General features: G+C 66.6%; 38 protein-coding genes (2 of these 38 cut by a window edge). 19 read left to right on the top strand and 19 right to left on the bottom strand.

Annotation, left to right across the window (positions count from 1 at the left end; translation table 11 throughout):
* The 6 genes from KVF90_RS07585 to KVF90_RS07560 form a co-directional block, all read right to left on the bottom strand.
* A protein-coding gene (locus KVF90_RS07585; RefSeq protein WP_264394241.1) for a hypothetical protein crosses the window boundary here: on the bottom strand, positions 1–244 show its 5' end (the start). Its footprint begins 503 nt before the window's first position; only the first 244 of its 747 coding nucleotides appear in the window; the start codon lies at positions 242–244; the stop codon falls past the left edge of the window.
* On the bottom strand, positions 231–2294 hold the full coding sequence (locus tag KVF90_RS07580) for an adenylate/guanylate cyclase domain-containing protein (RefSeq protein WP_264394240.1): 2064 nt from the start codon (positions 2292–2294) through the stop codon (positions 231–233). The genes KVF90_RS07585 and KVF90_RS07580 overlap by 14 nt, the downstream gene beginning before the upstream one ends.
* A 5-nt stretch (positions 2295–2299) precedes the next feature.
* A complete protein-coding gene (locus KVF90_RS07575) occupies positions 2300–5383 on the bottom strand; it encodes a CHAT domain-containing protein (protein ID WP_264394239.1) in 3084 nt (1027 codons plus the stop codon).
* Position 5384: 1 nt separating this feature from the next.
* On the bottom strand, positions 5385–12203 hold the full coding sequence (locus KVF90_RS07570) for an MBG domain-containing protein (RefSeq protein WP_264394238.1): 6819 nt from the start codon (positions 12201–12203) through the stop codon (positions 5385–5387).
* Positions 12200–14032 (bottom strand): ShlB/FhaC/HecB family hemolysin secretion/activation protein, encoded by a 1833-nt coding sequence (locus tag KVF90_RS07565; protein ID WP_264394237.1) that lies wholly within the window; start codon positions 14030–14032, stop codon positions 12200–12202. The genes KVF90_RS07570 and KVF90_RS07565 overlap by 4 nt, the downstream gene beginning before the upstream one ends.
* A 263-nt stretch (positions 14033–14295) precedes the next feature.
* Positions 14296–15153: a hypothetical protein gene (locus KVF90_RS07560; protein ID WP_264394236.1), complete on the bottom strand. Its 858-nt coding sequence runs from the start codon at positions 15151–15153 to the stop codon at positions 14296–14298.
* A gap of 167 nt (positions 15154–15320) precedes the next feature.
* Here KVF90_RS07560 and KVF90_RS07555 point away from each other — a divergent pair, with 167 nt between their 5' ends.
* The 4 genes from KVF90_RS07555 to KVF90_RS07540 all read left to right on the top strand — a co-directional run bounded on the left by KVF90_RS07555 (position 15321) and on the right by KVF90_RS07540 (position 22065).
* On the top strand, positions 15321–15974 hold the full coding sequence (locus tag KVF90_RS07555; protein ID WP_264394235.1) for a DUF1826 domain-containing protein: 654 nt from the start codon (positions 15321–15323) through the stop codon (positions 15972–15974).
* A 93-nt stretch (positions 15975–16067) separates the two neighbouring features.
* Entirely contained in the window at positions 16068–18206 is a 2139-nt protein-coding gene (locus KVF90_RS07550; protein WP_264394234.1) for a S46 family peptidase, read from the top strand.
* A 101-nt stretch (positions 18207–18307) separates the two neighbouring features.
* Positions 18308–19306 (top strand): glucokinase, encoded by a 999-nt coding sequence (locus KVF90_RS07545; RefSeq protein WP_413677020.1) that lies wholly within the window; start codon positions 18308–18310, stop codon positions 19304–19306.
* Positions 19303–22065 (top strand): phosphoenolpyruvate carboxylase, encoded by a 2763-nt coding sequence (locus KVF90_RS07540; RefSeq protein ID WP_264394233.1) that lies wholly within the window; start codon positions 19303–19305, stop codon positions 22063–22065. The genes KVF90_RS07545 and KVF90_RS07540 overlap by 4 nt, the downstream gene beginning before the upstream one ends.
* Before the next feature lie 113 nt (positions 22066–22178).
* On the opposite strand, the gene KVF90_RS07535 is transcribed toward KVF90_RS07540, so the two are convergent.
* Positions 22179–23204 (bottom strand): LacI family DNA-binding transcriptional regulator, encoded by a 1026-nt coding sequence (locus tag KVF90_RS07535; RefSeq protein WP_264394232.1) that lies wholly within the window; start codon positions 23202–23204, stop codon positions 22179–22181.
* A gap of 152 nt (positions 23205–23356) precedes the next feature.
* Here KVF90_RS07535 and KVF90_RS07530 point away from each other — a divergent pair, with 152 nt between their 5' ends.
* The 4 genes from KVF90_RS07530 to eda all read left to right on the top strand — a co-directional run bounded on the left by KVF90_RS07530 (position 23357) and on the right by eda (position 28723).
* Entirely contained in the window at positions 23357–24772 is a 1416-nt protein-coding gene (locus KVF90_RS07530) for a sugar MFS transporter (protein ID WP_264394231.1), read from the top strand.
* A 92-nt stretch (positions 24773–24864) separates the two neighbouring features.
* Positions 24865–26304 (top strand): glucose-6-phosphate dehydrogenase, encoded by a 1440-nt coding sequence (gene zwf / locus KVF90_RS07525; protein WP_264394230.1) that lies wholly within the window; start codon positions 24865–24867, stop codon positions 26302–26304.
* On the top strand, positions 26297–28111 hold the full coding sequence (gene edd, locus KVF90_RS07520) for a phosphogluconate dehydratase (RefSeq protein ID WP_264394229.1): 1815 nt from the start codon (positions 26297–26299) through the stop codon (positions 28109–28111). Before zwf ends, edd begins: the two co-directional genes overlap by 8 nt.
* A gap of 3 nt (positions 28112–28114) precedes the next feature.
* Positions 28115–28723 carry a bifunctional 4-hydroxy-2-oxoglutarate aldolase/2-dehydro-3-deoxy-phosphogluconate aldolase gene (gene eda, locus KVF90_RS07515; RefSeq protein ID WP_264394228.1) on the top strand — a complete coding sequence of 203 codons (609 nt, stop codon included), beginning with the start codon at positions 28115–28117 and terminating at the stop codon, positions 28721–28723.
* 98 nt (positions 28724–28821) lie between these two features.
* Here the strand turns inward: eda and KVF90_RS07510 are convergent, their stop codons facing one another.
* The 4 genes from KVF90_RS07510 to KVF90_RS07495 form a co-directional block, all read right to left on the bottom strand.
* Positions 28822–29730: an alpha/beta hydrolase gene (locus KVF90_RS07510; RefSeq protein WP_264394227.1), complete on the bottom strand. Its 909-nt coding sequence runs from the start codon at positions 29728–29730 to the stop codon at positions 28822–28824.
* Positions 29731–29785: 55 nt separating this feature from the next.
* Positions 29786–30646: an ROK family protein gene (locus tag KVF90_RS07505; protein WP_264394226.1), complete on the bottom strand. Its 861-nt coding sequence runs from the start codon at positions 30644–30646 to the stop codon at positions 29786–29788.
* Positions 30646–31728, bottom strand: a complete 1083-nt coding sequence (locus KVF90_RS07500) for a glycoside hydrolase family 68 protein (RefSeq protein ID WP_264394225.1) — start codon at positions 31726–31728, stop codon at positions 30646–30648. The genes KVF90_RS07505 and KVF90_RS07500 overlap by 1 nt, the downstream gene beginning before the upstream one ends.
* A 107-nt stretch (positions 31729–31835) precedes the next feature.
* Positions 31836–34301, bottom strand: a complete 2466-nt coding sequence (locus KVF90_RS07495; RefSeq protein ID WP_264394224.1) for a TonB-dependent receptor — start codon at positions 34299–34301, stop codon at positions 31836–31838.
* A gap of 178 nt (positions 34302–34479) precedes the next feature.
* On the opposite strand from KVF90_RS07495, the gene KVF90_RS07490 reads away from it, so the two are divergent.
* The 4 genes from KVF90_RS07490 (at position 34480) to KVF90_RS07475 (ending at position 40225) form a co-directional block, all read left to right on the top strand.
* Positions 34480–35808 (top strand): MFS transporter, encoded by a 1329-nt coding sequence (locus KVF90_RS07490; protein ID WP_264394223.1) that lies wholly within the window; start codon positions 34480–34482, stop codon positions 35806–35808.
* Between the two features lie 8 nt (positions 35809–35816).
* Positions 35817–36848: a LacI family DNA-binding transcriptional regulator gene (locus KVF90_RS07485; protein ID WP_264394222.1), complete on the top strand. Its 1032-nt coding sequence runs from the start codon at positions 35817–35819 to the stop codon at positions 36846–36848.
* A 168-nt stretch (positions 36849–37016) separates the two neighbouring features.
* Positions 37017–39140: a TonB-dependent receptor gene (locus KVF90_RS07480; RefSeq protein ID WP_264394221.1), complete on the top strand. Its 2124-nt coding sequence runs from the start codon at positions 37017–37019 to the stop codon at positions 39138–39140.
* The gene (locus KVF90_RS07475) at positions 39140–40225 is read left to right on the top strand and encodes a PepSY-associated TM helix domain-containing protein (RefSeq protein ID WP_264394220.1); all 1086 of its coding nucleotides are present in this window, start codon (positions 39140–39142) and stop codon (positions 40223–40225) included. The genes KVF90_RS07480 and KVF90_RS07475 overlap by 1 nt, the downstream gene beginning before the upstream one ends.
* Before the next feature lie 4 nt (positions 40226–40229).
* Here the strand turns inward: KVF90_RS07475 and KVF90_RS07470 are convergent, their stop codons facing one another.
* From KVF90_RS07470 to KVF90_RS07435, 8 genes are all read right to left on the bottom strand, one after another.
* Positions 40230–40874: a DUF1109 domain-containing protein gene (locus KVF90_RS07470; RefSeq protein WP_264394219.1), complete on the bottom strand. Its 645-nt coding sequence runs from the start codon at positions 40872–40874 to the stop codon at positions 40230–40232.
* A gap of 2 nt (positions 40875–40876) precedes the next feature.
* Positions 40877–41401, bottom strand: a complete 525-nt coding sequence (locus KVF90_RS07465) for a sigma-70 family RNA polymerase sigma factor (protein ID WP_264394218.1) — start codon at positions 41399–41401, stop codon at positions 40877–40879.
* A 101-nt stretch (positions 41402–41502) separates the two neighbouring features.
* Positions 41503–42633, bottom strand: coding sequence for an acyl-CoA dehydrogenase family protein (locus tag KVF90_RS07460; protein ID WP_264394217.1), 1131 nt, complete (start codon positions 42631–42633; stop codon positions 41503–41505).
* Between the two features lie 22 nt (positions 42634–42655).
* A complete protein-coding gene (locus KVF90_RS07455; RefSeq protein ID WP_264394216.1) occupies positions 42656–43849 on the bottom strand; it encodes an acyl-CoA dehydrogenase family protein in 1194 nt (397 codons plus the stop codon).
* 371 nt (positions 43850–44220) lie between these two features.
* Entirely contained in the window at positions 44221–45312 is a 1092-nt protein-coding gene (locus KVF90_RS07450) for an LLM class flavin-dependent oxidoreductase (RefSeq protein ID WP_264394215.1), read from the bottom strand.
* The gene (locus KVF90_RS07445; RefSeq protein ID WP_264394214.1) at positions 45312–46226 is read right to left on the bottom strand and encodes an aldo/keto reductase; all 915 of its coding nucleotides are present in this window, start codon (positions 46224–46226) and stop codon (positions 45312–45314) included. Before KVF90_RS07445 ends, KVF90_RS07450 begins: the two co-directional genes overlap by 1 nt.
* A 1-nt stretch (position 46227) precedes the next feature.
* On the bottom strand, positions 46228–47232 hold the full coding sequence (locus KVF90_RS07440) for a LacI family DNA-binding transcriptional regulator (RefSeq protein ID WP_264394213.1): 1005 nt from the start codon (positions 47230–47232) through the stop codon (positions 46228–46230).
* Positions 47229–49217 (bottom strand): alpha-glucosidase, encoded by a 1989-nt coding sequence (locus tag KVF90_RS07435; protein WP_264394212.1) that lies wholly within the window; start codon positions 49215–49217, stop codon positions 47229–47231. The genes KVF90_RS07440 and KVF90_RS07435 overlap by 4 nt, the downstream gene beginning before the upstream one ends.
* Positions 49218–49381: 164 nt before the next feature.
* Here KVF90_RS07435 and KVF90_RS07430 point away from each other — a divergent pair, with 164 nt between their 5' ends.
* From KVF90_RS07430 to KVF90_RS07400, 7 genes are all read left to right on the top strand, one after another.
* On the top strand, positions 49382–51694 hold the full coding sequence (locus tag KVF90_RS07430; RefSeq protein WP_264394211.1) for a TonB-dependent receptor: 2313 nt from the start codon (positions 49382–49384) through the stop codon (positions 51692–51694).
* A 93-nt stretch (positions 51695–51787) separates the two neighbouring features.
* Positions 51788–53053, top strand: a complete 1266-nt coding sequence (locus KVF90_RS07425) for an MFS transporter (RefSeq protein ID WP_264394210.1) — start codon at positions 51788–51790, stop codon at positions 53051–53053.
* A gap of 107 nt (positions 53054–53160) precedes the next feature.
* Positions 53161–54255, top strand: a complete 1095-nt coding sequence (locus tag KVF90_RS07420) for a YeiH family protein (RefSeq protein ID WP_264394209.1) — start codon at positions 53161–53163, stop codon at positions 54253–54255.
* Positions 54243–55745 (top strand): glycerol-3-phosphate dehydrogenase, encoded by a 1503-nt coding sequence (locus KVF90_RS07415; RefSeq protein WP_264394208.1) that lies wholly within the window; start codon positions 54243–54245, stop codon positions 55743–55745. Before KVF90_RS07420 ends, KVF90_RS07415 begins: the two co-directional genes overlap by 13 nt.
* Positions 55742–56314 carry an NADPH-dependent FMN reductase gene (locus tag KVF90_RS07410; RefSeq protein WP_264394207.1) on the top strand — a complete coding sequence of 191 codons (573 nt, stop codon included), beginning with the start codon at positions 55742–55744 and terminating at the stop codon, positions 56312–56314. The genes KVF90_RS07415 and KVF90_RS07410 overlap by 4 nt, the downstream gene beginning before the upstream one ends.
* A complete protein-coding gene (gene ribB, locus KVF90_RS07405) occupies positions 56311–56925 on the top strand; it encodes a 3,4-dihydroxy-2-butanone-4-phosphate synthase (RefSeq protein ID WP_264394206.1) in 615 nt (204 codons plus the stop codon). The genes KVF90_RS07410 and ribB overlap by 4 nt, the downstream gene beginning before the upstream one ends.
* Positions 56922–57671: the 5' portion of a molybdopterin-dependent oxidoreductase gene (locus tag KVF90_RS07400; RefSeq protein ID WP_264394205.1), read on the top strand. Its footprint extends 459 nt past the window's final position; the window shows 750 of its 1209 coding nt (coding positions 1–750); it begins with the start codon at positions 56922–56924; the stop codon falls past the right edge of the window. Before ribB ends, KVF90_RS07400 begins: the two co-directional genes overlap by 4 nt.

Raw genomic sequence — 57671 nt, 5'->3', positions numbered from 1 at the left:
CGACGCGGAACGTGCCAGCGCCCTTGATGACGCGCGTCCCCTCGGCCGTCAGCACAGTCACCACATCGCCTGCCTTGAGGCTGATCGAGGCATTGTCGTCAAGCTTGGTGCCAACGGGATATTTCGTTGCCGATGGCCCGGTCGATTTGACCACCACCCCGGCCATCGCCGCCAGTGGCAAAGCCAGCGCCGCACCAGCCAGAGCGATCGCGCCGAGCCGTGCCTTGATTTTATCCGAGAACATAGGTTCCTCCATCGTCCATTTCGTTCATCCGCCGCGCAAGATTGCGCAGCGCTGAATCCTGAGGGTGTCTTTGTGCGATCTGCTCTGCCAGCAGCCGCGCGGCGGCGCGGTCGGTCGCGGCCAGCGCGCAGGCGTGCGCCAGGGCAGCGCGGTCATCCGCATGGAAATCCGGGGCGGGTTCGAACAGATCGACCGCCTGCGCTCGCCCGCGCAACTGTACCCGGCCCATCGGGCGCCACCAATCGAGGCCCGAGGCTTCGGCAAACTCCCGGCTGGCCATCACGCTGGAATCGAGCGCCTTGTTGGCCGCTTCCAGCCGCGCGGCGGTGTTCATCGAATCGCCTAGGGCCGTGTACTGGATGCGGGTCGCACCGCCGAAATTGCCGATCACCGCCTCGCCATGATGCAAACCGACGCGGGTCTTGCCGATTGGCGGGAGGTCTGCATCCATCGCCGCAACCTCGCGCCGGAAGGACTCGCCTGCCTGCCACATGGCATAGCCCGCCCGCGCGGCGCGGGCGCCATCATCCGGGCGGGCGATCGGCGCCCCCCAGAAAGCGACCACCGCATCGCCCACGAATTTGTCGATCACCCCGCCATGGTCGAGCACCACCTGGCTCAGCAGATCGAGATAGCGGTTGAGCAGCTTCGCCACCATTTCCGGCGGGATCGCGTGGCTCATCTTGGTGAAGCCTTCAAGGTCGCTGAACAGCACGAAGATTTCGCGCTTCTCGCCGCCCAGATTGAGCAGTTCGGGCTTGTCGATGATCGCCTGGGCAATGTCGCGCGGGATATATTTGCCCAGCGCCCCGGTGGCGAAATTGCGCCGCACTGCGCTCGATGCGCGCGCTGTCGATGTGACCGCACCGAAGACAATGATCCACCCGACCAACCCGCCGACCGCCGGCAATCCGTAGGTATCGATATTGCGGGCCTGCAACAGAAACGGCATGCCCTGAAAGAACATGAGCTGCGCCACACCAAACAGCGCCAGCCACCGCGCGGGCCATTCGAGCAGTGCGGTCACTACCCCGGCAAGTATCGCCAGAACCGCCATAGCCCAGATCACCCAGCCCGGAACCGGAGTGAGAACGCGGTCATCGAGCATCTGGGAAATGATCTCGGCATGGACGGAGATCCCGGCGGGCACTTCGCCGTTGATCGAGGTGAAAGTCGTCTCGACCCGGTCATAGTCGACGATATCCCCGCCGATCAGGATATACTTGCCGGCATACTGTTCCTTGAGGAAGGGCAGGATTTCCGGGTCGGGATTCACGAACAGATCGATCTGGGCCGGAGGGAACAGCACCGAATCCTGGAACTTGGGCCGCCGGTAATCAATCGAGCCCCGGTAATCGGCAAAGGCGGTGGCCGGCTCGCCCGCATCGGCCAGCATCGCGCGCCCGAGCAGCGGCGGCAGGCCATCGCGGTTGTCGGGCCACAGCCGGGTCGCACCAAAGGTGTTATCGAGCCGGATGCTGGCCGGGCGCGCCTTGCTCCCCTTCAGCCGCGCCATGAACTGGTCGAGATATTGCTGCTGTTCCCACTCGATGTCGTCCGGGTTGGTCGCCTTGGCGGCATAGGCGACCGCGACCGGGGTCTTCATCTCGCGCAGCGTGGTGATCAGCTCCTCGTCCTCGTCCTGCGGCTGATCGAACAGGATGTCGATCCCGATCGCCTTGGGCTCCATCGCGTCGAGCGTGCGCAGGGCCTTGGCCAGCAGCCCCCGGTCGAGCGGCGAGCGTTTGCGTGCGGCGATCAGGGTCTGATCGGTATAGACGACCAGCACCACCCGCTTGTCTTCCTCGACCAGGTCGGCGGCGTAGTAGGCGCGCAGATCGTAGAGCGCGCGCTCCGCCTCGCCGGTCAGCGGCGTGGGCACGGCGCCATCGGGCAGAACCCAGCTGTAGCGCGCGATGAACAGCCCCACGCAGACGAGCATGACGGTCAGGGCCAGCTGGACGGTGCCCGCCTCGCGCACATGGCGCCAGCCGCGCGTCAGCCAGCCGAAGCGAGGGCCCTTACCGGCGGCGGCCGCTCCCTCCTGCATCGCGTTCAGCGCGCGAGCCGCGCCGCGCCGTCGCCCACAACGGCAAAGGCCGACCAGTAGAACGGGTGCGAGGTCTGGGCATCGTCCATCAGTGCGACCTGCGAGGATCGCAGCGCATCGGCCGTGGTGCGCCCGTCTGCGGCAAACAGGCCCGAGACAAGCCGCCCGGTGGCGTCGAAATCGTCAGGCACCGGCCAGTGGCTGGCCAGCACCGTGCGCCCGCCCGCCCCCACGAAGGCGCGTACCAGCCCGTCCAGCGCGAATTCGCCGCCGCTGGTCACCCCCGCCTCGCGGGTTGCGCCCACCGTGGCGCTGCCGGCGGTGTCACAGGCCGAAAGGATCACCAGATCGGCATCGATGCGCAGGCCGAAAATCTCGGCAAAGCTGAGGAGTCCGTCCGAACCCTCGCTGCCATCAAAGCTGGTCAGCAGCGCCGGGCGCGGCGGACATTCGGGCTGCGGCGCGGTGACAAGACCGTGGGTGGCAAAATGGACGATGCGGTATTCGGCCAGATCGGGCAGGCCGGCAACCGCGCTGTCGGTGAAGGCCGCGCCGGTCAAAACCTGCGCCGAGCCGCCGAACCGCGCAGCGGCTTCGCGCAGTTCGTCGGCCTTGACCGGATTGGCCCAGATCGATGGCGACCATGTGCACCGCTCGCCTGCGGCAAGGGCGGCGCGGGTGCGCAGGGCACCGGGGGTGGCGGTACCAATCGGCGCATTCTCGCCCAGGCCGAGATAGGCGCGCTTGCCATCGGACGGGCGGCTGCGGCGCACATCGCGGAACGCCGAGGCCGCGACCGACGTGCTCACCTGCACATTGCGGCCCAGCCAGCTGGTGCCGCGCAAATCATATTCGTCCGCGCCCTTCTGCTTCATGCGCTGCTGGTAGGCGGCGACGCTGGCATCGTCGGTGACAAGCAGGTTGATCGGCAGCTTCAGCAAGGCGCCATCCGGCTCGAACACCAGATGGCGCAACTGCGGCAATTCATCGGCGACAGGGGCGAACAGCCGCACGTAAAGCTCGCGCGCGCGCTCAATATCGAAGGGATAGGTCAGCACCTGTCCGCCTTCGACCACGGCGATGCTTTCGCGGATCTGCGTGACCAGCGCCTCAAGCTGTTTCGGCGTGGTATCGGCGCGCCACACGCGCGCCTTGTCGCTAGTGGCGTAGACAACATAGGCATCCTGATCGAGCGTCACCAGTTTCACATAGGCTTCGCCCGGCGCGAGGATCGCTTGCAGATCGGGAAGCGTGATCGCGCTGTCACTGACCGCGCGGTAACGGGGATAGGCGGCGAGCTGTTCAAGCACTTCGGCCTGCTGCTGCTGCAACTGGTCAAGCTGCGCCCGGCGGTCGGCAATCTTGGTTGCCTGACGCGTGGCTGCATCGGGCTGGTTCTCAAGCTCGAGCAGGGACATGCGCAATTGCTCGATGCCGCGCCCGAGATTGGTGGCGGTGCGGAACAGCTGGGCGGCTTCATCGGACCCTTCGGACAATTCCCGCGCCAAAGCGGCCTGCGTCTGGGCAAGGCCCGGGCGCTGGAGCAGCTGGCTGGCCGCGAAAACATCGGCCGCGGCGGCGGTATTGCCCGCGCCCTCCCCGTCGGACAGAAGCAGCCCGAAATAAGGCGTCATGAGGCCCCGCAAGGACGGCAGCGCGCGGCCTTCGGCATCCGATACGATGCTGCGGTAAAGCGCCAGCGCCGCATCGCGTTCGCCCCTGCGCGCATAGAGCCCGGCGAGCTGCGCGCGGGCACTGCCGAGCGCGGGCGAGCCGGGGTAGCCGGCCTGAAGCAGGGCAATGGCTTGACCGTGCAGCGCTTCGGCCTCGCCCGGCGCACCGCCGCGCTCGGCCAGTTCTGCCAATTCGCCCAGCACCTGCGCGCGCAGCCATGCGACGGACACAACGCGGCCGTCTCGCACCTGCGCAAAGGCATCTTCGGCGCGGCGCAGCAGCGGAGCGGCAGCATCGGTCCGGCCCAGCTGGCGCAGCACCGTCGCCTTGAGATAGGCGTGCTGCCCATCAAGCAAGCGCGCGCGTTCGGACGGGCTGAGGCTCTGCGAATATTCGGCCGTGATCCGCCCGCCCTCGCTCGCCAGTTCCCCGGCCAGCGCAGAGCCGATGGTGAGCTGGCGGACATCGTCTGCGCTGGCGGATTCGCTCGGAAGCGGCCTGTCGAGCAGCGCCAGCGCGCGCGCCGGCTCACGCTGGTTGAGCGCGTCCATCGCCTCGTAATTGCGCTGCAAGCGGGCCAGCACCGGGCTCGCCGCCCCGCTGCTCCGGCTGGCGACGAACAGGCGGCGGCTTTCCGCGAAATTGCCGAGATTGGATTGCTGGAGCGCGACATTGAGCTGGGCCTCCGCCGCGCCCGGCCCCGCCAGCGCCGCTGCCGAGACGGCGAAAAACTCTGCCGCTTCGGCAAAATTGCCTGCGTTGGAGCGGCGATAGGCTTCGGCGAGGGCCTGATCGGCGGCGATCGCTTCGGCCTGCTGGCGGGCAAATGCGATCGCATCCGTGGCGCTGGTCAGCGGGATTTCGACCGTGCCGGGCACCACTGTGTCACTGGCCAACGAAGCCAGCCCCAGTTCCAGCGCCTTGGTATAGGCCGACAGGCCCGCCGCCGCATAGGTGCGGCCCGATTGGCTGGCGACCAGCAGATCAGTGCGCAGGATGCTGCCCTCGCGCTGGCAATCGAGGCGTTCGACCGACGCCAGCCCCGGCAGCGCGCCTGATGGGGCTGCGGCATCTCCGACGCATTCGGCCCCAGCCCCGGCAAAGCGTGCAAGATCCCCCGCCGCGCCGCCCGCTGCGCCACGTTGTTCCTTGATCACCCATAGCGTGCCGATGGGTGCCGCGGCATCCCGGCAGATCACCGAGTAGCGCCGGTCAAACAGCCCGGCCCCGGGCTCTGGCGGGAGGATCTGCGCTTCGCACAGACCATTGGAGCCGATCGGGAAGGTGTCGCGCAGGGCAAGGCTGGCGGGGCCTTCGCTGCGCGCCGAACCCGGCACCGCGGCAAGACACGCGGCCAGCGCCGCAAGCGCCGCCGCTGGCAGGATGGCGCCAAGACCGATGGATCGCATCGTCATGTCACTTGCCTCCTGCGGGCGGCACAGCGCCGCCGCTGTAAAGCGATGCATCGCCGCCGCTTGCCACCGGATCGTCAAGCAACGGGTCTTCGGCGATCAGGACCGCATCGGGGCGTTCCGGGAACTCGATGCCGAAGCGTTCCTCATCGTCTGCCTCGCCGCTGTCAGGCACGGTGTCGATCCCCGCCGCCGTGTTGATGACCACCGTGGCGCTGTTGATTTCAGGCGGGACAGGCGGCGCATCAATGGTCAATTGACCGCCGACGAAGGTGGCGGCGTAATTGGGCCCGGCTGTCAATGACCCCTGCCGGATGTCGAAGACCCCGATCCGCTCACCCGGATCGCGCGTCAGACTGCCGGTCAGCTGGTCGCCATTGACCAGCCCATCGCCGCCAATCGTGAAGGTGAACGCCGGATCGCGCAGACCCAGCAGCTTGGACAAATTGTCCGCCGTCACCGTGATCGGGCGCGGCGTGATGGTCAGCTGGCCATTCACGAAGGTCAGCGCGTAATTGGCAGTCGCTGCCAGCGAGCCTTGCGTGATCGCCACATTGCCGACGCCCGTGGCCGCGCCAGCGGTGGTGGTAAGCGCGCCGGTCAGTTGATCGCCATTCACCAGACCCAGCCCGCCGACCGTGAAGCCCAGCGCCGGATTGGCGTTGCCATAAATCCGCGTCAGATTATCCGCCGTCACCGTGATCGGGCGCGGCGTGATGGTCAGCTGGCCGTTCACGAAGGTCAGCGCGTAGTTGGCACTCGCCGCCAGCGAGCCTTGCGTGATCGCCACATTGCCCACGCCCGTGGCCGCGCCAGCGGTGGTGGTGAGCGCGCCGGTCAGCTGATCGCCATTCACCAGACCCAGCCCGCCGACCGTAAAGCCAAGCGCCGGATTGGCGTTGCCATAAATCCGCGTCAGATTATCCGCCGTCACCGTGATCGGGCGCGGCGTGATGGTCAGAAGGCCCGGATTGCCGATAACAAACTGGTAGCCCTGCTCGCTCAGCAACGAACCAAGCGCGATATTGATCGCGAAGGTGCCCACATTCGATGTGCCCGTCGCCAGCGTGGTCAGCTGCGGCGCGCCCGAAAGGTTTGCCACCCCGTCGCCGGGCAGGAAGCCTGTATAGCTTGCCGTGAACGCCGGATTGGCACTGCCATAGAAGCGCGTCGCATCAACGGGCGTGACCGTGAGGAACGGCACAATCCGGAAGGCGGCAAAATTGCCCCCGGGATTGAGCGTATCATAAGCCGCTGCGTTGGCGACGTTGTAACGCCGGGCGTAGGTCGAAAAACTGCCGATCTGCGACCCGGTCGGCGTGGCGGCGAAAATGCCGTAGTGGCCCCCGCCGGTCAGCACGAGGCCCGCATCGCCCGCAAGATTGATGACCTCCCCGTTCAGCGATGCCAGATCGATAGCCCGCCCCGCACCCGATGCGGTCAGCACGCCATCGGCCAGCACAGAGATATTGCTGCCCGCACTGGTGCCGAAATTGCGCACATCAATGCGGCCCGCCGTGATATTGGCGAGCTGGATCGCGCCGTTGACCCGCTGGGGATCGCCCGCGCCATCCAGCAGGCGGATCGTGACCGTGCCGGTGCCGGCGTTGATCCGGCTTCCCTGCGCCATGGTGATCACCGATGCCGGAGGCTGGCTCAGTAACTGTCCGCCGCCGCTGTTGGCGGTCAGCGATATCGCTCCGTCACGGGTCGCCAGATTGCCGCCCAGCAGGATCGAGCGACCGGCCTGCACGCCGATGGTTTGCCCGCCCAGCCCGCCGGTCGCACTGCCATCGCCGAGGATCTGGATCGTGCCCCCTGCGTTCAACGCGACAGTGGTGACGGTCCCGGCCGTCGCCGCGCTGCCGATGATACCGCCCTGTCCGCTGCGCACGACAAGATCACCCGCCGCGACAGCTCTCAGCTGACCGGCGACATTGATATTGCCGCCATCGGCCACCAGTTGCGATGGCGCCGGATCGCCGGTCACCGCGCCGCCGTTGGCCGCCGCGTCCAGAGCGCCAAGGTTCACATTGCCGCCGCCGACAGTGACAAGGAACTGCCCGGCGCGGTTGGTCGCGCCGCCCGTCGCATCGGCAAACACCCCGAGGCTGGTCGCATTGACTGTCGCCGCGCTGCCGCTCGCGACAGCAAAGCCCGCCGTGCCGCCGCGCACCGTGCCCGCCGGCCCGGTGACGGCGCTACCGGCGACCACGATGTTGGTAGCATTCAGCGTGCTTGCGCCAGAAATCGCGATCTGCGCCGCGCCGCCCGTGGCGTTGCCGCTGATCTGCCCGGCCTGCCCTAGCGAGGAGGCTAGCGCCGTGATCTCAATCTGCGCGGCAGTGATCGACCCGCCGCTGAGCCCCAGCGCGGCTGTGCCGCCAAACGAATTGCCGACCGTGCCGGCCTGTCCGCCCGTGCCGTCAGCGCGGATCGCGATATTGGCGGGCGACTGAGAACCGCCGGGCGCGACCGTGAGACTGGTGCCGGTAAGCGCCAGATTGGCCGTGCCGCCGGTGCCCGAACCGCCCTGCCCGCTCGTCCCGCCATCGCCGCCGATGGCGGATGCGGTGATACCCAGCGGGCCTGTCAACGTCAGTGCCGAATTGGTGGCGGCCATCTGGATCGCCGCGCCGGCGGCATTGCCGCCGGCCCCGTTCGTGGCCGAAGCCGCGCCGCCGATAGCGATCTGTTCGACTGTCAAAGCACCGCCGGTGATCTGGGTGCCTGCGAGGGTGACATTGACCGTCGTCCCTTGCGCATTGCCGCCCGCGATAAGGCCCGCGCCGCCGATCATGCTGCTCTGGAGCGACAGGATACCCGGGCTTGTTGGGCTTGGCGAAAGGTTGATCTGCGCGTTCTGGGTGTTGACGGTGATTGATCCGCCCCCGGCATTGCCGCCGCGCTCGCCAGTGCCGCCGAAGGATTCGTTGAACAGGCTGAACCTGCCGGCCAGATTGGCGGTGGCGTTGATCACCTCGAACAAAACCGCGCCCGCGACCGCATTGCCGCCATTGCCGGTGCCAGAGCCATTGCCGCCCTGCGCGCTCGCCCCGCCGCCTTGGGTCTCGATCGTCAGCGTGCCGCCATTGATCACCCGGATCGATTGCAGCCCCGCGGTCGCATCGCCGCCGGTGATGTTGAGCGAGGAATTGCCCGAATTGCCGCCTTGCGACAGGGTCGAAGGGGTTGCCGTGCCCGACACCAGCGTGCCGCCATCCACCAGCAGGTTGATCGTGCCGCCCACCGCGCCGCCACCGGTGCCGTCTTCCACGTTCGAATTGCCGCCGGTGCCGCGGGCAAAGATGAACATCGTGTCCGCAACGCGGTCAGGATCGTTCAGAATGTTGACCGGCAGATTGACGCTGCCACCCAGGCTGGCTGTGATCTCGACCGTACCGCCCCGGCCCAGCCCGCCGATGCCGCTGCCGCCTTCTGTTGCCCCCCCGATGCCGCTGGCATTGAGGATCGCGTTGCCGGCGGGCGAATCCGCGGCAAAACCGGCCGGCAGGTTGCGCAGGATCGTGAGCCGGCTGCCCGAGCCTGACGCGCGCAGCCGCACGATGCCGCCGGTGCCATTGCCACCTTCGAACGTGGCAGCGGAGCCGCCACGCCCGACCGCGCCGACCTGCACCGAGCCCAGCGACAGCGCGCCGCCGCCCAGCGCTTCTGCATAGGCAAGCCCGCCGAGGGCATTGCCTCCGGCAAAGGACGTTGCGGTGCTACCGCCGAAAGCATTGGCGAAGATTTGCGCATGGCCGGTGATGCTGATCACGCCGGTCGTTGCGGCAACGGCAAAGGCCGTTCCGCCGGTGCTGTTCCCCCCTGCGCCATCGGTCGAGCCGCCTCCGATGGCACTGGCATCGAGCAACGCATTGCCATTGACGGTGACAGTGATCGCGTCCCCGTTGATCGCCACGTTGCCGCCGAACGCATTGCCGCCCGCGCCCGCTTGCGCACCCCCGCCAAAGCCTGCGCCGCCCATGCTGAGATCGGTGGCGGTCAAGGTGCCGCCAAGGCTGCCGAGCACCGAAACCTGCCCGCCGCGCCCGGTGCCGCCGGTGGCGCCCCCGCCGCCAATGCCGGTAGCGCTGAGATCGATTTCGGTCGCGGTCGCGTCGCCCGCGCTCACTGAAAAGACGCTCGCCCCGCCCGTGCCGTCGCCGCCAATGCCTGGCGCGCCGAACGAGGTTCCCCCGAAACCGCCGATGCCGTCCGACAGGGCGTTTACGGTGTTGAAGCTCGCCAGCCCCAGGCCGAGCGAACCGTTCTGCCCGAGCAGCGCCAGCCCGACCTGCGCGAGACCGCCGGTGCCATCGCCCCCGCGCCCGCCGCCGCCGGGAATGCCGCCCGTGCCGCCTTCGCCGCCAAAGCCCGATGCAACGGCGTCGGCCGCGCCAGCGATGATCAGCGTGCCGTTATCCCCGCCCGCGAGGAGGAAAGCCCCGCTGGTGAAGGCCGGATCGGCTTGATTGGGGACAGCGAACTGGCCGCCAATCCCGTCGCCGCCGCGCCCGCCTTGCGGTCCTGTCGAGATCGAACCCTGCCCGCCGCGCCCGCCAAAGCCCCGCGCCAAGGCGCTGGCATTGCCGCCGATGGTAACGCGCGCGGTCTGCGTCAGCGTGCCATCGGCCTGGAAGAAGGAATTGCCTCCCCGGCCCAGCCCGCCGGTGCCGCCGACGCCGAAAGAAGCATCGCCGCCGGTGCCATCGCTTTCGGCATTGGCATCACCGACAATCGCGATCGTGCCGATCACGGCATTGGCTCCGGCAATCCCTCCGGACCCGGCGCCGCCGTCCAGACCATTGCCGCCAAAGCCGATGGCATCGGCCCTGAACCCGGCCCCCACGTTGATCGTGCCGCCGCCCAATGTGGTGGCCGAAGCACGGCCGCCCAGCCCGATTCCGCCGGTTCCCCCTGCATTGTTACCGGCGCGGCCTACGGCAGTCAGCCTGAGGTCGCCGCCGATGCCGATGGTCCCCGGCCCCGCGATCGAGGCACTTGCAACCCCTGCGCCGGCCAAGGCTCCGGCGCCCGCCGCGTTCACACTGCGCGACGTGGCGCTGGCGTCGGCGTCGGCGGAGCCCAGCACTGTGATCGTACCGCCACCGTCGGCGACCGTAATCAGCGCTTGTCCGCCGAAGGCGTCGGATGGTGTGGAGGGGTTCACTTCCGACCCGTTCGCCCCAATGGCCCGCGCATCGACGATGGCGCTGCCGTTGATCGTCACGCCGCCGCCCGAGCGTGCGAACAGTTCTGCCGACCCGCCCCGGGCAGTCGCACCGACCAGAATGTTGGAAACGTTGGTGCCGAAACCGGCCGCCCTGACCAGCACATCGCTGCCGATGGTGACAGTCCCGCCGCCCAAACCGCCGAGCCGCGCCTGACCGCCTTGCGCGGTGCCCGCTATCTGATTGAGATCATCGGCCCCCGCAAAGGCATCGGCCAGCACCCGTGCCTGGCCGGCAACATTGATAGAACCGCCACCAAAGGCCTCGAGCCGCGCCGTGCCGCCACTTGCATTGATGCTATCAAGCGATTGCAGGCCGGAACTGGTGACGCCGTAATCCTGCGCCGATACCAGGACATCGCCTGCAATCGTCAGATTGCGGTTATTGCCCGCCGTCAGGCTTGCCAACTCGCGCCCGACCAGCAGCAGATTGCCCGCAGCCGAACTCGCCGCGTTCACCGCCGCGGCCGTTGTCCGGTGCGTGCCGATCGCCAGCAGGCTGCTGGAGGCGGCGAAATCCTCAAGCGCTATGTCGGCGCGCACAGTCGTCAATTCCGTGTTGCCGCCGAACACGGCGTTGACGCCGTTGCTGATGTTGCCACCATCAACGTTCCGCCCGAACACGTTGTAATTGGCCGCAAGGATGATCTCGCCATTGACCACGCCCGCGCTCTGCGCAGGATCAAATCCGAGATTGCCCCGGAACAGCATCGAAATGGGATCCTGCGAAGCGCGAGCCACCGCGTAGATCATGTGGTTATCGCCGGTTGCCCCGGTGCTGGACGGGCCGCCGACGGTGCCATTCAGCGTCACCACTTCGCCCGCAGCAGCTGTGCCGACAGGAACGGAGATATTGAACAGCCCGTTCGAAAAGCTAAGGTTGACCACCTCGCCCGCGACATAGGCATGGCTGCCGTTGACCCGTGCAACGCCGCGCATCTCGACATCGGCGGCGACCACCGCGAAGAAGCCGTTTTCACGCGCGGCAAGGATTTGCGCACCCGGCAGAATCTGGATGCGCGCGGTCGAACCCTGCGCCGCCGCGAGCTGGAGCGTGGAGCCCTGTTCGGCGAAGTTCTGGAAATTTGTGTCCGTGGTGTTGAGCGTCGTCAGCAACAGCTGCCCCACATCGAAGGTCGCCGTGCCGCCGATCAGCAGACCGGTGGGCGAATAGAACGCCACGAACCCGCCGGGGACGGGGCCGGCTGCACTCAGTACGCGTGACGTCACCGCCCCGTTGATTTCGACGATATTGCCATTGGTCGAGGGCAGGATGCGGTTGAGCACCGCAAAGTTGAAGAGCTGCCCGGTTTCGTAACGGGCGGCCGACCCGGCGGGAAGGAAGGTCAGCGCATCGCCAGCGGCATTCTCAAGCGGGGTCCAATCGATCACCACGGTGGGGGTGAACACGTCGACAGCGGTGGTATCGGGAAGCGGCTGGCTGATCCCGGCGCCGCCGAAAACGACATTGCCAGTCGCCTGGATGCCCTGCGCCGCCACCGGACCGGGGCCGAACATCAACCCCAATGCCAGCGCCCCGCTGCCGCAGCTGACGAGCAGTCCTGAACGCTTGAGAACAGCTTGGCTCATTGCGAAAATCTCCACGGGAACAGGCGGGCCGTCAGCGAGAACATGAAGCGCACATCGCCCCGGGTGGGGGCGAGATCGGGCCGTTCGAGCGGGACGGCGACCAGAAAGTCGCTCTGGATGCCGCTGCCCCACGCGATCCGCACCCCGCCGCCTGCCGACCACAGGCGATCAGGATTGGTGCCGGCCCGGCTCGGATCCTCGTTCCGGACGAAGGCGACATCGGTAAAGACGTAAGGCTGCCACGCGACCCCGGCTTCCGAATTGGGGCTGAGCGAGCCGTAGCGCATCTCAAAGGCCGTCATGATGCCGCTGTCACCCAGCACCGCGCCCGGATCATAGCCCCGCCCGATCGAGAACGATCCCGCCGCCAGTTCCTCGAACGCGGGCAAAGCATCGCCGGTGATCTGGGCCTGTGTTTCAAGCGAGAAGGCCAGCAGCGGGGCGGGCCGGTATTCGATATCCGCGTTAAGCCGCAGCAGCAGCGGCGTGGGATCGGCCTCAATCCGGCTGGGCGCTGCGGCGCCGCCGAACAGGCAGTCGAGCAGATTGGCGCGGCAATCAGGGCTGGCGCCGAACACATCGACACCCTGGCGCACCTCGGCCCCGTAGCGCAGCCGGAACTTCGGCTCGAACGGGGTAAATCCATCCGCGCGCAGCAGCGATCGCCGATCGGTCACTTCCCCGGCGATCCGGGCGTAGACCATCCGCACCGAGTCTTCGCTCAGCCCGAAATTGTTGAGCACAACCTCCTGATCGATGTAATCGAACCCGGCATCGGCATAGAGGCTGTGCCGGCGGCTGCGCACCACCGGATAGCTGGCAAACAGGCTGGCGAAGATCGTGTCCGAGGCGACGTCGAACCCCGGCAGCCCGATCGAGGGATCGGTGGTGCTCCAGGTGAACTGCCCGCCCAGCCGCAACCCTTCGCTGCCGACGCGGAAATCATGGCCGATCTGGACCGTCTGCTGCTCGGCGAATTCGAGCGTACTGAACACGGCGATCGACGTGCGGTCGCCAAGGCCGGTGATGTCATAGATCTCGCCCCGCAGCACGCCGCCGAACCGGCCGATTGCCCTTGAACCGAAATTCTGGACGTTGAGATCGATCATCCCGCGTTGGCGTAGCACCGCGACTTCGCCCACCAGATCACCCGGTGCGCCGCCCGCCGCAGGGCGCAGCGACAATCGCACGTCAAGCCCGGGCAGATCGTCCGCCAGAAGCAGGTAACGTTCGGCCTCATTGGTGTTGAACACCTCGCCGCCGGTCAGCTTTTCGAGGTAACCGGCAACTATTCGCTCCGACGGACCGGCATCGCCGCGCACTCGGACCGACGACAGACGGCCGAACACCACCTTGAAATCAGGGATGCCGTCGGCAAGGCTCTGCTCCGGGATTTCGACCGTGGCAAGGTAACCTTGGGAACGCAGCATGGCGTTGGCCTCGGCCCGGATATCGCACAGCACGGACACGGGTAATTCGCGCCCGACATAATCGGCATAAGCGGCATCAAGCGAAAGACCGGGGACGCGGGCCAGCCCGTCAAAGGCCGCGCTCCTTACAGTAAAGCGGATGTCGGCAAATTCCGGACGATCAAGCGCGCAAGGGGGGCGTTCGAAATCGCCATCGACGGTCAGCGATGGCCCACGCTCTCCTGCGCGCTGGTCGGGCGGGATCAGGTCGCTACGATTGGGCGGCGTGACCGGCACGGCCTGCGCCAGCAGCGGCGCGGGCAGAATGGCGAGCGCCGCAGCGCCCGCAAGCGATAGCGCCCCCGGCATGGCCGAAGCAGGCGCGTACACGCCAAGCCAACGTGAATGAGCGTGCGGCACGGTTCTCCCCCAAACCCTGACGTGCGCAGATATTGCCGCCCGATTGACTGCTCTGCGCATCAGTAAATGCGTTCAGTTGCACGGTGATACCGTTCGTGTCGGCATTCGCCCTGCAACCCACGACCCCTCGTATCCTGAAGCCTACTAAGGCTTGCAGCAAAGACAAGCGTGCAGACCCCGAAAGGTCGCCGCGGGGCGCACTTTGTCGCATTTAGACAAGGTTGAAACGTTTGCAGGGCCAGCGGGCCCTGCATCCGGAGGAATCAATTGGCGGCGGCGAGCATCACCTTGGCCGAAGCGCCCGAAACCGCGCCCGCCTCCACCGGCAGCTTGGCGGGCCGGGCTGCGGTCGGATAGGCCTGCTTGAGCACCGCCAGCGCTTCGGCAATGCGTGCGTGGGCGGCCGGGTTCTCGGCCTTGATTGCCGCGCCCGAGGCGGCAAAGCTGCTCGCCGCGACGGCGGCGAAGCCATAGCCGTCAAGGTATGGTTCGTAGCCGTCGTTCTTGGCGAGCGAGCGATACATCGCGCTCGCCCGTTCGATCTGGTCGGCGATCACGCCGGTGGCGACCTTTGCAGCGCTCGCGTCCGATGCAGGAGCCTTGGACGCCGCCCCGCGCAGCGCGGCAATGATCTTGTCATAGGCCTTGTTGACCTCGGCAGGGCTCTTGCCTTCGATCGCGGCGAGCGAGGCTTCGGTCAGCAGCGGCTTGAAATCCTTGACGCCGAGCTTGGCAAAGACCGGGTCCATGTCGACAAGAACCTCGCTCACAGGATGCGCGAACATTTCGGCGGCAGCGTCCTTCTTGCCTGCGGCATAGGCATCGCGCGCGGCGACCACATGGGCTTCGGTAACAGCCAGCGCGATCCCGTAAGCGACCGGATCGCTGCCCGCGTCGGCAACCGCGACGCCGCCCTCGCCTTCGCCGCCGGCCGCTGCGCCGCCCTCACCTTCACCCGCGCCGCCTTCACCCTCGCCCGCGGTCGCAGCAGTATCGGGCGCAGCGCCCGCCTCGCCTGCCGCACCCTCGCCCCCCGCTTCGCCGCCACAAGCCGCGAGCAGCCCACCGGCAAGCGCCGTGCCGAGGCCAAGCTGGGTCCAGAGTTTGAGGGTGGTGTTCATGGAGCTGTCTATCCTTTGCGCGGGGATTGCATGTGGCAGGCCTCATGGCCCAGATGATAATCACTCGCAAGAGCCTTTCGCGCTGCGGGGCTTGCGTCTTTTCCGCGGCAAGGCTAGCGCTATGTTACAACGTCTCATTATTCTGCCGCCCGAGGTCGCAACCGCTTATGGCAACGCTTCTCAACCGCCTGTCACGATCCTCCGACAACCCTGACGTGCTCTCCGCGATCCGTGATCCGGATTGCAATCTCGCCATCTGGGAGCGGACGGCCCTCGCCGATTTCACGCCGCTCATCGCCGGGACGCCCAAAGATTTGCGTTTCGAAAGCGATGTCGCCGGTGTGCCCGAGATGCTCGGACAAGAATTGCAGCAGGGCGGTTTCGGCGGAGATGCGGCACTCCACCGCGCGCTGATCGATGACGCAACCCTCCTCGCCCGGCTGTTTTGCATGGCGATGGACCTTGCCCGCTTCGAACTGCGGCTGGAGGTGGTGCGCACGGATTCCTGCCGCAAGTTCCACGCCGATTACGTGTCAGCCCGCCTCATCACGACTTACGTTGGCGAAGGCACCGACTGGCTTGACGAAGCTGATGCCGACCGCGTTGCCACCGGCGGCGAGCCGCAGCGCATCCACCGCCTCGCCGCATTCGATATCGGGCTGTTCAAGGGCAAGCTGGCCACCGATCGCCCCGCGATCCACCGTTCACCGCCGATCGCGGGGACGGGCGCAGTGCGGCTGCTGCTGGTGCTCAATCCGGCCAGCCGGTCATTTGTCGATGGCGCGGATTCGCCCCTTCCGCCGCCACGTCATCTGGCCTAACACGCGCGCCATGCGCCTGAAGGCGCGCTCCACTCCGATGTGCGCCGCCGCCCGATGCTGCGCGCGCCATCGCTCGCAAGAGGTATGTGCTCGATGAAGAAATTCCTGCTCGCCGGGGCGTCCGCCCTGATGATTGCCGCACCCGCCGCCGTGCAAGCCGATGAAGGCATGTGGCTGCCGAGCCAGACCGGCGCCATCGCCGACGAGATGAAAGCCGCCGGTCTTGAGCTTGATGCCAAGACCCTGGGCGATCTCCAGCGTCCGCCGCTCACCGCGATCGCGTCGCTGGGTGGCTGCTCGGCCGCGTTCCTTTCGCCCGATGGTCTGGTGGCAACCAATCACCACTGCGTGGCCGGCTCGCTCCAGTACAATTCCTCGCCCGAGAATGATTACCTCACCAACGGCTTTCTGGCGCAGACGCTCGGCGACGAGCTTCCCGCCGCCCCCGGCAGCCGGGTCTATGTGATCGAGGACCTGCGCGACGTTTCCAAGGACATGCTCAAGGGCGCCGAAAAGCTGGAAGGCCGCGCGCGTTATGACCGTCTGCAAGCCAACCGCACCGCGTTGATCGAAGCCTGCGAAAAGCAGGCCAACCGCCGCTGCGACGTGCGCGCCTATTTCGGCGGGCAGCAATACTGGCTCCAGCAGCAGCTCGAAATCCAGGACGTGCGCCTTGTCTATGCGCCCGCCGCTGGCGTGGGCAATTTCGGCGGCGAGAAGGACAACTGGATGTGGCCGCGCCACACCGGCGATTTCTCGTTCTACCGCGCTTATGTCGCGCCGGACGGCTCGTCGGCTGCGTTCAGCAAGGACAATGTGCCCTTCAAGCCCAAGGCATGGCTGCCCATCGCCAAGGACGGCGTGAAGGACGGCGACTTCATCATGGTCGCCGGCTTCCCGGGCACCACCGAACGTCTGCGCAGCGCCGATGAAGCGCGCTTCTACTACGAGGAGCTCTACCCCTATCAGCAGAGCATGCTGACCGAATATGGCAACCGCATCGACGAGCTGACCGCGGGCAATCAGGCCGCGACCATCGCCTATGCCGCAACGCTGCAGGGCGTGGAGAATTACGAAAAGAAGATCGCTGGCCAGATGGCCGGGGCCGACGCGATCTCGCTGGTCGCCAAAAAGCAGGCCGAAGAAGCGGCTTTCCGCGCGTGGATCAAGGCCGATCCCAAGCGCGAGACGCAGTACGGCGCAGCGCTGGCCGAGCTTGATCGTCTGATTGCTGAAGGCAATGCAGCCGCCCTCGCCGATGCGCGCAAGGGGATGCTTGGCCGCGGCCAGCTCTACGGCGCGGCACGCTCGCTCTACCGTTGGGCGAACGAGCAGGCCAAGCCCGACAAGGACCGTGAGCCCGGCTATCAGGCGCGCGACAAGGCCTTCATGACGCAAGGCATGCAGCGCATCGAGCGGCGCTATGTGGCCGAAATCGACAAGGCGCTGTGGGAAGACGGTATCGCCGAATACCGCCAGCTTGGCGCGGACGACCGGATCAGGAGCTTCGACGCCTTCATGGACGGCCGCGACCTCGCCTCGTTCTATGCCGCCACCGAACTTGGCAACACTGCCAAGCGGATGGAGTGGATGGGCAAGTCGGTCGCCGACTTCAAGGCTTCGAGCGATCCCTTCATCCAGCTCGCTGTCGCCACCTACGACGAAGCGATGGCTGCCGAGGCTGCTGACAAGGAGCGTTCGGGTCAGGTCCAGAAGGCCCGTTCGAAGGTGATGGAAGCACGCCTCGCCTATGCCGCATCGCAGGGCAAGACCATGTACCCCGACGCCAATGGCTCGCTGCGGTTCACCTATGGCAAGGTGACGGGCAAGAAGGTCGACGGGCAAGAGTGGACGCCGTTCACCACCGCTGAAGGCATCGTCGCCAAGCACACCGGCCGCGGTGAATTTGACGCGCCGGACAAGATGATCGAACTGATCAAGGCGAAGGACTACGGCCGCTGGGCCGCGCCCGAGCTTGGCACGCTGCCGGTCGATTACCTGTCCACCGTCGACATCACCAACGGCAACTCGGGCTCCTCGACGCTGAACGCGCGCGGCGAGTTCGTCGGCCTTGCCTTCGACGGCACGATCGAAGGCGTGGTGTCGGACTGGATGTATGATCCCGCCATCAACCGCACGATCCACGTCGACAGCCGCTTCATGCTGTGGACCATGGAGAAGGTCGACGGCGCGGACCGTCTGCTCAAGGAAATGGGCGTCTCGGCCCAATAATCCCCGCACGGGTGCAAAATTTGAATAAGTATGCGGCGCGTGGGAATCCCGCGCGCCGCCTGCTACAGCCCTGCCGCTGAGGCGAAGTGACGGGGACGGGAATGATGCGCGATCTGGTGGCGGTCGATATCGGCGGGACACATGCCCGCTTTGCCATTGCCAGCATTGGCGCAGACGGAGCGATCAGCCTCGACGAGCCGGAAACGCTCCACACCGCCGATCACGCCAGCTTCCAGACCGCTTGGGAGGCCTTCCGCGACCGCAAGGGCGGCACCCTGCCCCCTGCCGTCAGCATGGCGATTGCCGGGCCGGTCGGCACGCCGGGCAATCTCAATCCGGTGATCCGCTTCACCAACAATCCGTGGATCATCCGCCCGGCGCTGATCCCCGAGAAGCTGGGCGCCGAACACTACACCATCGTCAATGACTTCGCGGCCGTAGCCCATGCGGTGGCGCGCGCGGATGACAGCCAATTCCTCCATCTTGCAGGCCCCGACGAACCGCTGGGCCGCGAGGGCACCATCAGCGTGCTCGGCCCGGGCACCGGCCTCGGCGTTGCGCATCTCTACCGGTCGGGCACCAGCTATCGCGTGCAGGCGACCGAGGGCGGCCATATCGACTTTGCTCCGCTCGACAGCATTGAGGACGCCATTCTCGCCCGTCTGCGCAGCCGCCACAACCGCGTCTCGGTGGAGCGCGTGGTGGCCGGCCCGGGCATCGTCGACATCTATCAGGCACTCGCCGCGCTCGAACAGCGCAGCGAACCAGAGCGTGACGCGATCGAGATATGGACGCTTGGCACCAGCGGCGAAGACAGTCTGGCGGCGGCCGCGGTCGACCGCTTCTGCCTGTCGCTGGGATCGGTCGCGGGGGATCTAGCACTGGCGCAGGGCGGCTTTGCTGGCGTCGTGATCGCAGGCGGCCTCGGCTACCGCATCCGCGAGACGCTGCTGGCGTCAGGCTTTGCGGCGCGGTTCAAGGCCAAGGGCCGGTTCGAGAGCCTGATGGCATCTATCCCGGTCAAGCTCATCGTCCATCCGCAACCCGGCCTGTTCGGCGCGGCAGCGGCCTTCGCCTCCGAGCATGGAGATGCGGCGTGAGGACGGTCGCGGCGCTGGAAGCGCGGCTTGGCGAGCTGCACCAGCGCACGCGCGAGACACCGCTGTTCAATCCCGTTTTCCAGCTTTCGCTCGACCTGTCGCGCGCGCTGGAAGGGGGCGAGGTCAGCCTCGACGATCTCACCGCATTGGTCGCGGAACTGGAGTGTGACGGGCTGAAAGCACGCGCCCGCAAGCTGCGCACCTTGCTCACGCCGCCAGCCGCTCCGGCAGCGATGACGGATGAGGAGGAAGATTTCGAGGCCTTCCGCATCCGCTGGGAACGCCCGCAACTCCACGCCGTCTTCACCGCGCACCCGACCTTCCTGCTCACCCCTTCACAGGCCGAAGCGGTGGCGCTCTCCGCCTCGGCGCCGGACGACGTTGACGATAGCGTCTGCGCCGTGCCGCCAACGCGGAGCGCGGTGACGCTGGACCACGAACATCGCGCGGCGATGGCAGCGATGGCCCGCGCACAGGACGCCCGCGATGTGATCGTTGCCCGGTTGCTGGGCGACGCCCGCAGCCGCTGGCCGCGGGAGTGGCGCGGCCTTCGCCCCGTGCCGTTCCGCTTCGCCAGCTGGGTCGGCTATGACATGGACGGGCGCACCGATATCGGCTGGCACACCTCGATCGCCTTCCGTCTCGGTGAAAAGGCCGAACGGTTGACGCGCTATACCGCCAGCCTGGAAGCGCTGGACGCCGCTCACCCGCTGCTGGCGCCGCTGCGCCCTGCCACCGCCTTTGCCAAAGCGCGCGCCGAGGATTTCGACGCTGACCTGTCGAGCGCCGAAGCACTTGCAACCGCCGCCAACCGGCTGACCACCCACAGCGCCGACAACCTGCTCTCGCTCACCCCTCTGATAGCCGCGCTAGAAACCGAGGCGGAGACCGCCGAACCCGCCCGTGCCGTCCGCTTGCTCACCCTCGCCGCCGCGATGCGTGCCGACGGGCTGGGCATGGGCTGGATCCACTTCCGGGTGAACGCCAAGCAGCTCCACAACGCGGTGCGCCGCCGCTTGGGCGATCACGAGGCGATCGACCTCGCCAGCAAGGGCGCGATTGCCACGCTGCGCCGTCTGGTCGACGAGGCAAAGCCGCTGCGCACCAATTTCGCCGCGCTCGCCACCGAAAGCTCGACCGCGATCCGCCAATTCATCGCCATGGCGCAGATCGTGAAGCACATTGATGCCGATGCGCCGATCCGCATGCTGGTCGCCGAGTGCGAACAGCCCGCCACGGTGCTCGCCGCGCTCTATTTCGCCAAGCTGTTCGGGGTGGAGGACAAGGTCGATGTCTCGCCGCTGTTCGAGACCGAGACCGCGCTGGAACACGGCGGGCGCTTCCTCGATGCGCTCCTCGCCGAGCCTGCCTACCGCGCCTATGCGCGCAAGCGCGGACGGGTGGCGGTGCAGACCGGGTTCTCGGACGCGGGGCGCTTTGTGGGGCAGGTGCCCGCAGCCCTTGCCATCGAGCGTCTGCAAGGCCGCCTGGCCGAAGCGATGGCCGCCAACGGCCTCGGCGATATCGCCGCGCTGGTGTTCAACACCCACGGCGAAAGCATGGGCCGCGGCGCGCATCCCGCAAGCTTCCGCGACCGGATCGAATGGCCTCTCTCCCCCTGGGCACGGCGACGCTTCGCCCGAGCGGGCATCCGGCTGGAGCCCGAAGTCAGCTTTCAGGGCGGTGACGGATACCTGTTCTTCGCCACGCCCGAACTGGCGCTCGCGACCCTCAGCCGCATTGCCGAACTGCGCCCGGCCGAGACCGACGTGGCTGCGCCCGCAGACCCGTTCTACCACCGCACCGATGTCAGCCTCGATTTCTACCGCGCGGTGAAAGAGCATCAGGGCGATCACCTCGCCAGCCGCACCTATGCCCGCGCGGTGACCGCTTTCGGGCTGGGCCTGCTCAACCCCACGGGCAGCCGCGTCTCGCGCCGCCAGAGCGACATCAACGCCGACCGCGAGATGAGCCTGCGCCAGATCCGCGCGATCCCGCATAATGCGATCCTCCAGCAGCTCGGATACCCGGTCAATGTCATCGCCGGGATCGGCAGCGCAGCGGACGGAAACCGCGAGGAAATCGCTGCTTTGCTTGCAGAATCTCCGCGCGGCAGCCAGATCCTGCGGCTGGCGCGGGCCGCCAATGCGCTCGCCAGCATCAAGACCGTGGCGGCTTACGGCGAGCTGTTCAACTCGGCCTATTGGGCCAGCCGCACCTATCGCGGAACCGAGGATCACCTTGCGGGAAGCTGCGCCGCGCTGGCCGAATATCTGGTCGGCGATGACCGGACCGGGGTGTTCCGCCGCCTTGCCTCGCGCCTGCGGATTGACGCGATCAAGCTGCACCGGCTCACCGACCTGTTGCCCGGCGAAGTGGCCGACGAGGCGCGCGAGCATGTGCGCCGCCGGATCGGCGTGTTGCAGGCGCTGCGGCTGGCCCTGCTCCAGCACATGTTCCTCAAAGCGGTGGCGGTCCCCGCTTTCAGCCGTGCCAACGATATCAGCCGCCGCGATGTCATTGAAATGGTGATGACTTTGCGCGTCGACGAAGCGCTCGCCCAGCTGCGCCGCGCCTTCCCGGTGCGCATCCCGGGCCCCCGCGACTTCCCGCTGGACGAGCCCAGCGACTACCCCGATGGCGGCGAGGAAGGTTACGGCGCGATCGAGCGCGACTTCATGACGCCCATCGCCCGCGCGCAGGAGTTGAGCCTGCGAATCAGCACCGCCATCGCCAACGAGTTCGGCGCGCACGGGTGAGCCGCCGTTGGAGCGATGTTTCACGTGAAACCCCCTGCCGAAGGCCGCGCAAGCCGGGTCTAGAGGGGGTCTAACCGGGGTCTAGCGGGGGTCAAACCGCCTCAGCAGAGGCTCTAGGATCGCAGTGTGCTGCCCCGTGCGATCAGTTTTACCGGCACGCGGCGACGGGCGTTGACTGCGTCTTCATCCAGCACCGCCTCGACCAGCGCCGCACCGGCTTCGGCCGGATCGGGCGCGATGGTGGTGAGCGGCGGGCGGCTGAAGCGGCCCGCGACCAGATCGTCAAAGCCCATCACGCCCACCTGCTGCGGAACCGCGATGTCGGCGGCAGCGAGAGCCTCTATCGCGCCCAGCGCCATCGCATCGCAGGCGGCGAAGACCGCGTCGATATCCTCACCCCGCTCGATCAACCGGCGCGCGGCGCGGCGGCCTTCCTCTTCGCGGGTGGCGGCGTTGACCGTGGGGGCAAGGCACGGTTCCAGCCCAGCGGCGCGCATCCCTTCGGCATAGCCTTCATAGCGTTCGGTGAACTGCACCTGCGGCGTGTTCAGCGCGCCGAGGAAGCAGGGGCGCTTGTAGCCCGCCGCCAGCAGGTGCTCCACCGCCAGCCGCCCCGCGGCGCGGTTGTCCGAACGCACCCAGTCAAGCTCGTCGAAGGGCGATCCCCAATAGGCCACCTTCCGCCCTTCCGCCTCCAGTCCGCGGAAATGCTCCCATGCAGGCGCATTGGTGGTGGTGCCGATCACCACCAGCCCGTCAGCACGGCCCTGTTCCTGATGGTGGCCGAAGAACTCGCCCGGCCGCGCCTGGAAGGAGACCAGGGTTTCGAACCCGCGTTCCGAAGCGGCCACGCAGACAGACCCGAGCAGGGCATAGGCAAAGGGGTTGATGCTCGATGCGCTGTCGCCTTCGCGGCAGATCACCACCACCGCCAGCGTGCCGGTGGAACCCCGCCGCAGCCGCGCGGCGCGTTCATCGACGAAGTAGCCGAGCGCCTCGGCGGCCTCGATCACCTTGCGGCGGGTCGCTTCGGCAATGGCGGGTGAACCGGACAGCGCACGGCTGACCGTCGGCTGGCTTACACCTGCCCGCTCCGCCACATCGAACGATGTCGGCCGTCTGCGTGATCCCCCGTTCATGGCGCCTGTCTCTACGGCCTGTTGATAGCGGGGCGCAAGCTTGCCCTGCATTGCTATTCGCACTGGATTTGTCGGCAGGGGTCTTGCAATTGTGAGACAGCGGACGGATTGTGAACGTTAGCAAGACGCGTGCGCTATGGGAGAGAGCGACAATGGCGATGGCACCGGGGGTGAGCGCGGCAACTGCCGCGGGGGATGAACTGAGCGACGCGCCGCAGGTATATGCGCCGGGCCTCAACTATTTCGTCTTTGCGCTGTTCTTCATCTTCGGCGGGATCACCTCGCTGAACGATGTCATCCTGCCCAAGCTCAAAGAGCTGTTCGGCCTGTCCTTCACCGAGGCGATGCTGATCCAGTTCTATTTCTTCACAGCTTACCTTGCAGCAGGCGTGCCGGGTGCAGCGCTGGTCAAGCGCGTCGGCTACATGAAGGGCGCGGTGCTGGGCCTCCTCCTGATGCTCTGCGGCTGCCTACTGTTTATTCCGGCTAGCGTAACCGCGACTTACGGCCTTTTTCTGACCGCATTTTTCGTCTTGGCCAGCGGCGTAGTCATCGTCCAAGTTGTCGCTAATCCCCTCATTTCCATGCTTGGAAAGCCGGAAACTACGCACAGCCGCCTGACATTTGCTCAGGCGTTCAATTCGATGGGGACCACGATTTTCCCGATCATTGGGTCAGCGCTCATCCTCGGCGGACTTGCCGGGGTTTCGGCCGCCGACCTTTCTGGCGCGGAGCTTGACGCCTATCGTACGGCGGAAACGCAGGCGATTGTGAATGGCTACCTCGGCATTGCAGCTGCGTTGGCAGTGGTTGCTGCTGCGGTTTGGGCATTCCGAAACCGCCTGCCGCACAATCCAGCAATGGTAAGCGAGACACCCCTCGTATCAACTCCGCGCTACCTTATTGGGCTAGGGCTGATTGTCCCGGGTGCCGTTTTGACCACCTATGGCTACAACATTATCGGCCTTGTCCTGATGCTGGCAGCGCCTGCTGTCTGGCTGTTCGGGAACGACCTGCTATCGCGCACGCGGTTCAGTTTCGGTGCGTTCTGCATCTTCCTATACGTCGGCGCGGAAGTCGCGATCGGCTCGCTGATCGTCAATTATCTGATGCAGGACCATGTCATGGGCCTCACGGAAAAAGCCGCGGGCGATCTGATCTTCATCTACTGGGGCGGCGCGTTGGTCGGGCGGATCATCGGCTCGGCAGTGCTGCGCTTTGTCAGCCCGGGTCTGGTGCTGGCGGGCGTGGCCGCGGGCGCGATTGCGCTGGTGCTGTTCTCCACCAACACCACCGGCTCGACCGCCGGTTACAGCCTGCTGGCGGTGGGCCTGATGAATTCGATCATGTTCCCGACAATCTTCAGCCTCGCCTGCGAAAAGCTGGGGGCCAAGGCGGCGGACGGATCGGGGATCATCAACATCGCCATCTTCGGCGGTGCAGTGATCCCGCTGCTGACCGGGATCCTTGCCGATGCCAGCGGCAGCCTTGGCACGGCGATGATCCTGCCGATTGCCTGCTATGTGATCATCGCAGCGTTCGGGTTCTATGCCCGCAAGGCTGCGTGACGCCCATGCCCGCTTGAATAAGTATGCGCGAAGCTGGCAGGTAAGCGCCCGCGCGCCTAGGTAGGGCGCACGAGGGAAAGGGCCTTTCGCGCATGAGCTTCACCGCTGACCGCCTGCTGCTGTTCGGAGCCACCGGCGATCTTGCCCAGCGCATGCTGCTGCCCAGCCTGTTTGCGCTCGATGCCGATGGCCTGCTCGCCCCCGATCTCAAGATCGTTGGCACGGCCCGCAGCAGCATGAGTGATGGCGAATACCGCAATTTCGCGCGCGCGGCGCTGGAGAAGTACCTCCCTGCCGACCGGCGCGGGCGCATGGCGGAATTCCTCAACCGGCTCGCCTACCAGACCCTCGATGCCACCACGCTCGAAGGTTATGGCGCTCTCGCCGAAAAGGTCGGCGCACCGCAGCGCGGCCTCGCAATCTTCCTGTCGACCGCGCCGAGCCTGTTCGGCCCGACCATCAAGGGGCTGCAATCGGCGGGGCTGACGGGCGAGAATGTCCGCATGTGCCTCGAAAAGCCGCTCGGCACCGATCTGGCCACCAGCCGCGAGATCAATGATGCGGTTGCAGGTGCCTTCCCCGAAAGCCGCATTTTCCGGATCGATCACTACCTCGGCAAGGAGACGGTGCAGAACCTGCTCGCGCTGCGCTTCGCCAACATCATGTTCGAGCCGCTATGGAACGCGGCGCATATCGACCATGTGCAGATTACCGTGGCCGAGACCGTCGGGCTCGAAGGGCGTGTCGCCTTCTATGACGATGCCGGGGCGATCCGCGACATGGTGCAGAACCATATGCTCCAGCTGCTCGCACTCGTGGCGATGGAGCCGCCTGCGCACTTCGATGCGACCGCCGTGCGTGACGAGAAGGTCAAGGTGCTGCGCGCGCTGCGCGGTGTGACTGCGGGCGAGACCGTGACCGGCCAGTACCGCGCGGGCGCAATCACCGGCCAGGCCGTGCCGGGTTATGACGAGGAGTTGGGTAAGGACTCCGGCACCGAAACCTTCGTCGCCATCAAGGCGCATGTCGACAATTGGCGCTGGAAGGGCGTGCCCTTCTACCTGCGCACCGGCAAGCGCATGCCCAAGCGCGTGACCGAAATCGTGATCCAGTTCCGCTGCGTGCCGCACTCGATCTTCGCCGGAAAGGGCGCGACGATGCAGCCCAACCGGCTGGTGATCGGTATCCAGCCCGAAGAGAACATCACCCTTTCGCTGATGGCGAAGGTGCCCGGCCTCGACCGTGAGGGCATTCGCCTGCGCTCGGTGCCGCTCAATATCGCGATGCCGGATGCCTTTTCCGGTGCGGTGCGGCGCATCGCCTATGAACGCCTGCTGCTCGATCTGGTCGAGGGCGACCAGACCCTGTTCGTCCGGCGCGACGAGGTGGAGGCGCAGTGGGAATGGGTCGATGCGATCCGCGCCGGATGGGAGGCGGAAGGCCTCACCCCCAAGACCTACACCGCCGGCAGCTGGGGCCCGAGCGCGGCCATCGCGCTGGCTGAACGCGATGGAGTAACGTGGCATGAGTAAGCCCTTGCATGACACCCTCCACCGGGTAACGCAGCGCGTGATCGAACGGTCGCGCGCCAGCCGCAGCGCCTATCTCGACCTGATCGCGCGTGAGGGCGACAATCTCGGCAAGCGCCCGGCTGTCTCCTGTTCGAACCTCGCCCACGCCTATGCGGGCACGGCGGATGACAGGGCGGCACTGGTCGCCGGACGCGGCCCCAATATCGGCATCGTCACCGCCTATAATGACATGCTCTCGGCGCACGCGCCCTATTACCGCTACCCCGAGCGCCTGAAGATCTACGCCCGCGAAGTCGGCGCCACCGCGCAGGTCGCAGGGGGGACGCCCGCGATGTGCGACGGCGTGACGCAGGGCGAGGTTGGCATGGAACTCTCGCTGTTCAGCCGCGACGTTATCGCGCTCTCCACTGCGGTCGCGCTCAGCCATGCGATGTACGAAGGCGCGCTGATGCTCGGCATCTGCGACAAGATCGTCCCCGGCTTGCTGATGGGTGCCCTGCGTTTCGGCCACCTGCCCACCATCTTCGTCCCCGGCGGGCCGATGCCGACGGGTATCCCGAACAAGGAAAAGCAGCGCGTCCGCCAGCTCTATGCGGAAGGGAAAGCGACCCGCGCGGAACTGCTCGCCAGCGAGATGGCGAGTTACCATTCGGCGGGCACCTGCACCTTCTTCGGCACGGCCAACTCCAACCAGATGATGATGGAGATGATGGGGCTGCACGTGCCTAATTCTGCCTTCATCAACCCCGGCACCAAGCTGCGTCAGGCGCTCGACCGCGAGGCGGTGCACCGCGTCGCCCAGATCGCCCCCGGTGGTGATGATTACCGCCCGCTCGGGCTGTGTGTGGACGAGAAGGCGGTCGTCAATGCGGCGGTGGGCCTGCTGGCGACCGGCGGCTCGACCAATCATGCGATCCACCTGCCCGCGATGGCGCGGGCGGCGGGGGTGATCCTCGACTGGGACGACCTGTCCGAACTGTCGGGTGCCGTCCCGCTGATCGCGCAGATCTACCCCAACGGCTCGGGCGACGTGAACCACTTCCACAACGCCGGCGGCATGGGCTTCGTGATCGGCGAATTGCTCGAGGCCGGACTGGCCCACCCCGACATCCTTACCGTCGGACGCGGCGGCTTTGCCGACTATGCGAAGGAGCCGGGGCTGGAGGGCGATGAGCTGGTATGGCGCGAGGTCGGCGCGGCGGGCGATGACACGATGCTGCGCCCGGTCGCCAATCCGTTCAAGGCTGACGGCGGCATGCGCCTGCTCCAAGGCAATCTCGGCCGCGCCTGCTTCAAGACTTCCGCGGTCGACGAGAGCCGCTGGACGGTCGAAGCACCGTGCCGCGTGTTCGAGGATCAGGCGAGCGTCGCCGCCGCCTTCGGTGCGGGCGAGCTTGACCGCGATGTGGTGGTGGTGGTGCGCTTCCAGGGCCCGCGCGCCAACGGGATGCCGGAACTCCACAAGCTCACCCCCCCGCTCGGCGTGCTGCAAGACCGTGGCTACAAGGTCGCGCTGGTCACCGATGGCCGCATGTCGGGCGCTTCGGGCAAGGTGCCCGCCGCGATCCACTGCACGCCCGAGGCCTTGGGCGGCGGCCCGCTGTCGCACCTGCGCGATGGCGATGTGGTGCGGGTCTGCGCGGCGACGGGCGCGCTTTCGACCACCGCCGACCTTTCGGCCCGCGAGCCTGCGCCCGATCCGCGCGCGGAGCTGGGCACAGGGCGCGAGCTGTTCGGCATGATGCGCCACTTTGCTGACGGGGCCGAACAGGGCGCCAGCGCGATGCTCGCCACCGGAGGAATGTAAGCCATGAATATCGACGCCATCATGCGCACCGCGCCGGTGATCCCCGTGATCGTGATCGACGATGTCGCCCACGCTGTCCCCCTTGCCGAAGCGCTGGTCGCAGGCGGCCTTCGCGTGCTCGAAGTCACGCTGCGCACCCCTGCCGCCCTGCCCGCGATCCGGGCGATGAAGCAGGTCGAAGGCGCGATTGTCGGCGCTGGCACCGTCACCAACCCGCGCGAGCTTGACGCCGCGCTGGAAGCGGGGAGCGAGTTCATCGTCTCCCCCGGCCTGACCGACACCCTCGGCAAGGCGGCGATTGCTGCGGGGGTGCCGTTCCTCCCCGGCATTGCCAATGCGGGCGATATCATGCGCGGGCTCGACCTGGGGCTCGACCGGTTCAAGTTCTTCCCGGCGATGGCGGCGGGCGGGCTCCCTGCGCTGAAGGCCCTCGCCGCGCCGTTCAGCCAGTGCCGTTTCTGCCCGACCGGCGGGATCAGCCTCGACAACGCCGCAGAATGGCTCGCCTTCGATCCGGTGCTGTGCGTCGGCGGTAGCTGGGTCTCGCCCAAAGGCGCGCCCGACAAGGCGGTTGTTGAGGCGCTGGCAAAGGAAGCTTTCGCGCTGCGTTAAACGCCACCGTCATCCCAGCGAAAGCTGGGACCTAGGGCGGCAGGCGCAGTTCTTTGCAGCCCTGGGCCCCAGCTTTCGCTGGGGTGACGAAGAGAGCCCTAGTCCTTCGCCAGCAGCCACCCGAAAATCTCGGGCAGCCGCGCCGCCCAGGCGTTCTCCTCGTGCTCGGCCCCTTCGTAGACCTTGCTCTGCCAGTCGCGGCCCTTCTGCCAGCCAGCGGCCTCGAACCTTGCGTCAACCACCTGCTGGTACGGCGCGTAATAGGCGTCGAGCGTGGCCGTGCCGTGGTCCATCCACACCCGCCGGCCATCGGGCTTGCCAAGCCTTGCGGCGAACCATCCGTCCCATAGTTCCTTCACCCCGCTGTCCTCGCCCGCCACCGCGCGCGGATCAACCGCAGGCCAGTGCGAACTGACGCATCCCGCGCGCCCGAACACCTCGGGCTTTTCAAGGAATGCATAGCAGCTCATCAGCCCGCCCATGCTCGACCCGACGACTGCGGTATCATCCCGCCCCGCACGGGTGCGGAAACTGGCATCGACCCACGATTTCAGCGGCCCGGCGATCCATTCGAGATAGCGGTCGGACACCACCTCGCCGCCCGCCGCTGCGTCCATCTGCGCGCGCAGGCCGGGAGGAGCCGCGTCATAGGCGCTGCGGGGGAGATATTGGCGATAGCGATCCGGCCCCGGCGCCCAGATGCCGATGATGATATGCGGCTCGACCTTGCCGGACTGCACCGCCGCCAGCATCGCCTTGTCTGCGGCCCAGATCTTGTTGAAGTTCGATTTGGTGACATCGAACAGATTGTGCCCGTCATGCATGTAGAGCACCGGATAGCGCTGATCGCCTGCGTCATAGCCGGGGGGAAGCCAGATGGTCAGGCGCTGGTCGGGCAAGCCTGCGGCGGGAACGCGCTCGTATTCGATCAGTCGCCCGACATCCTGCGCGGCCAAGGGTGCGGCAAAGGCCAACATCGCCAGCAGCGCGAGCATCAGACGGATCATGGTGAGGCCCTTCCCTTCTCTCTCGCCCCGGTTATCGCGGGGGAGCGAGGGATTCTCAAGCCTTGGCGGCAGCCTCGGCCAGCATCAGTGCGCCGATGATCCCCGCATCCCCGCCGAGGCGGGGACGGATCACGCGGTGTCGCGTCCCGCCGGGGAGGTAACCGGCGTCGAGCTCGCGGGTGCGGGCGGCGACCCGTTCGACCAGGCCGGGGGTGTTCGCCACGCCGCCGCCGATCACCACTTCCTCGACGGCGACGCTCGCAAACAGCATGTGGCAGGCTTGCGCGATGTAATCGGCGATAATCGCGTGACCGGGGTGGTCGGCGGCCAGTTCGGACAGGGACATCCCCCACCGCGCGATGATCGCCGGACCGCTGGCGAGGCCTTCAAGGCAATCGCCGTGGCTTGGGCATATGCCTGCGAAATCCATGTCCTGCGGATGGCGGCGCGGGTAGATGTGGCCAAGTTCGGGATGGGCAATGCCGTGCACCGGCTTGCCGTCCAGCACCAGTCCGCCGCCGATGCCGGTGCCGATGGTGAGGTAGGCGAGGCTTCCGGCCACATTGCCGCTCGCCGCATATTCGGCCAGCGCGGCGGCATTCACGTCGGTATCGAAGCCGACCGGCACGCCGAGGGCTTGGCCGAGATAACCCGCAACATCGCAATCCGCCCAGCCCGGCTTGGGGGTGGCTGTGATGAAGCCCCAGCGCGGCGAGGTGCGGTCGAGCTCAACCGGGCCGAAGCTGCCAATGCCGAGCGCGGTGAGGCCGCCCTGCCCCGCCAGCCAGTCCGCCGCTTCGGCCAGTGTGGTTGCCGGGTCGCGGGTGGGGATGGTGTGACGCGCGGTGATCCGGTCCGGCGAAGGGCCCACGGCCAGCACGAACTTTGTCCCGCCCGCCTCGATCCCGCCGAGCATCAGCGCGCATTCTCCGGCGCGAGCGCACGCAGGCCCGCGCGGTCACCGTCAAGCTCCAGCTGGAGCAGCGGAGCCGGCACGCCGCCGAAGCTGCCGTCAGGGAGCATGTCGACGAAGCTGCACACCGCAAGGCTTGCGTCGACGAACCAGCTATAGGTCTGCAACGGGCGGTCTGCGGGGTTGGCGAGCACCAGTCCCGTCCCGTTCAAGGGCCGCCAGGGCCCTGCCATGCTGTCCGCCACCATCCCGTATAGTCCCCCCGGTGCATGGCGCAGATCATCCGCGAAGGTCGCGGTCTGCGTTGACCAGAAGGCGTAGTAATGTTTCGCGTGAAACACCAGATGGGCGCGCTCTAGCTCATTGTTGACGCCCTCTGCATGGAGGCAAGGGGGGGTCAAGACCCACCCTGAAGGGGTTCTGCGCGCTAGACCGAAGGCCCCGTTGAACGCACTGTCCGATCCCGCCAGCGAGGCGGTGAAGGCGATGTATTCGCTGCCGTCAGCCGGATCGCGGAAATAGGCCGGATCGCGAAACGCCTTGATCCTGCCGGGTTCGCCCTCATGGGCATCGGCGGGCATGTAGTGCGGGCCATAGCCGGTGACGATCGGGGCAGGCGGCGACCAGTCTTGCGGCAAGCCCTCGGCACCGACCGGCGCGCTGGTTGCCCACAATTCCTGCTGGTAGCCTCCGGCGCGGGTGGCGGTTCCGGCGGCGGTGAAGAACAGCGTCACGACGCCATGGTCGAGCAGCGCAGACCCCGCCCATTCGCGCTCGTAAGGCACCACCATAGCGGGCAGCACCGGACCGAGATCGTGCCATGCCGCATCCCGCCGTTCGAGCCAGTGGATCTTCGCTTCGAAATGCCGCAGGCCGGGATCGCCGCGATCAGGTGCGGTCAGCACCATCCACAGCTCGCGCCCGGCCATGTCGGCACGCCTGCCGGATACGTCCTGCAAGGGCCACATGTCCCAGTAGACCCGACCCGTATCGAGGCAAGAGCGGTCGGCCTCCACCGGCGGGATCAGCGCAGCCAAAGAGGCGGGCGCGATCAGGCGGACGTCATCGGCTGTCCAGGCGCCCATTCTCGCGGCATTCATCGCGGCAATCATCCCATCCCGTCGCGTCACACAAACAAGTGGGCTGGCCGCCGGGGGGAGGTGGCGGCCAGCCCGTCTGCTTCAGGCGTTCGTCAGAAGTCGAACCGCACCGAAGCCAGTACCGTGCGCCCGGCAATCGAGCGCGCACGCACGATGCCATTGGCCGGGATCGAACCTTCTTCCGCCTCGGTGAAGCCGGTCGCATTGAACAGGTTCTGCGCATTCAGCCCCACCTCGACCCGATCGATCGGACGGAAGGCGAGGAAGGCGTTCACCTGTGCGAAGGCAGGCAGGATCAGATCGTTGTTGTCCTGCGTGAAGCTTTCGGTGGTGCCCACGATGTTCGCGCCCAGCGTGAACATATCGGCATCGTACTGCGCGGTGGCTTGATATACGAGATCGGCCTGACGACGCGGGGTGTTGCCGATGAAGGCCGCCCGACCGGGGTCGGTGTCCTTGATCTCGGCATCGGTCCAGGTCGCGCCTGCCGAGAGCGAGAACGGGCCGGTGCGATAGGAACCTTCCAGCTCGATGCCGTAAGCTTCGTAGTTGTTGTTGAATACCCGGTTGGGCAGCTCAATATTGGTTTCGTTGGTCTTGGCAAAGAAGCCGGTCGCGTAAAGCGCCATACCGCCAGACTGGTACTTCACCCCGGCCTCAAGCTGATCGACAGTCGCGATCACACCCGCATCGCCAAGCGGCAGGCCGCCATCTGTCGCGCTGACCGCAGAGCTGAACAGCGAGCGGTCAGCCGTGTGGCGGCCACCCTGACTGTAGCGGGCGAAGACGCCCAGATCATCGGTCAGCAGGTAGTTCGCCCCGAGCGAGAAGCTGAAGTAATCGTAGTTGTAATTGACCGGGCGGGCATTGCCGAGCGGCAGGACAGCGGTCTGCGCTTCGGCCGGATTGATCGTGCCGTTCCCGTCAAAATCAAAGCTTCGGATCCCGACACCGAAGCCACTGTCCGACCCGGTGATCGTGCCGCTCGCATCGCCAAAGTCGTAACGCACCGAAGCGTCGATCGTCAGGCGATCAAGCTCGACCGAAAGCGAAGCGAAGGGCGCGTAGGTGCTGTAATCGACATCATACGAACGCCGGCAGCAATTGCCGAAGGGGCTGGCACTGTAGGCCAGGGTGCCGTTCTGCGTGACGGCCTGGCCGCCTGCATTGCGGATATCGACCAACACCGCCTGCCCGTCGCCCTGCACGGTCTGCACGTGGCTCGTCCACAGCCAGTCGGTATTGATCGTCTGGCGGGACAGGTAGAAGCCGGAGGTGAAGTTGGCCGTGCCGCTGCCGAAATCGAACGCCTTGTTGACGCGGAAATCATTGGTGACGTTGTCGAGGCTGTTCAGGCGGACGTTGAACACCACCACGTTGGTGAGCAGGCCGTTGCCGCCGATGTTGGCGGCGTTTGCGACCTGACCTGAATTCGGGCCGCTGGCGAAGAGGATGCTGGAACCTGCGCCGCCGATGTCATTGGCAATCGTCTGCGCAGCGCCCGCGCCCGCCGGGAAGGGCGACTGGAAGCTGCCCGAATTGTCGGCGAAGCGGAAGCGGTTGGTCAGCGTCCATCCGCTGCCCACATCGATCTCGCTCTCGATCCCGAAGGCGAGGCTCTTGACCGAAAGCCCGTCGCGGAAGTCGTAGCTGGCCGGGTTGTTGTTCCCGTCAAGTGAACGTGCAGGGGTCAGGAACGGGCTGTACAGCGAATCCGTCCGGGGATCGAAGCCGGCAACCGCCTGATAATCAGGGTTGCCGCCCGTGCCGGTCACGCGCACCGGCTGCGGCAGGATCGTCGGCGTGGTATCGTCGAGATACTTGGCGCTGAAGCGGATGTAGCCGCCGCCGAATTCCTTGGTGATGTTGGCTTTGATCTGGCCGCCGTCATAGCCGTTATAGCCGATATCGCGCGGGCCTTCGCCGGTGCGGTAGAAGCCGCCGACATGGAAGTAGAGGTCGTCCGCGAGCGGCGCGCCGTAATCGAAATCAAGGCGGTAGGTCTCGAAATCGAGGCCGACACTCGCCTGGATCGCGCCGCCTTCCTGCTCGCCGGTCTTGGAGATGAAGTTGATCACCGCGCCCGGCGCGTTGGAGGCAAAGGTCGAAGCCGATCCGCCGCGCACCGCTTCAACGCGCGCGACCGAGCGGTCTGCGCGCAGAAAATTGTCGGCATTGCCGAAAATGATGTCGCCGAATTCGAGGATCGGCAGGCCATCTTCCTGAAGCTGGATGTAGCGCCCACCGCCGGTCGAAACCGGGATACCGCGCACCGCGATGTTGGCGTTGCCTTCACCGCCCGAAGCTTCCGAACGGATGCCCGGAATCTGGCGGATGAGGTCGGCGGCGGAAGGTGCGGCAAGATTGGTGATCGCCTCGGCACCGATGGTGCTGACCGAGACCGAGCTTTCGATCCGGTTCTGACTGCGGGCAACGGCGGTGACGATGATTTCCTCGCCTTCGGTGGCGATATCCTCAGCACTGTCCTGCGCGAAGGCGGGGGTGGCAATCAGGCTCGACAAAGCTGCACTGGCGCAAAGCGCGTGACGCAATTTCATGGCAATTCTCCTCTCGGGTTCGCGCTTCTTCGGGCGCTGACGATGCGAGGCCTAATCATCCTGCAAACGATTGCAACAGGAATCTTGCAAACGTTTGCATGTCGCACGGAATCATGTCACCTCTTGGCCACAGCGCAGGTTATAAGGCGCGGGTGGAGAGAATGGGATGAGGCAATTTATGTCGGGAAAGCCGCGGCTTTCGTTGCTCAGAATCATCGAGATGAACATCGGCTTCTTCGGCCTCCAGTTCAGTTTCGGGCTGCAACAGGCCAATATGGGTCCGATCTACGGCTTCCTCGGCGCGGACGAGGCGTCGATGCCGTTGCTGTGGCTGGCAGGGCCGATGACCGGCCTCATCATCCAGCCGATCGTCGGCGCGATGAGCGATCGCACCAACACCCGCCTCGGCCGCCGCACGCCCTACTTCCTGATTGGCGCGGTGATCTGCACACTCAGCCTGTTCGCCATGCCCTATTCGAGCACGCTGTGGATGGCGGCGTCACTCCTGTGGATTCTCGATGCGGGCAACAACATCACGATGGAGCCATACCGTGCCTATGTGGCGGACCGGCTTGCGCCTGACCAACGCTCCACCGGGTTCCTGACGCAGAGCGCCTTTACCGGGCTTGCCCAGACGCTGTCCTATCTCGCGCCGACCCTGCTGACCGCCTTTGTCGCGCGCGACGTGCTGGATGCCAACGGCATTCCGGTGATCGTGCGGATCGCCTTCATCATCGGGGCGATCCTCTCGATCTCGACCATCGTGTGGTCGGTGTGGCGGGTGCGCGAGCTGCCGCTGGATGCTGCCCAGCAGCTCGAACTTGCGAGCAAGCCGCTCACCGTGCGCGCCACCTTTGCCGAGATCGGAGACGCGATTCGCGATATGCCGCGCCCGATGCGCCAGCTGGCGGGCGCGATGCTGTGCCAGTGGTATGCGATGTTCGCTTACTGGCAGTACATCACCTTTGCCGTCGGCCGCTCGATCTATGACACCAGCGATCCGGCCAGCAGCGCCTTTCGCGAGGCGACGCTCACCACCCAGCAGGCGGGCGCGATCTACAACTTCATCGCCTTCCTTGGCGCGCTGGCGCTCATTCCCGTCGTCAAGCGCTTCGGCGCGCGCCCGACCCATGCGGTGTGCCTTGCCGCGTCGGGCGCGGCGATGCTGATGATCCCCGGCGCCTCCACGCCCGCCGCGCTGTTCGTGCTGATGCTGGGCATCGGCATCGGCTGGGCGGGAATGATGGGCAACACCTATGTGATGCTGGCCGACTGCATCCCGCCGGCACGCAACGGCATCTACATGGGGATCTTCAACCTTTTCATCGTCATACCGATGCTGATCCAGACACTCACCATGCCATTGATCTACCGTCCGCTGCTGGGCGGCGATCCGCGCCATGTGCTGATGCTCGGCGGAGTCTTGATGCTGGCAGGCGCGCTGGCTACGCTGCTGGTTGACGCCGGACATCGCAGGCCTCGTGAAGAGGAGCTTGCCACCGGCTGAGGGGACATATGGCCGCAGCCGACGATAAGGACACGCGCACGACGGTGCGCACCATCACCGATCTGGCGCGTCTGGCAGGGGTCTCGCCCGGCACGGTCAGCCGCGCGCTGGCGGGCAAGAACCTCGTCAACGCCAAGACCCGCGACAAGATCGTCGATCTCGCCCGCGAGCATGGTTTCCGGCCCAACCAGATGGCGAGCGGATTGCGCCGCCAGAAGACCGGGGTGATCGGCGTTGTCATCCCGCTGGGCCATGACGTCCGCCAGCAGATTTCCGACAGCTTCTTCATGACGCTGCTCGGCTACCTGGCCGACGAGCTGACCCGCGAAGGTTATGACCTGATGCTGCGGCGCGTGGTGCCGGAAAGCGATCCCGACTGGCTGGACCGTTTCATCGGATCGGGCATGATCGACGGAGTGATCGTGATCGGCCAGTCCGACCAGTTCGAGCGGATCGAGGAGGTTGCCGACGGCTATCGCCCGATGGTGGTGTGGGGCAATCACAACGAAGGCCAGCGGCATTGCGTGGTGGGCACCGACAACCGCCTCGGCGGGCGGATCGCGGCCGAGCGGCTGATCGCGGCGGGTGCGAAGCGCATCGCGTTCATCGGCGATCCGACCGCAATGGAATTCGCCGCACGGCTCGCCGGAGCGCAGGATATCGCCGCGCGGATGGGCCTGCCGCCGATCATCATCCTGTCCACCCATCTCTCGCCCGAACGCGCGAGCGAGGAGATCGCGGCGCATCTTGCCGAACATGGCCAACACATCGACGGGATCTTCGCCGCGACCGACACCCTCGCGGCTTTGTGCCTTACCGAATTGCGCGGCTGCGGGATCGTGGTGCCGGAGGATGTGAAGCTGATCGGTTTCGACGATCTGCCAATCGCGCGCCAGACCGTGCCGCCGCTTACCTCCGTGCGCCAGGACATTGCGGCGGGCGCGCGGGGCCTGGTCGATCTGCTGCTGCGGCGGCTGGGGGGCGAGACGACCGAGAGTCTTGTGCTCCCGCCCGAACTGACGGCGCGGCAGACGGCCTGAGCCTGCCTCCTAGGCCGATTCCACTCACTGGCTGACACCCCCAGCGCTATCGCGTGCGGCGCGTCGCGCCCTTTCCACATCATCTCGCAGATGTTGCAGAAAGGCGCTTGCGTTAATGCGAATCATTCTTAATGAGAGTCGCGAATGATTATCAGGAACGATTAGTCCATGCGCCTTGCTCTTCTCCTCTCTGCCGCCCTCCTCCCGCTCGCCACTGCCGCACACGCCGCCGAGGAGGCCGCCGCCCCTTCGGTCAGCCAGGACGAAACCGCCGATCCGATCATCGTCACCGCAGCGCGCACCAATCTGCCCGTCACGGCACTGCCCCTCACCGCCGAGGTGATCGACCGCGAGACGCTGGAGCGGCAGCTCCAGATTTCCGGTTCGGTGGTGGACGCCGTCGCCGCACTCACCCCCTCGTTCTCGCCGTCGCGCCAGAAGTTGACCGGACAGGGCGAGACGCTGCGGGGCCGCTCGCCGCTGTTCGCCATTGACGGCATCCCCCAGACCGCCCCCTTGCGCGATGGATCGCGCGACGGCTTCACCATCGATCCCTTCTTCATCGACCGGGTCGAGCTGATCCTCGGCTCCAACGCGCTGCAAGGCATCGGCGGTACCGGCGGGGTGATCAATCAGGTCACCGTGTCCGCCCCTGCGCAAGACGGCTGGAGCGCGCGAACCATCTTGCAAGGCACAGCAGAGAGCGGCTTCAGGAGCGACGGCTTCGGCGGCAAGGTCGGCGCGCTGGTGGCGAACCGTTCGGGCGCCTTCGATGTGGTGGTGGGTGCGGCTTACGAGCGGCGCGGCGTGTTCCGCGACGGCGAGCAGCGCCGAATCGCGCCCGATGGCACGCAGGGCGACCTGATGGATTCAGACAGCCTCAGCTTCTTCGCCAAGGCGGGCGTGGAATTGGGCAGCGGCGTGCGCATCGAGGCGATGGGCCAGCGCTTCCACCTTCAGGGCAACGGCGATCTGATCGCGGTCGCGGGCAACCGGCTGGCCGGCCTGCCTTCCACCGGCGCGCCCGGCACGATCGACGGCGAAGCCCCGGAGAACCTCGCCGAAAGCCTCGCCCTCACCCTCACCGCCGATGACCTTGCAGGCGGCGCGCTCCGCGTGCGTGGCTTCTGGAACCGCACTGCCGACATTTACGGCGGCGCCACCTTTGCGGACTTTCAGGACCCGGCGATTGCCCCCCAAGGCACGCTGTTCGACCAGTCGCAGAACATCAGCCGCAAATGGGGCGTCAACGCCAGCTGGGAACGCGGTTTCGGCCCGCTCAACATGGTGTTCGGAGTCGATCTGCTGAACGACCACACCGTCCAGAAACTCGCCGCGACAGACCGCGCCTGGGTGCCGCCGACCGATTACCGCAGCATCGCCCCCTTCACACAGGCCAACCTCGCGCTGTGGGACGGCAAGCTGCGCCTCGCGGGCGGCGTGCGCTGGGAGAATGTCGAGATCAGCATCCCCTACTATCAGACGCTGTGGTTCTACGGCCCGCAGCAGGTCGGTGGAGGCTCTCCCAGCTTTGACCGGGTGCTGCCCAATGGCGGAATTGTGATCGAGCCTGCGCGGGGCATCCGTGCCTATGCCAGCTATGCACAGGGTTACACCGTCCCCGATGTGGGCCGCATCACCCGCGCGATCCGCACGCCGAATGTCGATCTCGACACCTTCCTCGAAATCGAGCCGGTGGTTGCCGATAATCGCGAGATCGGGGTGGAGTTCGCACGCGGCCCGATCGAGGCGAGCGCCACCTACTACTGGTCGGACAGCGACCGCGGGCAGCTTCTCGTGCTGGTCGGCGACGTGTTCGAGGTGCAGCGTCAGCGGATCGAGATTGAGGGGCTGGAACTGAACCTCACCACCAAAACCCCGATCCCCGGTCTGCGCCTCGGCATCGGCTATGCGCATCTCAACGGGCAGGTCGATACCAACGGCGATGGCATTGTGAATGCCGATCTGGACGGAGCGAATATCGGCCCCGACCGCCTCAACCTGTCGGCCGATTACACCAACGGCCCGGTCAACCTGCGCCTTCAATCGCGCACGCACTTTGCGCGCAATTTCGAAGGCGGCGATGTCCGCAACAACTTCGGAGGCTACCACCTGCTCGACGGGTCGGTCACCGTGGCGACCGATGTCGGCAGCTTCACGCTGGCCGCGCAGAACCTGCTCGACCGGCAGTATATCGACTACAATTCCGATACCCAGCGGCCCGCCGATAACCTGCGCTTCTTCGCCGGTCGCGGACGCTCGGTGACGCTGAGCTGGCTCGGCAGCTTCTGATGCGGCGCGTGCTTGTCCTTGCACACCGCTGGCTGGGCGGGCTGGTCGGCATAGGGCTGGCGGTGCTCGGGCTGTCGGGCGCGGCGCTGTTGTGGAAGCCGTGGTGGGCGGGCGTCGCACAAGACCCTCGCGTGCCGACCGAAGCAGAAACTCTGGCGATCATTACCGCAGGCGAGAAGCTCGGCGCGGGCTATGTCACCCTCCCCTCGACCGAATTCGGTGTGGCGCAGGCGGGGCTGCCCGACGGCGGCGGCGCTTATCTGGCGCATGACGGTACCCTCCTCGCCAAGTGGGCGAGCACTTGGGACCGGCCGGAAACCTTCCTGTTCGATCTCCACCATCACCTGCTGATGGGCGAGACGGGCGAGCTGATTTCGGGCTGGCTCGGCATCGCGGCGACGGCGTTCTGCATCACCGGGCTGATCCTGTGGTGGCCAACGCGGCGAACCTTTCGGCTGAAGGCCCTCCCCTCGCGGATGACCCGCCCCGCGATCATCCTCCACCACCGCGATATCGGCGTGGTGCTGGCGCTGCCGATCCTGCTGGCCGGGCTGACGGGGGCGATGATGGTGCTGAAGCCGCTCGGGCAGGCATTGCTCGGCCCCCTCTCGCCCGCCAGCGAGGTGGCAGCGTGGCAGGCCAAGCCGCCCGCACCGCCCACCGCCGCCTCTCCCGATTGGCCCGCGATACTCACCGCAGGGCGAAACCGCTTTCCCGATGGCACGGCGCGAATGATCGTCTGGCCCAAGGCGCCGGGCGGGACGGTAACGATCCGCATGCGCCGCCCGCAGGAATGGCACCCCAACGGGCGCACCACCCTCACTCTGGCAGGCGACGGCACCGTGCTGATGGCACGCGATGCCCCCGCGGCGCCGCTGGCGGTGCGGGCGCAGAACGCGCTCTACCCGTTGCACTCGGCGCGGATGGCGGACAGCCCGATGGCACTGCCTTTGCGAATCGTGATGACACTGGCGGGACTCGGCCTCGCGCTGCTGGGGAGCCTCGCGGTGGTGACCTTCTGGCGCGCGCAGGTGCCTGCGCGGATGCGCAAACCGAGGATGCCGCAGGGCGTGGGCGCAGGCTAGCGCGTCACCATCGGATCAGGCGCGGCACGATGGTGCGACCCACCACCGCCATCGCCAGCACCGGGGCGCTGTGCCACAGGCCGATGTGGACGATGTCATTGTCCGGGCAGTGGAGCGCAAAGGCGAAGGTGCCGAACGCCCCGGAAGCGATCCCGGTCACAAGCCCGGCGCGATCGGGCGCGGTGGGCGCGCCCCGGCGCAGCCACCATACCAGCGCGCCGAACACGATCAGCGACGCGCCCCCGCCGACCCAGAAACACTGCACTCCGTGGTCGCCCGGCCCTGCCAGCGCGGCGCCCGCATCCCGGCTGAGGCCCACGATCAGAGCCGCCAGTGGCAGCAGTGCCGCCATGCCCGCAGCCCAGCGCCAGCCGCTGTGATCGCTGCCCACCAACGGGCGGCTCATCACGATCACGGTGACACTCGCAGCAAGACCAAGGCCAAGGAAAAGCCCGGTGGAGACCAGATGCATCGGATCGAACCGTCCCGCCGCAAGGTCAGGCCGCAGGCCGAACAGCGCGATCACCGCAAGGCTCGCCGCCCCCGCCGCCGCCAGTGCCAGCGCCATGCCGGTGCCGAAGCGCAGCGGCTTCACCGGCTCGAGCTCGCCCACCAGTTCGGCGATCAGGGCATTGGAATCGCTGGGCATTGTCATTCTTTCTCGATCATGGCGGCGAGCTTTTTCAGCCCGCGGTGGATGTTCACTTTGACGAGGGCTTCGCTTTGCCCCGTCATTACAGAGGCTTCGGCGATGCTCAGCCCTTCGATCTTGACCAGCGCGATGGCGCGTTCCTGCGCAGGCGGAAGCAGGCCGAGCAGCCGGTCGAGGCTGATGCGCGCGGCGATGGCGGGTTCATCATCGCTGCCGAGCAGCTCCTCGTGCAATTCCCGCTCGTCGGCGCGGTAGAGGCGGCGCAGGTGATCGACCCAGCGGTAGCGCGCAATCGCCGCCAGCCACGGTAGGAACGGGCGCGAGGAATCCCACGAGGCACGCTTGGTGTGTAGGGCGATCAGCGTTTCCTGCACGAGGTCATCGAGGCTCGCGGGCGCGATGCGGCGGCTGTAGTAGCCCCGCAGCCAGCGCTGGCACGCTTCGAGCAGCGCGGCATAGGCCTGCCTGTCGCCCTGTTGCGATAACGCCATCAACCGGGCGAGCGAGGCTTCGTCGGCTCTCATCACGCGCTGTTCGCCCACCCCGCCCGGGAGGTTACAGCACACAAGCAAAAGCCCCGCTCTCGCCGGGGCGGGAGCGGGGCTTTGTGCATCGCGCGCGGCGCTTATGACAGCGCGACGTGGCGCTTCAGATGGTGGTCGACATTGCCGAACTCGCTGTCGAAGATCGTCAGCCGCTTGAAGAAGTGGCCGATGGCATATTCGTCGGTCACGCCGTTGCCGCCGTGGATCTGCACCGCTTCCTGCCCGATCAGCCGCGCCGCCTGCCCCACGCCGACCTTCGCGGCCGAGACCGCCTTCTTGCGCTCCACCTCATCCGAGCCGAGGCGCAGCGTGGCGAGATAGGTCAGCGAGACGGCCTGTTCGTAGGCGGTGTACATGTCGACCATGCGGTGCTGGAGCACCTGGAAGCTGCCGATCGGCACGCCGAACTGCTTGCGCTGGCGCGAATACTCCACCGTCATCGCATGGGCGACCTTCATCGCCCCGCAGGCCTCGGCGCACAGCGCGGCGATGGCTTCGTCGGTGACCAGCTCGATCAGCGCCAGACCTTCGCCCTCGGCCCCGATCAGGGCTTCCGCGCCCACCGCAACATTCTCGAAATAGACTTCCGATGCGCGGCGGCCATCGACCGTCACGTAGTCGCGGGTGGTGATCCCGGCGGTGTCCTTGGCCACCACGAACACCGAGACGCCCGAGCGGTCCCGCCGCTCGCCGCCGGTGCGGGCGGTGACGACGAGGTGGCTCGCCCAGGGCGCGCCGATCACGACCGCCTTGTGGCCGTTCAGCACATAGCCTGCACCGTCCTTCTTGGCGGTGGTTTCAAGGTCGGCATAATCGAAACGCCCGCGCGGTTCGGCATAGGCGAAGGCGAAAACCCGCTCCCCCGACACGATCCCGCCGATATGCTCTTCCTTCTGCGCGTCCGTTCCGGCGTGCTTCAGGAAGCCGCCGGCGCACACCACGGTTGGCACGAACGGCTCGATGACCAGGCCCTTGCCGAACTCTTCCATGATGACCATCGCATCAACCGCGCCGCCGCCAAAGCCGCCATCGGCCTCGGAAAACGGCATGCCGAGGATGCCCAGCTCGGCCAGCTGCGCCCAGACTTCGGGACGCCAGCCAGCGCCGCTGGCAATCGCCTTGCGGCGGGTTTCCCAGTCATATTGTTCACGCACCAGCCGCGAGAGGCCGTCGCGCACCATGCCTTGTTCTTCGGTAAAGTTGAAATCCACGAATTCTCTCCCGTCCCAGATCTTACAGACCGAGGATCATCTTGGTGATGATGTTGCGCTGAATCTCGTTCGATCCGCCATAGATCGATGTCTTGCGCATGTTGAAATAGGTCGCCGCAGCGTGCTGGGCATAGTCCGGGCCGACCGGATGCTCGTTGGAATTATCGTTCGACACGCCGCCATGATAGGGCGCGCTATAGGTGCCGACCGCTTCCAGCGTCAGCTCGGTGAGACGCTGCTGGATTTCGGTGCCCTTGATCTTGAGGATCGAGCTTTCCGGCCCCGGACCCTTGCCCGCCTGCTCACCGGCGAGCGTGCGCAATTCGGTGATTTCGAGCGCGGCGAGATCGATTTCGAGCTGGCTCACCTTGCGGGCGAAATCGAAATCCTTGATCAGCGGTGCGCCGTCGAGGCTTTCGTTCGCGGCGATTTCGCGCAGCTTTTCGATCCCGCGCTTCGACCGCGCCACACCGGCGATGCCGGAGCGTTCGTGAGCGAGCAGGAACTTGGCGTAGGTCCAGCCCTTGTTCTCCACGCCGACAAGGTTTTCGACCGGCACGCGAACGTCGGTCAGCCAGGTCTCGTTGACCTCGTAACCGCCGTCCAGCAGCTTGATCGGCTTCACTTCCACGCCCGGCGACTTCATGTCGACGAGGATGAAGCTGATGCCTTCCTGCGCCTTGGCGGTCGGATCGGTGCGGCACAGGAAGAAGCCCCAATCGGCGTGCTGGGCCAGCGTCGTCCAGGTCTTCTGGCCGTTGATCACATAGTGATCGCCGTCACGCACCGCGGTGGTCTTGAGACTGGCGAGGTCGGAACCGGCGCCCGGCTCCGAATAGCCCTGGCACCACCAAACTTCACCGCTGACAATGCCGGGGAGGTGGCGGGCCTTCTGCTCGGCATTGCCGAAGGTGTAGATCACCGGGCCGACCATCGATACGCCGAAGGGCAGCGGCATGACGGTGCTGGCGCGGGCGTTTTCTTCCGACCAGATGTAGCGCTGCGTCGGGGTCCAGCCGGTGCCGCCGTACTCGGTCGGCCATGCCGGAACCGACCAGCCCTTTTTCCCGAGGATCTTGTGCCAGGCGAGGAAGTCCTCGCGGCTCATGTCTTCGCGCATCCCGAAATCGGCGAGGTGCGCGGGATAGTTCTCGGCAATGAAGCTGCGGACTTCATCGCGGAAGGCCTGCTCTTCGGGGGTGAATTCGAGGTTCATGGCTTGGTCTCTCCACCAGATTGGTTCTGCTTTGCGATACGTCTTGTCACGCCCTGCGGACGCGGAAAAGAGGATAATGGCGGCGCATTTACGGAGGCGGCCATGCAGTAGGGGAATGTTTCACGAGAAACATCGCTCAACACCTCCCTAAGGGGGGTCTAGAGGGGGTCTAAGGGGGTCTAGGCCCGCAACAGATTCGCGCGGGGGGCCTCTAAACGCGTCCAACATTTCCGAGCTGGCGGGGTGTTGGGAATTATCCAGCCATTTTCGTCACCCCAGCGAAAGCTGGGGCCCAGGGCTACAAAGGGCATCGCTTGCCGCCCTGGGTCCCAGCTTTCGCTGGGATGACGCTTTTTGGTGGGCGGAGTGAGTCACACCTCCAGCGGCCCATGCTGGATATGCGGCAGCACGTGACGGGCGAACAGATCGGCTTCCTGCATGTGCGGATAGCCTGACAGGATGAACGCCTCGATCCCTTCGGCCTGATAGGCGCGCAGCTTGGCGAGCACCTGATCAGGCGTGCCGACGATCGCCGCCCCGCAGCCCGAACGCGCGCGGCCGATGCCGGTCCACAGGTTCTCTTCCACGAAACCATCGCCGTCGGCTGCGCCGCGCAGTTCCTGCTGGCGCTGGACGCCGTAGTTCTTGGCGTCGAGGCTCTTTTCGCGGATCGCGCGGCCTGCCTCGTCATCGAGCTTCGACAGCAGCCGGTCGGCATAGTGGCGCGCCTCGTCCTCGGTCTCGCGGACGATCACGTGGACGCGGTAGCCGAACTTGAGGGTGCGCCCGTAATTCGCCGCACGCGCCTTAAGGTCGGCGATATTCTCGCGCACCTTGTCCATCGTATCGGGCCACATCAGGTACACATCCGCCGCCTCGGCCGCACATTCGCGCGCTTCGTGGCTGAGGCCGCCGAAGTAGAAGGGCGGGCACTTGCCGCTCAATGTGGTGATACGCGGCGGATCGAGCTTAAGCTTGTAGAACTCGCCATCGAAATCGAGATGCTCGCCATTCAGCAGCGTCTTGACGATCTTCATGATCTCGGTGCCGCGGCGGTAGCGGGGGGCGCTCTCGATCTTCTCGCCCGGCATGTCGGAGGAGATGATGTTGACGTTCAATCGCCCGCCGGTGCCGGCAGCGTTCGGCCCGAGGATGCGGTCAAGCGTCGCGATCCGGCGCGCCAGTTGCGGCGGCCAATCCTCGCCCATGCGGGTCGCCCACAGCAGCTTGATCCGCTTGACCTGCGTGGCGACCGCGGCGGCGAAAATGGTGGTGTCGACGCCCAGCTGATAGCCCGAAGGCAGCAGGATGTTGTCGAACCCGCCTTCCTCGGCGCGCATCACGAGATTGCGACAATGCTCCCAGCTCGACTGGAGATAGGGATCGGGGACGCCGAGGAACTCGTAATCATCGTCGCACAGCGCGGAGAACCACGCGATTTCGCATTGTTGCTGTTGGGTCATCAGGGCAGCCTCTCACCACGTGCGGCGACAAGCACCGCGTACCAATCCGTCCGCGTCCAGCGCACTGTCAGCGCCGCCGCACCTTCCGCGATCCGCGCGGGCGTTTGCGAGCCGATGATCGGGACGATCCCGGCGGGGTGCGCCATCAGCCAGCTATAGGCCGCGACCGTGCGCGAGACGCCCTGCGCCTCCGCCACGGCGTCCAGCGCGGCGGCGACAGCCTTGTCGCGCGCGGTTTCCGGCGCGGCGAGACGCCCGCCGCCCAGCGGCGACCATGCCATCGGGGTCATGCCGAGCATCATCGCCTGATCCAGCTCGCCGTTCTCGAAACAGTCGATCCGCAGCGGGCTGATCTCGGGCTGGGTCGTCGCCAGCTTGTTGCCGAGGAAGTGGCTGAGCGCGGCCGTCTGGGCCATCGTGAAGTTCGACACGCCGAGGCTGCGGATTTTCCCCGAAGCCACCGCATCATCGAGCACCCGCGCGACCTCTTGCGGGTGGGCGAGGATATCGGGGCGGTGGATCTGCCACAGGTCGACCGAGTCCACCTGAAGGCGGCGCAGGGAATCCTCGATCGCCTTTGTCAGGTAATCGGCGCTCTGGTCGTAGGGGAGCGGGGGCAGAATGCCGCCCTTGGTCGCCAGCACCATCTTGTCCCGCAGGGCAGGCTCGGCGGCCAGCACCTCGCCCAGCAGCGCCTCGGCATCGCCGAACCCGCCGTTGCCGTCGAAGCCGTAGATATCGGCGGTATCGAGGAAGGTGATCCCCGCATCCAGCGCCGCGTGCACCAGCTTGGCCGCATCGGCAGCGGTGCGGCCATTCTCCGCCAGACGCCACATCCCCCAGGCGATGGGAGACACTTCGATGCCGCTGGCACCCAGCTGGCGTGTGGCAGGCGGAAGGGGCAATTCACTCATATCAGTTCCTCTTTGGCGGAGCGACCGAAGCGCGCTCGACAAGGTCGTGGGGCAGGCGTTTGTGGGTGATGTCCCCGCCTGCAATCAGGATTTGCGTCGCCGTGCGGGCGAGGTCCGCCATCGGCTGGCGAATGGTGGTGAGCGGCGGCCAGACGGTGCGCGCCAGCGTGGTATCGTCGAAGCCTGCGACCGAAAGATCGCCCGGCACGTTGATGCCGCGATCATGCGCCACCGCAAGCACACCGGCGGCCATATCGTCGTTCGAGGCGAAAATTGCGGTGGGACGGTCGGGCTGGTCGAGCAGCGCGCGGGCACCCGCCACCCCGGAATCGAAATCGAACTCGCCATCGACCACCATCTGCGGCTCGAACGGGATGCCCACGCGGTCGAGCGCGCGGCGGTATCCGAACAGGCGGTCGTCGGAGGCCATGTGATTGGTGTGGCCCTTGATGAACCCGATGCGGCGGTGGCCCGCATTGATGAGGTGGGTGGTCATGTCGTCGGCGGCCTGCGCGTCGTCCATGAACACGCTGGAGGTCAGCGCGTGGTTCGTCCCCGGCGAAATCCGCACGAAGGGCACGTCCATCGTCTCGAGCGCGCGCAGCACGGAGTCGCAATCGGTGACGGGGGAGGACAGGATGATGCCATCGACATGCGTCTCGCTCACCAGCCCGCGCACCTGATCGCCGACGCGCGGATCGGCGACGTCCACCGGCTGGGCAAGCAGGCGGATGCCGTTTTCGTGGCACACCTCCCAGCAGCCCTTCTGGATCTGGAACATGTAATAGGGGCTGTGATTGTCGTAGATCAGCGCGACCTGATTGGACTTCGCGCCCGAAAGGATGCGGGCCGCGACCGAGGGACGGTAATCGAGATCGGCCATCGCCGTTTCGACCCGCGCGCGCAGTTCGGCGCTGACATAGGGGTGGCCGTTGAGCACACGGCTGACGGTCTTTACCGCCACACCCGCGCGGGCGGCGACATCACGGATGTTGGCGCGGCTCATGCGGCCAAACTCGCGAACAGGGGCGCAAAGGTGCTGCCCGGGCGGTAGAAGACCGGCGGCTTGCCGATGGGCGCGGTCACATCATGCCAGCCGGGGGCGTAGCCCTGCCCGCTCCACAAATGCCGCCAGTTGCCCTCCGGCAGATAGACTTTGCGCATAACCGCCCCCGCTTCGATCACCGGTGCCACCATCATGTCCCCGCCATAGAGGTACTGGTCCTGAATGGTGAAGGTTTCCCGGTCATCCGGATAGTGGAGGAACAGCGCACGTTGTGCCGGAAGGCCAGTGGCCTGCGCTTCTGCAACAAGGTGCCGGACATAGGGCGCAAGCATCGCGTGCACCCGGCTCCAGCGGACGAAGCCGTCGATCAGCTCGCTGGTGGAATCGATCTGGAGATTGTCGTCCGGGCGGTTGCCCTCGTGCGTGCGCATCACCGGGCTGAAGGCGCCCAGTTCATACCAGCGCAGCATCAGTTCCGGCGTGCGGACATTGCCGAACAGGCTGGTGTATCCGCCGACGTCCGAGTGGCTGAAGGCATTGCCGACAAGGCCGGATGACAGCGCGGCGGTGATGACTGTGCCGATGCCGTCATGGCGGCTGAAATCGACCGACTGGTCGCCTGCCCACAGCAAAGGGCAATGCGCCTGCACGCCGGTATGCCCTGCGCGCATGAACCACAGGACATCGCCGGTCCGCCCGCGTGAGGCGACAGCGCGGGCGTTGACCTCGGCCCAGCGCACCGGCCAGCGGTTGTGCTCCTGCATCGGATCGCCATCATGCAGGCGCAGGTCGGTGGGGAGATATTCGCCGAAATCGGCCATCCACCCGTCGAGCCCGAAATCGAGCATCCGCTTGCCGATCACCTCCTCGGCAAACCACTCGGCAGCGGCGGGGTTGGTGAAGTCGACCACGCCCGCATAAAACTCGCCGAAATCGACGGCATAGGGTTCATCGCTGTCGAGGCACTTGGCGAAATAGCCCTTGGCCGCAGCCTCGGGATACAGCGGGCCATCGACCGCGAGGTAGGGGTTCACATAGCCGAGGAAGCGGATGCCGCGCGCCTTCAGGCTGGCGATGCGGTCGGGAAGATCGGGATAACGGTCCGCGTTCCACTGCCAGTCCCAGAACAACCGGCGGCCAAAGCTGGTCTCGCGGATGCCGACCCAGTCCTCGCACCACAAGCCGCTGACCGTCGCGCCTGCATCGATCAGCGCTTCGAGCCGGTCGAAACTCGCCTCGCCCTGCTTGAGCCCGACCACCGCCCCGCCCAGCGCCCATTCGGGCAAGGCGTGGCGCGGGCCGAAGCGGGCGCCCAGCTGGCGGGTCAAATCGGCGGGCGCGCCTTCGAACAGGTCGATCGCAACCTTGCCCGACCACACGTGAACACGCAGCCGCCCGGCCTCGCTCGCGTCCAGTTCCAAATATTCGGCATTGGCAAGGCTGATCGCCCAGCCGCCCGAACACAGCACGGTGGGTTCGGGATAATTGGTCGTCCAGTAGTCCCCGCCCGCGAAGGAGCCATCCGCGCTCGCCTGATCGGTCAGGTGCGTGCCGGGTTCGCGCCCTACGCCGGGCTCGCTGGTCCAGATCGGGAAGTTGCGGCCATTGAGGGTGAGATAGCTCATCTGCTCGCCCCCGCCCCACAGCACGTCATCGGCGGCAAGCGAGAGGTCGATCGTGATGCGGTCGTGCCCCGAAAGCGCCTCGACCACCAGCTGCGATGCAGCGGGCGCAAGCGTCACCGCCACTTGGGCGCTGCCATCGCCGTTCGAGAGGGTAACGCCCCCGCTTGAATCGCGATTGCTGCCGGTGAGTGGCGCTGCTGCCACAGGGCTATCGGAAAGGCGGAAATTCCCGCGCACCATCACCACGTCCGGATTGCCCGAAGCCACGGAAATCGCGGTTGAATTCTGGTCATGGCGAAGGATCGTGCGGCCCGCCAGCCGCAGGTCAAATCCCCCCTCTGTCGCCTCCAGATGCGCCATTCCCGCCTGTCATCTCTCCGCCGGGCTGTCCCTTGGCCCGTTCTGACACCGCTTGACAGAATGAGACAGAAAGCGCAACCCGATGGTCCAAAGATCGACCGCACGGGCGATGATCTGAGATATCGCCCGAAAGAGTTGATCACGACGCAGGGGAGAGAAATACCATGTCTGCCACCACCCGTTTTGCGCTTAAGTCGCTTGCCCTTTCCGCCAGTTCGCTGGCGCTGCTCTACACCGCGCCGGCCATGGCGCAGGTCGAAGAAATCGTCGTAACCGCCCAGAAGGTCGAGGAAAACGTCCAGGACGTACCCATCGCGATCTCTGCGGTTTCGGGTGACCGGCTTGAACAGGCGGTGGTCTTCAGCCTTGAAAACATCAGCACCGTCATCCCCTCGGTGACCTTCCGCAAGGGCACCACCAGCGCCAACAGCGCGATCGTGATGCGCGGCGTCGGCACCATCAGCTTCTCGGTCGCGGCCGAACCTTCTGTGTCCACCGTTGTCGACGGCGTCGTTCTGTCCCGTTCGGGTCAGGCCTTCATGGATATCGTCGATCTGGAGCGGCTTGAAGTGCTGCGCGGCCCGCAGGGCACGCTGTTCGGCCGCAACGCCTCGGCCGGTCTGGTCAACATCGTCTCCAAGGGCGGCACCGACACCCTTGAAGCCGAAGCCAGTGCCGACTGGTTCGAAGGCGAGGAATACCGCCTGCGCGCCGCGATCTCCGGCCCGATTGCCGAAAACCTTAGCGCCCGCCTGACCGGCTTCTACGGCAGCTTTGATGGCAACATCACCAACATCAACGGCGGCCGCAACAACACCGTCAATGGTTACGAACGCTACGGCGTGCGCGGGATCATGGATTATGACGACGGCGCCAATGCCGTTCGCCTGATCGCCGATTACTACCAGGCCGATGATGATTGCTGCGCCGACGTCACCGGCGCCAGCCGCGGCAATGCGGCGCAGGATGCCGAACTGGGCCTGCCCGGCGGTCCGGCACAGGGTGAAAACCAGCGCTTCATCAACCACAACCTCGTCACCAGCACCGAAGACAAGCAGTGGAGCCTGACCGGCACCGGCGATTTCGAGATCACCGATACCCACACGCTCAGCGTCGTCCTCGGCTATCGCAACTGGTTCAACCGCGAACTGCGCGAAGGCGACTTCCTGCCGCGCGCGATCGTCGGCGTGGGTGAGCTTCACGATACCGGCGTGGTCAAGACCGAGCAGGTCTCGGCCGAAATCCGTATCGCATCCGATCAGACCAAACCGTTCTTCTATCAGGCGGGCGTTTTCGCCTGGCAGTCGGACAACACGCAGGACTTCACCCGCAACAACGTGACCTGTGCGTCATCGACCCTGCCGGTCGCCGCCAGCGGTGCGCGTCCGTGCAACCTGAGCGATACGGTCAACACCATCTTCCCGTCCGCCACCTCGCGCAGCGAAGTGCGTTCGGTGAACTACGCGATCTTCAGCCAGGCGACCTATCGCATCACCGAGCAGCTCTCGCTGACTGGCGGTCTGCGTTACACCTGGGATGATCTGTCGTTCAGCCACACCCGCGCACCGGCGGTCAACCGCACCACCGGCCTGCCCGCAACCGGCCCCGGCACCAACGGCAACCCGGCTGGCGGTCTTGTCGCCAACGGCGGCAACGGCACCAACACCAGCCGCGGCGAAACCACCAACGGCAACCTTTCGGGCCGCGCCGTGCTGCAGTTCCAGCCGACCGACGACCTGATGTTCTACGGGTCCTACACCCGCGGCTACAAGGGTCCGGCGTTCAACGTGTTCTTCAACCACACCGCGCCGAACAACGCCCGCCCGATCGACGAGGAGCTGTCCGACAGCTTCGAAATCGGGGCCAAGACCCAGTTCCTCGATAACCGCGTGCAGCTCAACGTCGCGGCCTTCTCGGTCGAATACAAGGGCTTCCAGGCCAACAATTTCGTGCTGATCAACGGCGCGACGGTTTCGAACCTGACCAACGCCGGGACGGTCAAGAGCGAAGGTTTCGAAGCCGACCTGATCGTCAACCCGATCGACGGGCTGAACCTGCGGGCGAGCGCGGCCTATGCCGATGCCCGCGTCAAGGAGTTCAACCCCAACCCGCTGACCAACGCGCCGAGCGCGATCAACGGCACCCAGCTGCCGCTGGCGCCGAAGTTCGTCTACACCATCGGCGGTGACTACACGCGGGATCTGGGCGACGCTGCGGTGCTGTATCTCAACACCGATTACCGCCACACCAGCCGCCAGTTCTCGGACCTCGGCAATGTCGGCCCGATCGATCCCTATGGTATCTGGAACGCCTCGATCGGCTTCTCGGACCCCGAGGACAAGTACCGCGTGACCTTCCACGCCCGCAACATCACCGATGACAGCTACGTGCTGCTCAACATCGAAAACGGGCGCCGTTTGCAGATCCCGCGTGATGCCGACCGCTACTTCGGGGTGTCACTGCGCGCACGGATGTGATGGGGGCCTTAAGGTCGTCATGACAGGCGGGCCGTCGGAGCGATCCGGCGGCCCTTCTTGTATCCCACGCAGTCAAACCATAGGAACCCGTTGATGGCCGCGCACACTCCCTCGCCGATAACCGCTCGCCTGCGCTGGTCGCTGTTCACGGTGCTGTGCATCGCGGGGGTGTTCAACGCGATGGACCGCCCGATCATCGCCATCCTCAAGCCCGACATGATGGCGGACTTCGGCTGGACCGACAGCAATTTCGGCGATCTGGCCGCTGTCACGCAATTCTCCGCCGCGTTTGCCTTCCTGTTCACCGGCTGGCTGGTCGACCGGCTGGGCGTGAACCGTTCGATGCAGGTCGGCGCTTCGGCGTGGAGCCTTGCGGCGGTGGCCCACGGCTGGGCGCTGACAACGTGGCAGGTGGTGGCCGCGCGGGTCGGTCTTGGCGTGACAGAGGCGGTGCAGACCCCGCTCACCATCAAGACCGTCGCCAGCCTGTTCCCGCCGGACAAGCGCAGCTTCGCCTTCGGCTTTGCGACCATGCTGGCGGGCGCGGGGACGATTGCGATGCCCTTCCTTGTCCCGGCGCTGGCGCTCACCGTGGGCTGGCGCGGCGCGCTGGTCGCGGGCGGGATCGGCGGGTTCATCTCGCTGCTCGCGTGGATGTGGTTGGCGCGCGGCATCGCCCAGCTGCGCGAACGCACCGTCACCGCCTCTGCCGCCGACACGGCGAGCGGCGCGGCCTACGGCCCGATCCTCCTCAACCGCCAGACCTGGGCGATCGTCGTCGCCAAGGCGCTGTCCGACATGACCTGGTGGTTCATCAATTTCTGGCTGGCCGATTATTACCGCAAGGAATTCGGCCTGACGACGCTGGAGCTGGCGGTGCCGCTGGCGATTGCCTTTGCCGGATCGGGCCTCGGCGCGCTGCTGGCAGGCTGGGCTTCGACCCGGCTGCTGGAGCGCGGGTGGAGCCCCAACCGCGTACGCAAGGGGGTGATGCTGGTCTCGGCGCTGATCGTCACGCCGCTGCCGCTGGTGCTGGGGCTGAACTCCTTCTGGCCGGTGGCGGTGATGATCGGCGTGGTGATGGCCGGGCATCAGGGCTTCTCGCTCTCGATCTTCTCGACGATCACCGATGTCGTTCCCAATGCCAAGGTCGGGCGGGTGACCGCCTTCGGCGCCTTCATGGGCAATATGGGCGGGGTGGCGATCAGCCTGGTGACGGGGCGCGTGCTTGATGCCGGGTTCGGCTTTGTGCCGCTGTTCATCTTTGCCGCGGCGTCCTATCTGGTTGCGCTGGCGTGGTTCCAGTGGCTACTCCCCGATATCCGCCGTCCGGAGGAGCAAACCGATCCCTTCGATTGACCTGCGGCGGTTGCATTGGGAGGCGGTGCGCGGTAGGGCTGTGACACCGTGAGACACAAGCGAGGCCACAGGGGCTTTCGGCAGGCAATGGGCAGGGCTGAACCGGCATGAAGCGCAATGCGCGCCCCGATTTCGAGGCTTTCGCCGGCGACCTGTTCGGCGAGATCATGCTCGCCGACACCACCGCCGCAGCTGCTGCCAAGGCTGAACGCAAGCCGCTGTCGCGCTTCATCCCCGGCCTCGCCATTTGCGCCATTGCCGGTGCGGCGGCGGCGTGGCTTTCCCAGAACTATGGCGTGCCGGTGATCCTGGCGGGCCTGCTGATCGGCCTCGCCGTCAATTTCGCCGCCACCGACCCGCGCACGCATGACGGGCTCGACGCCGTATCGCGCCACGGCCTTCGCGCCGGGATCGTCCTGCTCGGCTTTCAGGTGACCGCCATGCAGGTCGCGGCGATGGGGATCGTCCCTTTCGCGGGCCTCGCGCTGGTGATGGCCGCTGCGCTCCTCGCCGCACTCGCTGCCGCGCGGGCGACGGGGCAGAACGCCGCGATCGGCATCCTCGGCGGCGGAGCGACCGCGATCTGCGGCGCATCGGCGGCGCTGGCGCTTTACGGGGTGATCGGAAGGGAGCGGATCGACCAGTCGCTGTTCACCCTGACGCTGGTGATCCTTGCCGCAGCGAGCGCCATTGCGCTCGTCACCTACCCGCCGCTCACCCAGATGCTCGGCTTCACCGATGCGCAGGCGGGCTTCCTTGTCGGCGCGTCGATCCATGACGTCGCGCAGGCAATCGGCGCGGGCTTTGCCGTGTCGGACGCGGCGGGTGCGCAGGCGACCGTGGTCAAGCTCACCCGCGTGGCGATGCTCGCCCCGCTGGTGACGCTCGCCGCCTTGTGGATCGCCCGCGTCCAGCCGCTCCCCGCAGGCGTGGGCCGCGCGCGGGTGCCGGTGCTGCCGGGCTTCATTCTCCTGTTCCTCGCGCTGGTCGGGGTGAACTCGCTCGTCACCCTGCCCGCCGATCTGGCCGGCCATGCGCTGACGCTTTCCAAGACCCTGCTGCTGCTCGCCGTCACCGCCACCGCGATGCGCACGCGCACTGACCTGCTGCTCGGCCTCGGCTGGCGGGCGGTGATGCCGGTGCTGGCCGCGACCATCGCCTCGCTGGTGGTCGCGCTCGCCTATGCGCAATGGGTGATCTGATGGCGCCGGTGTTCGACCTCGCGGTGATCGGGGGCGGCGTGAACGGCGCCGGGATCGCGCGCGATGCCGCCGGGCGCGGTGCGAAGGTGCTGCTGCTGGAGCGCGGCGATCTGGCCGAGGGGACATCGTCCAATTCCACCAAGCTGATCCACGGCGGGCTGCGCTATCTGGAGCATTACGAATTCGCTCTGGTGCGCGAGTCCCTCTCGGAACGCGAAGTGCTGTGGGGCATCGCGCCGCATATCATCTGGCCGCTGCGCTTCATCCTCCCCCACCGCCCCGGCCTGCGCCCGCGCTGGCTGCTGCGGCTGGGGCTGTTCCTCTACGACCATATTGGCGGCCGCAAGCGCCTGCCTTCTGCCGAGGGTGTCGACCTGTTGCACCACCCCGCAGGCGCGCCGCTCAAGCCGCAATACACCCGCGCCTTCGCCTATTCGGATGGCTGGGTGGATGATGCGCGGCTCGTCATCCTCAACGCCCGCGACGCGGCGGATCGCGGCGCGGAAGTGCGCACCCGCTGCGAGGTCACCGCGCTGACCCGCGAGGGCGACCTGTGGCACATCCATGCCGGGGCCGAGACATTCAAGGCGCGCGCCGTGGTCAACGCCGCAGGGCCGCGCGTGATCGACCTGCTCGGCCGCGCGGGCGAGCCGACCGCGCAGCGGATGCGGCTGGTGCGCGGATCGCACATCGTGGTGACAAAGCTGTTCGACCACGATTACGCCTATTTCTTCCAGCTCCCCGACGGGCGGATCTTCTTCGCGATCCCCTACGAGAGCGACTTCACCCTGATCGGCACCACCGATGTCGATCACAAGGCGGGGCTGGACGAGGTCAAGGCCAGCGCCGAGGAAATCGCCTACCTGTGCGAAGGCGCGAGCGAGTATTTCCGCACGCCCGTAACCCCCGCCGATGTCGTCTGGACCTATTCCGGCGTGCGCCCGCTGGTCGATGACGGCTCCGGCAAGCCCGAGGCGGCGACGCGAGGTTACCGTTTCGAACTGGACGGCGGGACGGACGGCACCGCGCCGCTATTGTCGGTGTTCGGCGGCAAGATCACCACCTACCGCCACCTTGCCGCCGAGGCGGTGGAGAGCCTCGCGCCCTTCCTTCCCACGCTCGCCGCAAGCGACTGGACCGGCAGCGCGCCGCTTCCCGGCGGCGATTTCGGCATGACCGAAGCGGCAGCGAAAATGCAGGAACTCGGCCAGCGCTACCCCTTCCTTTCCGCGCGCGAGGCCCAGCGGCTGATCCGTCTTTATGGCACCCGCGCCGCGACCTTCCTTGGCGCGGCGAAGACGGCCGCGGACCTCGGCGAGGACTTCGGCCACGGCCTAACCGCCGCCGAAGTCGATTATCTCGTCGCGCAGGAATGGGCGCGCACCGCCGACGACGTGCTATGGCGGCGCACCAAGTTGGGCCTGCATTTCACGCCGCAAGAAACCGCGCGGCTCGCCGCTTACATCACCGAAAGGACAACTCCCGCATGACCCGAATCGTAGCCCTTGGCGGCACGGTCAATCCCGGCTCCTCCACGGAGCAGGCGCTGCGCCTCGCCGCCAGCGTTGCCGCGGCCGAGGGTGCGGAGGTGACGGTCTTCGGCGGCGAATATCTGACCGCGCTGCCCCACTATCTCGGCCCGCTCCACGATCCCTCGCAAGGGGCAGAGATGGTCGCCGCGGTGCGCGAGGCCGATGGGCTGCTGGTCGCCGCCCCTGGCTATCACGGGACGATCTCCGGCGTGGTCAAGAACGCGCTCGATTACCTTGAAGACCTTGCGCGCGATGATCGCCCCTATCTCGATGGCCGCGCGGTCGGCCTGATCGCCACCGCCTTCGGCGATCAGGCGTCGATGAGCACGCTGCTGACCATGCGCGCCATCACCCATGCCCTGCGCGGCTGGCCGACCCCGATGGGCGCAACGATCCGCACCTATCGCGGGCTGTTCTCGCCCGATGGCGAATGCCTTGACGAGCGCGCACGCGGGCAGCTGGAACTGGTCGGCAAGCAGGTGGTGCTGGGCGCGAAGAGCTTCGCCGCCGGAAGGGCGCTGCCGTGACCGGCGGCGGTTTTGACGCGGCCTTGGCAGCGATTGCCGCCGGGCGGATCATCGTCATCGCGGGCGACCGGCTGCGCGGGGGCGATATCGACCTGATGATTGCCGCAAAGCATGTCACGCCCGAAGCGATCAACTTCATGGCCACCCACGGCCGCGGGCTGATCTGTCTGTCGGTCACGCCCGAGCGGGCCGAGCGGCTTGGCCTCAGCCTCGTCAACCCCGGCACCGCGCGCCAGACGGGGCGGCCCTTCGCCCGCTCGATCGAGGCGGCGCACGGCGTCTCCACCGGCATCTCCGCCGCCGACCGCGCGCATACCGTGCGCGTGGCGATTGCCGAGGGCGCGAGCAACGCCGACATCCACTCCCCCGGCCATGTCTTCCCGCTGATCGCGCGGGCGGGCGGCGTGCTGGAACGCCCCTCGGCCTGCGAGGCTTCGATTGACCTCGCGCGGTTGGCCGGTGCGGGCGATGCGGCGGTGATCTGTTCGATCATGCGCGACGATGGCGAGATGGCGCGGATCGACGACATTGGCGAGCTGATCGCCGCGCACGACCTCGCGGTGGCCGATATCGGCGCGCTGGTCGCCCGGCTTGAGGGCGCAGAGGCGTGAGCGACACGCGGCTCTCCCGCCGCGCGCTGATCGCGGGTGCGGGCGTTGGCGGGCTTGGGGCGGCGCTGGCGGCCCCGGCGCTGGCGCAGAAGCTGGTCGACCTCGGCCTGCCCGGCGGGCCGAGCCTCAGGCCGCTGGAACCTGCCTTCCCCGGCAAGGGCGAAATGATCGTCCAGCGCATCCGCCCGCCGCTGCTGGAAACGCCGATGGAGGTGTTCCGCGAAGGGATTATCACCCCCAACGACCGATTCTTCGTGCGCTGGAACTGGGACATGCCCACCGCGGTCAAGGCCGCCGATCACCGCGTGGCGGTGGGCGGTGCGGTCAAGCAGGCGGTGTCGCTGACGCTCGACGAGATCGCCTCTGCGGGCGAGACGGTCGAGGTGGTCGCGATCAACCAGTGCGCGGGCAATGGCCGGGGCCTTTCGGAACCGCGTGTGACCGGCACCCAGTGGGGCAACGGCGCGATGGGCTGCGCGAAGTGGACCGGGGTGCGGCTCAAGGACGTGCTCGCCAAGGCGGGTGTCGGCGCGGGCGCGAAACGCGTGCGCTTTGCCGGGCTTGATGTGCCGCTGACCGATGGCGCGCCGCAATTTATCAAGTCGATTCCGATGGATATCGCGATGCGCGATGATGTGCTGGTCGCCTGGGGGATGAACGACGCGCCGCTCTCGATCCTCCACGGCTTCCCCTTGCGGATCGTGGTGCCGGGGTGGTTCTCGACCTATTGGGTGAAGATGCTCGCC

Source organism: Porphyrobacter sp. ULC335 (assembly GCF_025917005.1).
Lineage (GTDB): Bacteria > Pseudomonadota > Alphaproteobacteria > Sphingomonadales > Sphingomonadaceae > Erythrobacter.
This window is presented reverse-complemented; position numbering and strand designations above follow the sequence as displayed.

Coding starts and splice junctions, on each gene's coding strand:
- KVF90_RS07415 (WP_264394208.1), top strand. CDS start 54,243: ATGGGTGATCTGATGGCGCCGGTGTTCGACCTCGCGGTGATCGGGGGC.
- KVF90_RS07550 (WP_264394234.1), top strand. CDS start 16,068: ATGAAGAAATTCCTGCTCGCCGGGGCGTCCGCCCTGATGATTGCCGCA.
- KVF90_RS07555 (WP_264394235.1), top strand. CDS start 15,321: ATGGCAACGCTTCTCAACCGCCTGTCACGATCCTCCGACAACCCTGAC.
- KVF90_RS07440 (WP_264394213.1), bottom strand. CDS start 47,232: ATGAGCCGCGCCAACATCCGTGATGTCGCCGCCCGCGCGGGTGTGGCG.
- KVF90_RS07480 (WP_264394221.1), top strand. CDS start 37,017: ATGCGCCTTGCTCTTCTCCTCTCTGCCGCCCTCCTCCCGCTCGCCACT.
- KVF90_RS07410 (WP_264394207.1), top strand. CDS start 55,742: ATGACCCGAATCGTAGCCCTTGGCGGCACGGTCAATCCCGGCTCCTCC.
- KVF90_RS07545 (WP_413677020.1), top strand. CDS start 18,308: ATGATGCGCGATCTGGTGGCGGTCGATATCGGCGGGACACATGCCCGC.
- KVF90_RS07425 (WP_264394210.1), top strand. CDS start 51,788: ATGGCCGCGCACACTCCCTCGCCGATAACCGCTCGCCTGCGCTGGTCG.
- KVF90_RS07490 (WP_264394223.1), top strand. CDS start 34,480: ATGTCGGGAAAGCCGCGGCTTTCGTTGCTCAGAATCATCGAGATGAAC.
- KVF90_RS07495 (WP_264394224.1), bottom strand. CDS start 34,301: ATGAAATTGCGTCACGCGCTTTGCGCCAGTGCAGCTTTGTCGAGCCTG.
- KVF90_RS07530 (WP_264394231.1), top strand. CDS start 23,357: ATGGCGATGGCACCGGGGGTGAGCGCGGCAACTGCCGCGGGGGATGAA.
- edd (WP_264394229.1), top strand. CDS start 26,297: ATGAGTAAGCCCTTGCATGACACCCTCCACCGGGTAACGCAGCGCGTG.
- eda (WP_264394228.1), top strand. CDS start 28,115: ATGAATATCGACGCCATCATGCGCACCGCGCCGGTGATCCCCGTGATC.
- KVF90_RS07470 (WP_264394219.1), bottom strand. CDS start 40,874: ATGCCCAGCGATTCCAATGCCCTGATCGCCGAACTGGTGGGCGAGCTC.
- KVF90_RS07560 (WP_264394236.1), bottom strand. CDS start 15,153: ATGAACACCACCCTCAAACTCTGGACCCAGCTTGGCCTCGGCACGGCG.
- KVF90_RS07430 (WP_264394211.1), top strand. CDS start 49,382: ATGTCTGCCACCACCCGTTTTGCGCTTAAGTCGCTTGCCCTTTCCGCC.
- KVF90_RS07535 (WP_264394232.1), bottom strand. CDS start 23,204: ATGAACGGGGGATCACGCAGACGGCCGACATCGTTCGATGTGGCGGAG.
- KVF90_RS07455 (WP_264394216.1), bottom strand. CDS start 43,849: ATGAACCTCGAATTCACCCCCGAAGAGCAGGCCTTCCGCGATGAAGTC.
- KVF90_RS07510 (WP_264394227.1), bottom strand. CDS start 29,730: ATGATCCGTCTGATGCTCGCGCTGCTGGCGATGTTGGCCTTTGCCGCA.
- KVF90_RS07575 (WP_264394239.1), bottom strand. CDS start 5,383: ATGACGATGCGATCCATCGGTCTTGGCGCCATCCTGCCAGCGGCGGCG.
- KVF90_RS07500 (WP_264394225.1), bottom strand. CDS start 31,728: ATGGGCGCCTGGACAGCCGATGACGTCCGCCTGATCGCGCCCGCCTCT.
- KVF90_RS07465 (WP_264394218.1), bottom strand. CDS start 41,401: ATGAGAGCCGACGAAGCCTCGCTCGCCCGGTTGATGGCGTTATCGCAA.
- KVF90_RS07505 (WP_264394226.1), bottom strand. CDS start 30,646: ATGCTCGGCGGGATCGAGGCGGGCGGGACAAAGTTCGTGCTGGCCGTG.
- zwf (WP_264394230.1), top strand. CDS start 24,865: ATGAGCTTCACCGCTGACCGCCTGCTGCTGTTCGGAGCCACCGGCGAT.
- KVF90_RS07450 (WP_264394215.1), bottom strand. CDS start 45,312: ATGACCCAACAGCAACAATGCGAAATCGCGTGGTTCTCCGCGCTGTGC.
- KVF90_RS07485 (WP_264394222.1), top strand. CDS start 35,817: ATGGCCGCAGCCGACGATAAGGACACGCGCACGACGGTGCGCACCATC.
- KVF90_RS07420 (WP_264394209.1), top strand. CDS start 53,161: ATGAAGCGCAATGCGCGCCCCGATTTCGAGGCTTTCGCCGGCGACCTG.
- KVF90_RS07580 (WP_264394240.1), bottom strand. CDS start 2,294: ATGCAGGAGGGAGCGGCCGCCGCCGGTAAGGGCCCTCGCTTCGGCTGG.
- KVF90_RS07435 (WP_264394212.1), bottom strand. CDS start 49,217: ATGGCGCATCTGGAGGCGACAGAGGGGGGATTTGACCTGCGGCTGGCG.
- KVF90_RS07475 (WP_264394220.1), top strand. CDS start 39,140: ATGCGGCGCGTGCTTGTCCTTGCACACCGCTGGCTGGGCGGGCTGGTC.
- KVF90_RS07570 (WP_264394238.1), bottom strand. CDS start 12,203: ATGAGCCAAGCTGTTCTCAAGCGTTCAGGACTGCTCGTCAGCTGCGGC.
- KVF90_RS07445 (WP_264394214.1), bottom strand. CDS start 46,226: ATGAGTGAATTGCCCCTTCCGCCTGCCACACGCCAGCTGGGTGCCAGC.